Annotated in this window: 43 protein-coding genes, 1 tRNA gene and 1 CRISPR repeat array (1 of these 45 running past the window's edge); of the genes, 26 read left to right on the top strand and 18 right to left on the bottom strand. The window is 48.2% G+C overall.

All coding sequences use genetic code 11. From position 1 onward, the window contains the following. Positions 1-459, top strand: a 459-nt coding sequence (locus AB1611_11840; GenBank protein MEW6380281.1) for a transposase, incomplete at its 5' end; no start/stop codon positions are given. Positions 460-676: 217 nt separating this feature from the next. Here AB1611_11840 and AB1611_11835 read toward each other — a convergent pair. Then, positions 677-758 (bottom strand) — tRNA-Leu (locus AB1611_11835). Positions 759-1,047: 289 nt separating this feature from the next. Next, complete coding sequence (locus tag AB1611_11830) at positions 1,048-5,265, bottom strand: 6-bladed beta-propeller (protein MEW6380280.1); 4,218 nt, start codon at positions 5,263-5,265, stop codon at positions 1,048-1,050. A 203-nt stretch (positions 5,266-5,468) separates the two neighbouring features. Between AB1611_11830 and AB1611_11825 the strand changes: the two genes are divergently transcribed. From AB1611_11825 to AB1611_11815, 3 genes are all read left to right on the top strand, one after another. After that, on the top strand, positions 5,469-5,963 hold the full coding sequence (locus AB1611_11825) for a hypothetical protein (protein MEW6380279.1): 495 nt from the start codon (positions 5,469-5,471) through the stop codon (positions 5,961-5,963). 26 nt (positions 5,964-5,989) lie between these two features. Then, on the top strand, positions 5,990-6,952 hold the full coding sequence (locus AB1611_11820) for a radical SAM protein (GenBank protein ID MEW6380278.1): 963 nt from the start codon (positions 5,990-5,992) through the stop codon (positions 6,950-6,952). A 339-nt stretch (positions 6,953-7,291) separates the two neighbouring features. Further along, positions 7,292-9,028: a hypothetical protein gene (locus AB1611_11815; protein MEW6380277.1), complete on the top strand. Its 1,737-nt coding sequence runs from the start codon at positions 7,292-7,294 to the stop codon at positions 9,026-9,028. A gap of 317 nt (positions 9,029-9,345) precedes the next feature. Here the strand turns inward: AB1611_11815 and AB1611_11810 are convergent, their stop codons facing one another. Then, positions 9,346-9,798 carry a hypothetical protein gene (locus AB1611_11810; GenBank protein ID MEW6380276.1) on the bottom strand — a complete coding sequence of 151 codons (453 nt, stop codon included), beginning with the start codon at positions 9,796-9,798 and terminating at the stop codon, positions 9,346-9,348. A 660-nt stretch (positions 9,799-10,458) separates the two neighbouring features. Here AB1611_11810 and AB1611_11805 point away from each other — a divergent pair. Further along, the gene (locus AB1611_11805) at positions 10,459-11,949 is read left to right on the top strand and encodes a 4Fe-4S dicluster domain-containing protein (protein ID MEW6380275.1); all 1,491 of its coding nucleotides are present in this window, start codon (positions 10,459-10,461) and stop codon (positions 11,947-11,949) included. Next, positions 11,937-12,470 (top strand): hypothetical protein, encoded by a 534-nt coding sequence (locus AB1611_11800; GenBank protein MEW6380274.1) that lies wholly within the window; start codon positions 11,937-11,939, stop codon positions 12,468-12,470. The genes AB1611_11805 and AB1611_11800 overlap by 13 nt, the downstream gene beginning before the upstream one ends. Before the next feature lie 489 nt (positions 12,471-12,959). Here the strand turns inward: AB1611_11800 and AB1611_11795 are convergent, their stop codons facing one another. Together AB1611_11795 and AB1611_11790 are read right to left on the bottom strand one after the other, a co-directional pair. Continuing rightward, entirely contained in the window at positions 12,960-13,934 is a 975-nt protein-coding gene (locus AB1611_11795) for a DUF523 and DUF1722 domain-containing protein (protein MEW6380273.1), read from the bottom strand. Positions 13,935-14,053: 119 nt separating this feature from the next. Then, positions 14,054-14,452, bottom strand: a complete 399-nt coding sequence (locus tag AB1611_11790; protein MEW6380272.1) for a desulfoferrodoxin — start codon at positions 14,450-14,452, stop codon at positions 14,054-14,056. A 212-nt stretch (positions 14,453-14,664) separates the two neighbouring features. Here AB1611_11790 and AB1611_11785 point away from each other — a divergent pair, with 212 nt between their 5' ends. From AB1611_11785 to AB1611_11715, 15 genes are all read left to right on the top strand, one after another. Next, entirely contained in the window at positions 14,665-15,825 is a 1,161-nt protein-coding gene (locus tag AB1611_11785) for a hypothetical protein (GenBank protein MEW6380271.1), read from the top strand. A gap of 702 nt (positions 15,826-16,527) precedes the next feature. Continuing rightward, on the top strand, positions 16,528-17,499 hold the full coding sequence (cas6, locus tag AB1611_11780) for a CRISPR system precrRNA processing endoribonuclease RAMP protein Cas6 (GenBank protein MEW6380270.1): 972 nt from the start codon (positions 16,528-16,530) through the stop codon (positions 17,497-17,499). After that, positions 17,496-18,677 (top strand): CRISPR-associated ring nuclease Csm6, encoded by a 1,182-nt coding sequence (gene csm6 / locus AB1611_11775; GenBank protein ID MEW6380269.1) that lies wholly within the window; start codon positions 17,496-17,498, stop codon positions 18,675-18,677. The genes cas6 and csm6 overlap by 4 nt, the downstream gene beginning before the upstream one ends. Next, on the top strand, positions 18,677-18,907 hold the full coding sequence (locus AB1611_11770) for a hypothetical protein (protein MEW6380268.1): 231 nt from the start codon (positions 18,677-18,679) through the stop codon (positions 18,905-18,907). Before csm6 ends, AB1611_11770 begins: the two co-directional genes overlap by 1 nt. 49 nt (positions 18,908-18,956) lie before the next feature. Next, positions 18,957-21,488 (top strand): type III-A CRISPR-associated protein Cas10/Csm1, encoded by a 2,532-nt coding sequence (gene cas10, locus AB1611_11765; GenBank protein MEW6380267.1) that lies wholly within the window; start codon positions 18,957-18,959, stop codon positions 21,486-21,488. Next, complete coding sequence (gene csm2 / locus AB1611_11760) at positions 21,485-21,943, top strand: type III-A CRISPR-associated protein Csm2 (GenBank protein MEW6380266.1); 459 nt, start codon at positions 21,485-21,487, stop codon at positions 21,941-21,943. Before cas10 ends, csm2 begins: the two co-directional genes overlap by 4 nt. Positions 21,944-21,965: 22 nt before the next feature. After that, entirely contained in the window at positions 21,966-22,811 is an 846-nt protein-coding gene (csm3, locus tag AB1611_11755; GenBank protein MEW6380265.1) for a type III-A CRISPR-associated RAMP protein Csm3, read from the top strand. Continuing rightward, on the top strand, positions 22,808-23,845 hold the full coding sequence (csm4, locus tag AB1611_11750) for a type III-A CRISPR-associated RAMP protein Csm4 (protein MEW6380264.1): 1,038 nt from the start codon (positions 22,808-22,810) through the stop codon (positions 23,843-23,845). The genes csm3 and csm4 overlap by 4 nt, the downstream gene beginning before the upstream one ends. Next, positions 23,842-25,125 carry a type III-A CRISPR-associated RAMP protein Csm5 gene (csm5, locus tag AB1611_11745; GenBank protein MEW6380263.1) on the top strand — a complete coding sequence of 428 codons (1,284 nt, stop codon included), beginning with the start codon at positions 23,842-23,844 and terminating at the stop codon, positions 25,123-25,125. The genes csm4 and csm5 overlap by 4 nt, the downstream gene beginning before the upstream one ends. A gap of 16 nt (positions 25,126-25,141) precedes the next feature. Next, the gene (locus AB1611_11740; protein MEW6380262.1) at positions 25,142-26,305 is read left to right on the top strand and encodes a DUF1887 family CARF protein; all 1,164 of its coding nucleotides are present in this window, start codon (positions 25,142-25,144) and stop codon (positions 26,303-26,305) included. Next, complete coding sequence (locus AB1611_11735; GenBank protein MEW6380261.1) at positions 26,302-26,541, top strand: CRISPR-associated protein Csx3; 240 nt, start codon at positions 26,302-26,304, stop codon at positions 26,539-26,541. The genes AB1611_11740 and AB1611_11735 overlap by 4 nt, the downstream gene beginning before the upstream one ends. Before the next feature lie 76 nt (positions 26,542-26,617). Next, on the top strand, positions 26,618-26,803 hold the full coding sequence (locus AB1611_11730; GenBank protein MEW6380260.1) for a hypothetical protein: 186 nt from the start codon (positions 26,618-26,620) through the stop codon (positions 26,801-26,803). Positions 26,804-26,873: 70 nt separating this feature from the next. Next, positions 26,874-27,959, top strand: a complete 1,086-nt coding sequence (gene cas1 / locus AB1611_11725) for a CRISPR-associated endonuclease Cas1 (protein MEW6380259.1) — start codon at positions 26,874-26,876, stop codon at positions 27,957-27,959. Between the two features lie 39 nt (positions 27,960-27,998). After that, complete coding sequence (cas2, locus tag AB1611_11720) at positions 27,999-28,286, top strand: CRISPR-associated endonuclease Cas2 (protein ID MEW6380258.1); 288 nt, start codon at positions 27,999-28,001, stop codon at positions 28,284-28,286. Between the two features lie 381 nt (positions 28,287-28,667). Continuing rightward, a CRISPR array of direct repeats spans positions 28,668-31,916; the repeat unit is 37 nt; unit sequence GTGTGAACCGATATGACCCGGTTGAGGGGATTGCGAC. A 270-nt stretch (positions 31,917-32,186) separates the two neighbouring features. Next, a complete protein-coding gene (locus AB1611_11715) occupies positions 32,187-32,576 on the top strand; it encodes an HMA2 domain-containing protein (GenBank protein ID MEW6380257.1) in 390 nt (129 codons plus the stop codon). Positions 32,577-32,655: 79 nt separating this feature from the next. On the opposite strand, the gene AB1611_11710 is transcribed toward AB1611_11715, so the two are convergent. The 11 genes from AB1611_11710 to AB1611_11660 all read right to left on the bottom strand — a co-directional run bounded on the left by AB1611_11710 (position 32,656) and on the right by AB1611_11660 (position 45,915). Then, on the bottom strand, positions 32,656-34,782 hold the full coding sequence (locus AB1611_11710; protein ID MEW6380256.1) for a heavy metal translocating P-type ATPase: 2,127 nt from the start codon (positions 34,780-34,782) through the stop codon (positions 32,656-32,658). Between the two features lie 60 nt (positions 34,783-34,842). After that, positions 34,843-35,370, bottom strand: coding sequence for an HMA2 domain-containing protein (locus AB1611_11705; GenBank protein ID MEW6380255.1), 528 nt, complete (start codon positions 35,368-35,370; stop codon positions 34,843-34,845). A 200-nt stretch (positions 35,371-35,570) separates the two neighbouring features. Next, positions 35,571-35,849, bottom strand: a complete 279-nt coding sequence (locus AB1611_11700; protein ID MEW6380254.1) for a DUF5132 domain-containing protein — start codon at positions 35,847-35,849, stop codon at positions 35,571-35,573. A gap of 264 nt (positions 35,850-36,113) precedes the next feature. Further along, the gene (locus AB1611_11695) at positions 36,114-36,800 is read right to left on the bottom strand and encodes a response regulator transcription factor (GenBank protein MEW6380253.1); all 687 of its coding nucleotides are present in this window, start codon (positions 36,798-36,800) and stop codon (positions 36,114-36,116) included. Between the two features lie 205 nt (positions 36,801-37,005). Next, positions 37,006-38,055: a phosphate ABC transporter substrate-binding protein PstS gene (pstS, locus tag AB1611_11690; protein ID MEW6380252.1), complete on the bottom strand. Its 1,050-nt coding sequence runs from the start codon at positions 38,053-38,055 to the stop codon at positions 37,006-37,008. A gap of 954 nt (positions 38,056-39,009) precedes the next feature. Further along, positions 39,010-39,741: a hypothetical protein gene (locus AB1611_11685; protein ID MEW6380251.1), complete on the bottom strand. Its 732-nt coding sequence runs from the start codon at positions 39,739-39,741 to the stop codon at positions 39,010-39,012. A 114-nt stretch (positions 39,742-39,855) separates the two neighbouring features. Continuing rightward, entirely contained in the window at positions 39,856-40,563 is a 708-nt protein-coding gene (locus tag AB1611_11680; GenBank protein ID MEW6380250.1) for a TonB family protein, read from the bottom strand. Positions 40,564-40,617: 54 nt separating this feature from the next. Next, on the bottom strand, positions 40,618-41,025 hold the full coding sequence (locus AB1611_11675; GenBank protein ID MEW6380249.1) for a biopolymer transporter ExbD: 408 nt from the start codon (positions 41,023-41,025) through the stop codon (positions 40,618-40,620). A 69-nt stretch (positions 41,026-41,094) separates the two neighbouring features. Beyond that, positions 41,095-42,855: a DUF2341 domain-containing protein gene (locus AB1611_11670; protein MEW6380248.1), complete on the bottom strand. Its 1,761-nt coding sequence runs from the start codon at positions 42,853-42,855 to the stop codon at positions 41,095-41,097. Between the two features lie 205 nt (positions 42,856-43,060). Then, on the bottom strand, positions 43,061-43,495 hold the full coding sequence (locus AB1611_11665) for a phosphatidylserine decarboxylase (GenBank protein MEW6380247.1): 435 nt from the start codon (positions 43,493-43,495) through the stop codon (positions 43,061-43,063). Next, on the bottom strand, positions 43,492-45,915 hold the full coding sequence (locus tag AB1611_11660) for a hypothetical protein (protein MEW6380246.1): 2,424 nt from the start codon (positions 45,913-45,915) through the stop codon (positions 43,492-43,494). The genes AB1611_11665 and AB1611_11660 overlap by 4 nt, the downstream gene beginning before the upstream one ends. 192 nt (positions 45,916-46,107) lie before the next feature. On the opposite strand from AB1611_11660, the gene AB1611_11655 reads away from it, so the two are divergent. From AB1611_11655 to AB1611_11640, 4 genes are read left to right on the top strand one after another with little or no spacing between them, the layout of a single operon-like run. Continuing rightward, positions 46,108-47,607, top strand: a complete 1,500-nt coding sequence (locus tag AB1611_11655; protein MEW6380245.1) for an HD domain-containing phosphohydrolase — start codon at positions 46,108-46,110, stop codon at positions 47,605-47,607. Next, positions 47,604-50,531, top strand: a complete 2,928-nt coding sequence (locus AB1611_11650) for a response regulator (protein ID MEW6380244.1) — start codon at positions 47,604-47,606, stop codon at positions 50,529-50,531. Before AB1611_11655 ends, AB1611_11650 begins: the two co-directional genes overlap by 4 nt. Continuing rightward, complete coding sequence (gene pstS / locus AB1611_11645) at positions 50,419-51,453, top strand: phosphate ABC transporter substrate-binding protein PstS (GenBank protein ID MEW6380243.1); 1,035 nt, start codon at positions 50,419-50,421, stop codon at positions 51,451-51,453. Before AB1611_11650 ends, pstS (AB1611_11645) begins: the two co-directional genes overlap by 113 nt. Positions 51,454-51,500: 47 nt before the next feature. Next, positions 51,501-51,824: an Hpt domain-containing protein gene (locus AB1611_11640; GenBank protein ID MEW6380242.1), complete on the top strand. Its 324-nt coding sequence runs from the start codon at positions 51,501-51,503 to the stop codon at positions 51,822-51,824. Positions 51,825-51,832: 8 nt separating this feature from the next. Here AB1611_11640 and AB1611_11635 read toward each other — a convergent pair whose 3' ends face one another. Together AB1611_11635 and AB1611_11630 are read right to left on the bottom strand one after the other, a co-directional pair. Then, entirely contained in the window at positions 51,833-52,504 is a 672-nt protein-coding gene (locus tag AB1611_11635) for a hypothetical protein (protein MEW6380241.1), read from the bottom strand. Between the two features lie 16 nt (positions 52,505-52,520). Further along, complete coding sequence (locus AB1611_11630) at positions 52,521-53,825, bottom strand: nucleotide sugar dehydrogenase (GenBank protein MEW6380240.1); 1,305 nt, start codon at positions 53,823-53,825, stop codon at positions 52,521-52,523. Positions 53,826-54,133: 308 nt separating this feature from the next. Here AB1611_11630 and AB1611_11625 point away from each other — a divergent pair, with 308 nt between their 5' ends. Continuing rightward, positions 54,134-55,995, top strand: the 5' portion of a protein-coding gene (locus AB1611_11625; protein MEW6380239.1) for a hypothetical protein. It continues 199 nt past the right edge of the window; 1,862 of the gene's 2,061 nt are visible here — the first part of the coding sequence; the start codon lies at positions 54,134-54,136; its stop codon lies beyond the right edge, outside the window.

The following is a 55,995-nucleotide window of genomic DNA, read 5'->3' as shown; positions in this document are numbered from 1 at the left end:
CCCCTTATTCCGGTCATTTTATTTATTCATTTTTCCTCTATCGCTATTTCATCTCCCAATCCCCAACGGGTAACTTTAATTCTTCTATTTTCTCCCTCTATCCATAACTATATTGTTGCAGATTACACCCAGGAGCAGGTGCCAAAAAAGAAAAGAGGCAAGGTCAAGCAATCTCCCCCTAAAAACCTCCTTGACCGATTAAAGGAGCACAAACAGCAGGTGCTGACCTTTATGTATGACTTTCGTGTACCTTTTGATAACAATCAGGGAGAAAGGGATGTCCGGATGGTGAAAGTCAAGCAGAAAGTGTCAGGTTCTTTCCGAACACGAGAAAGAGCAGATAATTTCTGTTGTAGTCGTAGTTATATCTCTACAGTAAGGAAAAATAGTCTCAGGGTCATCGATGCTATCAAAGATGCTTTCAAGGGAGTTCTCTTTATCCCCTCCCTCGTCGAATAAATCTCAATGAATCTCTATATCCAGGCTGAGTAGTTACCCTTTATCTTATTGAAGCTGGATTTATTGAAGCTGGATTCTGTATATTCTCTGGTACACAGTACCTGATCTTTTGGATATTTACCAGCAGCGTATCTGGTCAATCCAGATGAACTTGAATGGTTGTAAGGTAAACAGAAAGGTGTCCTTGGGGGGTGCAGTGTGGGTAGAAAAAGAAAAGTGCCGAAGGCGGGACTCGAACCCGCACGGGGTTAACCACTGCCCCCTCAAGACAGCGTGTCTGCCAATTCCACCACTTCGGCCTGATTGTGCAATTTTGGGGTAAAGCTGTTTTACTGCGAGGGTGATACTTATCGTATCGCTTCTTTTTTAGCATACTTTGCCCCCTTTCGTCAAGATGGAAACAATCAGGTGATAACGGCAAACGGCTGTGAACTGAACTTTTCCAAAGAAGTCAGGAGTCAGAAGTCAGGAGTCAGAAGTCAGGAGTCAGAATTCAGAATTCAGAATAAGCAATCCTCTTCTCCTGACTCCTGACTTCTGGATTCTGACTCCTGAATAAAAGTTCAATATTCACCCATTCGTAATATATCAGCTCCCTGATACTGTATCCAGACAGGAGGGTTGCCCTAAATATTTTCTGAACAGGCACAGGGCATCTACGGGAGTGACGGCACCATCGCGGTTAACATCGGCACATGCAGGACAGGCGGTCATCCCAAGGTAGCACCTGAAGACAAGCAGAGCATCCACCGGGGTAATTGTGCTGTCCCCATTCATATCCCCGGTGCAGCAGCCTTCATCGACCTGCCCATCGCAGTCATTGTCCTGCCCGTCGCAAATCTCCGGTTCCTGCCGGCTTGGGTCGACAAATCCCTGGATGCGGCCATTGCCGTAGTCAACTACATAAATATGGCCGCTCCCATCCACGCTTATTCCAGCGGGTAAATGAAATTCTCCATTTCCCTGACCACTCCTGCCCCATCGGGCCAGAAAGTTGCCCTGGGCATCGAACTTCTGAATCCGGTTATTTAAACTGTCAACCACATAAACATGGCCGCTGCCATCGGCGGCAATTCCAATCGGTGAATTGAATTCACCATCTCCCCGGCCTTCCTTCCCCCATTTGAGCAGAAAGTTGCCCTGGGCATCGAACTTCTGAATCCGGTTATTTAAACTGTCAACCACATAAACATGGCCGCTGCCATCGGCGGCAATTCCAATCGGTGAATTGAATTCACCATCTCCCCGGCCTTCCTTCCCCCATTTGAGCAGAAAGCTGCCCTGGGCATCGAACTTCTGAATACATTGAGTCAATGTATCGGTTACATAGCTGTAGCCGCTTTCATCCACGGCTATCGCGCAGGGAAATGCGAATTGCCCATCCTTAGTGCCTATGCTCCCCCACGCCGTCAGGAAGTTGCCCTGAGCGTCAAACTTTTGAATCCGTCCGTTCTTACTATCAACAACAAAGACATTGCCTTTCCCATCGGCAGCTATTCCAAAGGGGGCGATGAATTCTCCATCTCCCCGGCCGCTTTTTCCCCACGCCGTCAGGAAATTGCCCTGAGCGTCAAGCTTCCGAATCCGGTCGTTCGTATCTACCAGGTAGATATGGCCGCTCCTGTCAGCGGCTATTCCACCGGATAAGCTCCCGGATTGCCCGATGTCTTTACCTCTTCCCCATTTACTGAGAAAAGTGCCGTCAGCATAAAAAACCTGGATGCATTTATTACCGGCATCGGTTACATAGATCATGCCGCTGCCGTTTACGGCTATCCCGGCAGGAAAGGTGAACTTGTCATTCTCTTGCCCTCCGCCTTTCCATGAGGTCAGAAGAAGCCCCTGTGCATCATACTTTTGGATTGCACCAGTGCCGGTGTACCAGTCGTGAGTAGCCACATAGATATTACCACTTCTATCTACAGCTATCGAATCCGCATCCTTATCCCAGCCATAAATCTGAAATTCATCGAAAACCCTTCCCTGAGCGTCGTACTTCCGGATATAAAAATAACTGATACCGCTGCTGACCACATACATGCAGCCACTGCCATCTATGGCTATTCCGTTGGGAGGAAATCCTCCATAGATTCCCCCGCCAATATCCCACTTGGCGAGAAAATTACCCTGGCCATCGAATTTCTGAATGCGGCTGTTACCAGTATCAGCCACATAGACGCTGCCGCTCTCATCCACAGCTATCCCCATAGGAAGCTTGAATTCGCCATCTCCGCTGCCCTCAATCCCCCATTTGACGAGGAAATTACCGTGAGCATCGAATTTCTGGATGCGGTTGTTACCCGTATCAGCCACATAGACATTGCCGTTATCATCCACAGCTACTCCACCGGGAGATTTAAATTGTCCATCTGTACTGCCCTCGCTTCCCCAGGCAGCCAAAAAAGCGCCCCGGGGTTCAAACTTTTTAATCCGTCCGATTCCACTGTCAATCACATAGATGTTTCCCTGTCTATCAATGGTTATTCCATTCGGTGAATTGAAATCCCAGGGCAAAAGGATGGGCATGGTCCAAAGCTGCCGGGGGACTTCCGCAGGGCTTCCGCTTGCATATGGTGTTGCGCTGAAACAGCAATTCGCCGCTCTATCCCCTCCTGCACAATCATCGTCCTTTTTGTTGCAGGGGATTTCGGATGCGCCGGGATGAACATTTTTATCCGTATCGTCACAATCGCTTCCGTCTTGAACGTAACCGGCAGGGACAGTGCAGTCCTGAATGCTCACCAGAAAATTCCCGTAGCCATCGCCGTCACTGTCTGCATAGAAAATGTTCCTCGGAAATCCTTCATCAATCCTGCCGTCACAGTCATTGTCCTGGCCGTCACAGATTTCGGCTTGCGGCTGAGCAGTACAATTGATCCACTGCCCTGCCTGACAGGTCTCTATCCCCTGACCACAGGCGGTTAAGCATGATCTGGTCAGGTTATCGTCTATCAGGCCATTATGGTCATTGTCGCGGCCATCGCAGATTTCCTCTTTCAATTGGCTTATCATGGCAAACCTTTGGATCCGATGGTTACCCGTATCGGCTACGGAGATATAACCCCGATCATCCACCGCAATCCCGGCAGGAGAGTCAAATTGCCCCTTCTCCGAGCCGAAGCCTCCCCAGGTGGCCAGAAAGTTGCCCTGAGCGTCAAACTTCTGGATGCGATGGTTTTCGGTATCAGCCACATAGACATTACTGCTCGCATCCACGGCTATTCCCTGCGGTGCGAAAAACTGTCCCCCCTCTGAGCCCAACTCTCCCCAGCTGGCCAGGAAATTACCCTGCGCGTCAAACTTCTGGATGCGATGGTTCCCGGTATCGGCCACATAGATATGACCGCTGTCATCCACCGCTACTCCCATCGGAGATGCAAATTCTCCATCCCCCTGACCTTGGCACCCCCAGGCAGCCAGGAAATTGCCCTGAGCGTCAAACTTCTGGATGCGATGGTTCCCGGTATCAGCCACATAGACATTACTGTTCGCATCTACGGCTATTCCCTGTGGCCAGAATAACTGACCCTCTTCCGGGCCGAAATCTCCCCACCTGGCCAGAGAATTGCCCTGAGCATCTAATTTCTGGATCTGATTGTTTTGATTTTCAACTACAAAGACAAGGCCATTCCGGTCTACGGCTAGCCCGCAGGGAAAGAAAAACTCCCCGTATTGTCCCCAATAGTGCTCGTCATCTCCCCAGGCGGCCAAAAAGGAACCCTGAGCGTCAAACTTCTGAAGGCGATAATTGCCCGGATCAGCCACATAGATACTGCCAGCCATATCCACTGCTATCCCTACGGGATCGCTGAATTGTCCACGTTCCTGACTCTGATTTCCCCATTCGGCCAGAAAATTACCCTGGGCATCAAACTTTTTGACCAGATTGCTCTGACTTTCAACTACCAGGAGATGACCATTCATGTCTGCCGCCAGCCAGAGGGGATTCAAGAGCAGGAGTGAATTTGAAGATTGAACCGGCAGCCTGGTCAGGAATTTGCCCTGAGCATCAAACTTCTGGATGCGTCTGTTACCATTGTCAATGACATATATATGGCCGCTTCCATCTGTGCATATTCCACGGGGAGAGTAAAACTGACCATCTCCGTTGCCCCTGCTCCCCCATCTGGTCAGGAAATTGCCCTGAGCGTCAAACTTCTGGACACAGGTATTACCCGTGTCAGTTACATACATATGACCATTCCCGTCTCCGGCTATCCCGTACGGTGCCATAAACTGTCCATTTCCGCTGCCCCTGCTCCCCCATTTGGCCAGAAAATTGCCCTGAGCATCGAACTTCTGAATACAGGCATTGCCCGTGTCGGTTACATAGACATAGCCGCCCTCATCCACGGCTATTCCAATGGGAAAATCAAATTCTCCGCTTCCCTGCCCGTAATTCCCCCATTTGGCCAGAAATTTACCCTGGTCATCAAACTTCTGAATTCGCCGGTTACCACTGTCAACTACATAGATATGGCCACTCCGGTCAATCGCTATCCCATAAGGAGTGGCAAACTGGCCATCTCCATGGCCCTTGCTTCCCCATCGAGCGAGAAAATTACCCTGAGCATCAAATTTCTGAATGCAGCCATTACCATTGTCAACTATATAAATATTGCCGATACCGTCGAGAGCTATCCCTTGCGGTAAATTAAGATACCCGTTTTTCGGGAGAGGAAAAACCTCGATGCATTGCGGGATTTCTTCAGCCCAGAGTGCCGGATGAAGGATTCCGGCGAGTGTAAGGGTAAAAAGCGAAAGAAAACATAAGGCTGTTATAACGGGCAAAAACGATCTCTTCATAGACTCTGTCCTCATAGACTCTGTCCCCCCTCGATTATCCTGGGGGAGTAAGGTTGGATGAAATTTCGGTCTCTTTCTCTCCGGTTATAACTTAATAGAGCAAGTGAAGTCAATATAATTTATGAATAGCTGATATTCCGGGCCAGGATGTTCTTTTCAACTCAATTGACAGTCTCCCGAAAGTTCCGTATAATTGAATCATTATGATAACCCGGGAAAGCTTTGACCACCTGATTATCCGCTGTCCTTCCCTGGGAGGGGAGGTGCCCTTCTCCTATTGCCGGAAACAGCAGGGAGGAGGAAAACCCTGTCCCCGGCTGCCTGGCTGCTGGATGGATCGGAAAGGGGTGGATATGGAAGCTTATCTTACATCTTTCTTTACTCCTGAAGAGCTGACCGCCTTTTTCCGGCAGTCTCCTCAGGGGCGGATGGATGTTCTCCTGCTCAATCTGGAAAGGGTGAAGAATATGCAGCAAGAACAACGGGAAAACACGCACCAGGAGCAACAGACAAACATGCAGCAAGAACAACGGGAAAAACTGATAGCCGCAATTCAGGAAAAAGCCCCGGAGGGGAAGATCACCTGTGAGACAGCCACCCGGCTGGCTGACGAACACCAGATATCCCGCCGGGAAATGGGAAACCTGCTGAACGAGCTGAAAATCAAGATCAGAGGCTGTCAGTTGGGCTGTTTTTAGGCGGGCGGTTTATAGGGAAGTTATTGATGGGCGTACTTTTTGGACCGGTTCTCTCCCGGAGGCTCGGCAGGTCTCTGGGGGTGGACATGGTTCCGTATAAAACCTGTTCTTTCAATTGTGTCTACTGTGAGCTTGGCCGGACGACCTGTCAGACGCTCCAGAGGAAATCATTTCTGGATGCCGGCCTGGTCATCGAGGAACTGAAAGAGCGGCTGGCGCAGCTTGCCGGGGAGGTGGACTATATTACCCTGGCCGGTTCCGGCGAGCCAACGCTCAATGCCGACCTGGGGGATCTGGTGGCCAGGATCAGGGAATTGACCGCCACTCCCATAGCTGTTCTGACCAACAGTTCGCTGCTCCCTGATCCCGAAGTACGAAAGGAACTGCACGGGGTCGATCTCATTGTTCCTTCGCTGGATGCTGTCACCCAAAAGGTCTTCGAGCAGGTCAATCTTCCGCTTGAAGGAATCAGCGCTGGAGAGATACTGGAGAGTCTTATCCGTCTGCGAAAGGAGTTTCCCGGCCAGATCTGGCTGGAAATCCTGTTTTGCCGGGGAATCAACGATCATCAGGCGGAAGTCGAACACCTTGTGAAAGCGGTGCAGGCCATTGCACCGGACCAGATCCAGCTCAATACCGTAGTCCGTCCTCCGGCTTTTCAGGGGATAATGCCAAGCCCTCCGGAGCGGCTGGCGCAGATTGCCGCTCTCCTTGGCCCAAGAGCCGTAGTGGTCGGGCAGTATTGCCCTGGCCGCGGTGATATATCCCGCTCCCGCTCTCTGCGCAAGCGGATCCTTGAAATGCTGAAGCGAAGACCCTGCACCCTGGACGAAATCGCTCAATCCGCAGGGATGCATACTGCCGGGATGCAGCCCGATGAAGTGCACCTTGCTGAATTGGTCAAAGTGCTGGATGAGCTGGTTCAATCACACCTGCTCACCGTGCGGGTGCACGAGGGACAAACCTATTACCAGGCTCACGGCGAGTGATGAGAGATAGTGGTCAGTAAAAGCAAGTGGCCAGTTGTTATAGCGGTTCCTTAATTGCTCATCCTCCAAAAAACAAAGATAAAGGACACCACAGAGACACAGAGGGGCAAACCTTTGTGGTTAATTTTTGTAGCTTGGCCAGGTAAAAACCGCTATAGTAGCAGAATTCGCCGATCCCTTCTCATTTTCCTCGCATTTTTTCTGGCCTGGCTTGCTCTCTTTTTTCCCCCACCTCTCAGCCTCGCCATTCCCCCCGTCACTATTGTTAAGCAATCTCTTCCCTCCGGCATCCTTGAAGCACGAAGAAAGGAAAAAGACCGGACCCCGGAACTGCCTACCATGCAGGCCCCGATTTTACAGGAAAAGCACAGGATCATTTCTGCGATTGAATTTCCCGACCGCCAGGGCCTGGCCAGGGCCAGGAAGACCGTGGGGCGGAATCTGGCGGAATTGGGGTTGATAAAGACGCTGTCCAGGGTCATGCGGGAGTTTCCTGAATTTCCCTATCAGCACAACGGCCGGGCGAACAAGGCATTGATCGAGGAGATCGGATTTCCGGTAAGGCTGCTCAACTGCTACTCGATCGATGCCCCCCAGATAGCCGGTCTTGACCAGATCGTGGCTGCTCTCAGCAGGCAGGCTTGTACACAAGCCCCTGAGCGGTCATCGGCTTCCGGCCAGCCGAAGTGGAAATTCGAATATACACCCACCCAGCATGGTTTCAGACTGCTGCCGGAAAACGGGGTCTGCCGGATCGAGGCCATGCGGATGCAGCTCTATCCTCTGGACTATGTCAAGGGACCGGGAGATGGCTGCATCGTTGATATTGCCCGGCAACTGCTTCTTGCCACCTCCCGCGAGAAGTTCCTGATCTCTGTCTCCCCCGCTGAGCTTATTCCGCTGACCGGCCTGATTCAGGCATGGAATGTGCCTGCTCCGGAGCGGGTAGTGCTGCTTGAGGATGAGAGCGTATCTTCCCAATGGGCCCAGGATAACTGCAAGACAGGTGCTGTGTACGATCGGTGGGGGAGATTTCAGGAATATGTTACCCTGGTGCCCAGGTTTGCCTGTGTTGGTGAGGATTACAGCGAATACCGGCCTGCGGAATCCTTCATCTTCGATCAGGTCCAGCGGGCAGGATGGCGGGTTGTTCAATCTCCGCTGCTGTTTCAGGGAGGAAACATTCTGCCGGTGAAACATCCCAAAACCGGAGAATTGACCGTATTCGTCGGACAGGCCGAGGTAATCCGCAATACCAGGCTTGGCCTGAAAAAAGAGGAAGTGCTGGAGGCTTTCCGCCGGGAATGGGGGGCTGACCGGATCGAAGTCCTGCCCCCCCTTTCCTTTCATATTGATCTTGAAGTCTCTTTCCGCTGGCACAAGGGAAGGATGATCGCCTTTACCAATGATTCCCTGGCTGCTGCCCGGATGATCGTCCGGTGCGGGATCAAGGGGCTGCTTTCCTGTTCCATCCTCACTGAATCAGAGGCTGATGAATTGACCTGGTGGCTGGACCATTCGGAGCATCAGGATCAACTGCTGCAAATTCTCTGGTCCAGAGTGAACGAGTTTCGCGATGAAAAGGGACAATTTATCTCTGATAAGGCTGAATTTTTTGCAGTTTCGGGCGAGGAGTCCGGAAGGGTCAACCTGTCTCGCTTTCTCCTGGGACTGGATCTCTTGAGTGCAGCCCACAAACAGAGAGAAAAGTTCTGGGCCAGTCTGGCTGACCAGGACGCCCGCAGGGATTTATTCGAATACTACCGGCTTCTCCTTGAGCGTGAAGAGCAACGGGCTCAACTGAAAAAGCGGCTCCTCTCTCTGGGAATCGAAGTCATCTCTCTCCCCAGTACCAGTGACGATGATGTAAGCCTGAATTATATCAATATGATTCAAGATCTAACCACCGTCTATTTACCAGCCTTCGGCGGTATGTTTCAGGATATCGATCAAAAGGTTGTCGGCACCCTTCAAGGCTTTCTCGGAAGCATGGTACGGATCCATCAGATCCGTAATTCCGCAACGCAATCCCAGTGCGGAGGGATTCATTGCTCGGTGTCGGTGTATGGTCGATAGGGGATGTCCGGCGATAGGTTGACCGGAAGTGCATCCTGGTCAGCCGTTTTTTGACGATAGGCTCAAAATCCTGGTCAGGAGGAGAGAAGAAATAGGGTCTTGCGCGGGCACCTTCCCGCACCTGCTGCGCCGCCGATACACCCTGAGGGGAGCTGCCGAAAATGAAGACAGCAGTTGCCATCAACAGAAGAGTTTTTTTATTCCTGGCCATGTTCAGTCCCATTCAGTTCAAGGCACCCTGCCTCCCTTGTGCAGGTACAAAGATAATAAGATTGTAATGGGCAAGGCCATGTTTGTCAATGAAGATTAAGAAGCGCTTAATTCCTTCTTGCCCACTCAGGGTTTGGGCTCAGGCCTCTCTTTTTGAATTTTCCGCCCGGCTTGAATACTGAAAGTAAAACCATAAAGGTCAGGACGATAGCCTGGCAGTTACCCAGGACGATAAACATAATGCGGTAATGAGCATAGCTAGAACCCTGGTGAAGCGGCAGAGAGTGCACGTTAGAGATGGCGATCAGTCTGTTCAGCCACGGTAAAAGCCAAAAGGAGCCGGAAATGGTGAGAGCAAAAGTAGCAATCCATTTTGCCGTGACCCAGTGGTACTTGAAAAATCCCCAGTCGGTTTTCAATGAAATCAGAAAACCTGTCATGACTGTACCTATTACCGAGGGTAGTATGAGAAAGTCATCAAGGAACTTGATAGCCAGATTAAGTACGTAGGTTTTCTCTCCACTCGGAGGGCTGCCATTGAGAAGCATGATGAGGTTCATGGATATTGCTGCTCCAAGCCATACTGAGCTGAATAATACGTGGAAAGTAAAAAGCCATCGTCTGCTCCGAATGCCAAGTTTTTTCACAGGCCTTCTCTTCCTGATATCACTTTTTTGAACAAAATTGCCTATTTGCTGTTTAACTTCCCCGCTTAATTGCCCAGCATTCATTTTACCTTCTTTGCTCCTTTGTGCCTGAGTAGTTACCAAAATTCCATACTATGGGAAAGTTATTAAAACGATCGTCTTAAGGGAGAAAGCAAAAACTGTACCAAATAGCCATAGTGGAGAATAAAACCTGGATCATTAACTTGGACGGATTAGAGGCTGCAAACTGGTTGTTTCCAACAATTCTTATGATGGCGTTACCCAGATGAAACGCATAACATTTACCCATCTTAAACATGAAATAATGACAGAGGCTTTATAAAGATCATAACTAGTTCTTTATTTTTAATAATTAATTACGACAACCTTTTGGCATGGTTTTTGCTCTTTTTTTGGCAATCTTAATAACTTCCTGAGTAGTGATAAAAAACAGGTGGTAACTCATGTAACAGGGGTTTTAAAATCCAAAGATGTCCTGCCGGAAGACTATACAACTAAATCTCTCACAGACAAGTCAAATATCATAAACATACTCTGAGGTGACATCAGAAGATGACAGATTCTCAAACGATAGTAGTGTGTGATATCGAACAATGTCTTAACTGCGGTAATTGTATCTCTGCCTGCAAAAGAAGGCATAACGATGTTTCCCGCTTCGCTCGAGAGCGATCTGCTATTATCGGAAGTAATCTCATCCCTAACCTGTGTAAAATTTGCAGGAATCCAAAATGCGTTGAAGTCTGCCGCCGACATGGAATCGAAAAGGATGATGAAGGGCACATTGTCATAACGGATAACTGCATAGGTTGCGGATTATGCATGAGGGCCTGCCCATACGGTGCCATTCATTTTTCCTCAAAGCAGGAGCGTAAATCGTCTCTTATCGATGATTTATTTCCATTTATAAAGCTGAAAAAAGCCAACGAGGCCGGTGAAAATGAAAAAGACAACTCAACCGGAAAAAAACGCCAGACCGGGATTGCGGTAAAATGCGATGGCTGTGCAGGCTATAGCAACAGGGCTTGCGTTAACAATTGCCCGGCAGGCGCTCTCAAGGTCATGACTATCGAGGGTTTTATCTCAAAGAACAGGGGATCTATCGGCATCGAGTTAAGAGAGCTTTTAAAGCACTCATTTGAAGGGGGCGAAAGCGCTGGGAAAATGGCAGAGGATGGAGTTTTTCCTCAGGCTGCACATCAGGATAAGAAGCCGATTTTCCGAATCATATGGATTTCTCTCGTTATCCTCGTTGTAGTTTATCTTGGTATTCTTTATCTGCCACACCTGTTTACTCCCCATCGTGACAGAATTACTTCTGCTGCATACTCAAGCCTTAAACCTTCGGGAAGGGTAGGTCATACCCTCGGCGTTGTGGGGACCATATTCATGGTTTTTTCCTATATCCTCTTTGCTGTGAGAAAAAAGATTAAGAGTTTCGAATCTCTGGGCCCCCTTTCATCGTGGCTGGAAATACACATATTTTTCGGTATTCTGGGGTCTGTCCTCGTCATGTTTCATTCTTCTTTCGCTCTCAGGGATAGTGCGACTTTCTGGGTTATGCTTCTGGTGGTAATTTCGGGATTTTTCGGCAAGGTGCTCTTCAGTTATTGCTTCTGGGGTATATCCACTATATATCAGTACCTGCATGAAATCGATCGTCTCATAGAAAAAGATCTGCGGAATGCCAACAATATTTCACCGATTATCAAAAGAATAATGGACTTGAAATCACCTGGTTTCCCCAGCACCGCAGGACTGGTAGCGACTTTCCGGCAGTGGAGATTTATCAAAAAAGAGACTGGCTGCCTGGTCGATCTCGTAAACGAAAAATACGACAGTGACCAGCAGGGGGAGTTGTGCAACTGCGCGGACCAGCTTATCAAGAGGCTGAGGGAAATCCGTTCCACCGCCTTTTTGAATTTATGCCTTTCCATATTGAATAAATGGAAGCTCGTTCATGAGTTTTCCAGTTACCTGCTTTTTATCATTGTTCTGGCTCATATTCTGGTTACGTCGTACTGGGGGTACAAATGGATCTTATAATAAAAGGAGCTGTTTCCCTTATTTTCACGATAGCGAGTGTTGCTCTGATCTTTTACGGAGGGTTTCGCATTAACTGGTCAAAAATGCTGTCACCAGGCCCGCTCTCATACGCTCATGAAAAGCTTGATAAAAAGGGTGAGTGCAATGCCTGTCATACGAAAGGAAAAAAACTGGATACTGATAAATGCCTGAATTGCCACCAGGACATCAAGTCCATGATTCAAAGAAAATCCGGTTTACATGCCAGGGTTACTACAGAATGCGCCCGTTGCCATTCGGAACATCACAGTAGATTATTCAATATGATACACTTTGATGAGAAATCATTCGACCATTCTATGGTTGGTTCGCCCCTTGGAGGGAAACATCTTCTCCTCAGGTGCGAAGTCTGTCACACAGAAGGCAGCTATCTGATCAATGAGAATAAGTGCTTTCATTGCCATGAGGATATCCATAAAGGAGGGATGGGAGAGAATTGCCACGAATGCCATAACCAGAACAATTTTAAAGAGGCAGGTTAAGAGGAATGGCACTTACATAAGAATTAGTAATTCTCCCGCAGAGACGCTGAGACGCAGAGGATATCATTGAAAAGTAAAAGTAAAACAAGTTCCTCCTTGTGCCTTTTTACTTTTTGCTTGCTTCCAGGCCGTTGACACATCGATATATCCCGACTTTCATCAGGACCTTGCCGGATTGGTTGTTCTCTGCGTCTCTGCGTCTCTGCGGGAGATCTTTTTTCCCTGTGTGCTTTGTGTTCTCTCTATATTATAAGCTTGGCTTATGTAAGTGCCATTCAGGTTAAGAGGGATACATCAGCCAGAAATCGTGGCGGGCCATATACTCAGGTTGTAATAATGCATCGCTCTTTTCAATCAGCCTGTCAAGAGCGGTGCGGTCCTTATTTCCCAGCATCTCTGCAAAGCGACAAGATAGGATGCAATGATGTCCCGCTCCGCCGCTTTGCACCAAAGTTTGAACAAAATTTTCATTGTGTGGGCTGTAAGCGCCTATACATGGTTTCTCAGCATGAGCTCAATGGGGTAGGGATTCAGATAATACTGATGCTTCAGGTAGGGTTCGTCAAATTTCCTGACGTAATGCTTTAAGAGGACAATGGGTACGATAAGAGGCATGAGACCGTGATGATAGCTCTCAATCACTTCAAGAAGCTCCTGCTTCTCGCCGGATGAGAGTCTCTTTTTGAAATAGCCCATAATATGGTGCAGGACATTGACATTCTTTCTGACAGTGGCTTTCAGTTTCAGGGCGGTCATGAGGATGAGAAAATAATGATCGAAAACTTTTTTGAGGTCATCTGATTCGGCCTGGGCCACAAGTTTTCCAAGCTCATTCAAGTACTTGACACTATGAGACATAATAAGCAACTTATGAGCCGTATGAAAGGAAACCAGCCCCCCGATAGTAACGTTATTCCTGGTAAGGTCTTTCCACCGCTTGAACACAAAGACCCGCTCAATAAAATTCTCCCTCAATTCCGCATCATTCAGTCTGCCTTCGTCCTCGACCGGGATCAGGGGGAACCGGTCCATGAATTGTCTGGCAAAAATACCCGGCCCTTTTGTTACCGGCACTCCGGAACTGCCATAGACGAAAATGTCCCGCATCCCGGAGCTTGGGGAGTTACTCTTGAACACAAATCCGCAAAGATCGAGTTTTTCAAGCTGATCGAGCTTTTTCTTCGACCATTCGAGCATTCGTGCCGTGTGATCGATGCCGCTCCTTACCGTGACCAGACGTGGCGATCGGGGGTCCCCGGAAAGGTGCATCGCCTCCCTGGGAACGGGGAGTCCACACTCGACCTCGGGACAGACAGGAATCCAATTGACAAACTGTCCGACAACATCCTTCAAGTAATGGTTTAACTTATGCCCGCCATCATAGCGGACATTTTCTCCCAGAAGGCAGGTGCTGATGCCTAAGTTGATATGTTCTTTCATTTGATTCTTTAAGTCATGGGTCATAATACAACCAAATTCAATTCTTTCCTTAATATTATACTGTGAATGCTCAAAAGAAGCTATCAGTAGTCAGTAATCAGTTAGGATTTTTCAGTTTTTTTCTGACCACTGACCACTGCTCATCATCTGCTGTTCATGATCATATATCCTCTCCACAGACCATGCTGGCTGCAATACTCTCTGATCCTCTGCGGAGTTGTGCTGGTATCGAACAGAGCGGCGGGGGCATCTCCCGGCCTCAAAAACCGGCGGCAGGCACTTTTTTCATCAATAACTTCAATCCACTCAATGTAATGTCTTGGCTCCATAGGGTGTTCGTTGGTTCCAACCCTGACCATGAGACCCTGACCGGTCCGCTCAAGTACCGGAGTATGGTTTGCCCGCTCATCTTCGTTTCTCCTGTGCTCCAGGCAAAGGTTCATCGGCTGGCTGCAGCAGACAAGCTCACCGGTACCTGCGTGGGTTATTTCCACGATATTTTCACACAGCCCGCACTTGTAGATTTGGAATCTCTCGGTCATCTATTTTCGCTCCTGCAATAAGTTCGGCAACAACAGGAAGCAAATCTTACCTTATCAAAAAGGATTCTCTTTTTACAGGAAAATTCTCATTTAACCCGAATTGTCATACTACAGGCGGAATATCCGGTAAAAAAACATGCACATTTTGATTCCTGAAGCTCAAAGTACGGGGTATTGGCGAAAGGAGCCAAAAAGAGAGAGGGGAGGGCAGGATGAAAAGTCTCGGGGAAATTTGCACGGAGCAGGGAATTAAACGGCGTTCTTTTCTGAAGGCATTCGGACTTTCTTCGGCAGGGCTGGGATTACTCAGCATGGGGGGGCCGCTCCTGGCCAAATGGGGGAAAGCGAGTGGAGAAGAAATATTCGACAGCTCGGCAGTGGATTGGAAAACCGATGAAAATGGCAATAAATATTTCGTTCCCAAAAACATCCGGACAGACCTGGTCAATGATAAAAGAATCGTCATAGCCCGGATCGATGGAATATGGGCTCGATACCCTGTCAGGGAATTCGATGCTGATTTTCACGATTGGTGGCTGGCCGAGAAAATCTGGTATTTTGATCGGCTTATCGCCTTTGTTGAAGGTGAAACCGAGGGGATGAACATTCCGAATGGCGGCCATCATCATCCCATGATTTCAACCTACGGGAAAAAGTTTGGTGGCCGGGGCGACAGTGATTTCCATCTCAACACCACAGCCAAAGGTTTCACCATCGTCCCCAAACCGGAAAACATCCAGCGGGTGAACAATGAGCTTGACAAGGTCTACAAGACAGGAAATATCCCTATGGATGTCTTTAAGATCAAGCGGCAGCTTTATCAGGAAAAAGAGCTCTGGGACAAAACCCGGTTTGCCACCCTTGAGCTGTATACCGGACGGCCCATTAATGCCCAGGACCCCGCCAGACAGCTTGGCTTTACCGAAACCCATACCTTTCAGAATATCATTGCCAATCCGGCAGCCACCCTTACTTATATGTCGCTTTTCAATACGGATGGAACCCAGACATTTTTTGAAGGGCTGCCCTATCTGACGCCTCACTTCGAATTCCGGGGCTTCTGCTGGCTCATCTCCTACTATAACCCTGACAACACACCGTATGAAAAAGCCATTGCCGACTATGTCAATCAGTCGCACAGCAAATTTCATGGCGGAGTCAGCGACATCATCGTCAATATCTTCCTGATTGCCGAAGAGTTCAACAATACACCCGGCTATCAAGCCGGTCTTGGCAAGCGGGCTGTCCCTTTGGCAGAGTATAAGGAATCGAAACTGGAGGCTACAAAACCTCGCCCTCAGCCGCAGCCAAAGAAAAAGTTGACCAGAGAGGAGAGAATCGAGCTTATCAGGAGGCTGCATCTGCCGGTTTAGGGGGAATGGCACTTACATAAGCCAAGCTTATAATATAGAGAGGACACAAAGCACACAGGGAAAAAAGATCTCCCGCAGAAGACGCAGAGAACAACCAATCCGGCAAGGTCCTGATGAAAGTCGGGATATATCGATGTGTCAACGGCCTGGAAGCAAGCAAAAAGTAAAAAGGCACAAGGAGGAACTTGTTTTACTTTTACTTTTCAATGATATCCTCTGCGTCTCAGCGTCTCTGCGGGAGAATTACTAATTCTTATGTAAGTGCCATTCGGTTTAGGGGAAATAGTCCATAGTGAGAGAGTCAGTCTTTGCATCTGGGGGGTTGAACACGCGGCTGTTGGCCTGAAAGAGCCGCTTTTCCACTCCTCTCCCAAGGATTGGATGAAGCCTTGAAATACTTGCCGATTGTTCTCGATTCTGATCAGTCAGCAACCTGTCAGTATGTAATGGTCCAGCCTTGGCTATAAGAATATATTCTCTTCTTGAAACATATTTCTTGCTTGTAAATCAACTTTGTATTAATATTTCTATAATGATGGAATTTTGTCTATTTCCTGCTCTTATAACAGGAGAAACGGGCAATGCAAAGATTTCTCCTTACCTGCACAGGCTCCATATCAGGCGTTAGGCGTTAATTATACTGCAATACAGGATAACAAAATAAGCACCCAGAATACCAGAACATATGGAAAGGGCAATGGAATGCTCTATAGTCGCCTTACCTTTACCAGTGAGTTAAATGCCGAGGCCATTCTCCCTCCATTCAAGGGATCAACTTTCCGCGGGGCCTTTGGTACTGCTTTAAAGCGGGTGGTCTGTGCCCTTGAGAGGCAGGATTGCCAGAGTTGTCTGTTGAACAGCCGTTGTGTATATTCTTTCTTTTTCGAGAAGAAAGAAGGCTGCACAAAAAGTGGCGTGAATCTTCCATCCCCGCCTCACCCCTTTGTCATCGAGCCACCGCTGACTCTCCAGGAGCATTTCAAGCCAGGTGATAGCTTTGACTTCAATCTTCTCCTTTTTGGTCAGGCAAACGATTATCTTCCCTACTGTATCTATGCCTTCGATCAAATGGGACAGATTGGCATTGGAAGATACATAAACGGGAAAAGGGCGGGATTCATTCTCAAGACCGTTTCAGCTCATGGGAAGGTTATCTATTCCAGCCAGGATCAAAGGCTGAGCAGAGATGATTTCACTACCGAGCTCAAGATACCAGAGCCGCAAGGACAGGGGCGGCAAGGACAGCAGGGACAAGAGCCACAGGGAGAGATTAACCGCCTGACCATCCACCTCAAGACGCCGCTGCGATTAAAGCATGAAAACCACCTGAAGGCTGATTTGCCATTCCATATCCTGATCAGGGCTGCTTTACGCAGGATATCATCTCTCTTTGCCTGCTATGGGGAGGGGCAGCCTGCTCTGGACTATACAGGCCTGGTGGCAAGAGCCCAGGACCAGAGCATAAAGATACAGGCGTCTGATCTTCACTGGTTCGATTGGGAGCGTTACTCCAACCGCCAGGAAGTGAAGATGCTCATGGGTGGTATAGTTGGCAGCATCAGCTATACGGGTAATTTAGGAGAATTTTTGCCTTTACTTCGTCTCTGCGAAGAGGTTCATCTTGGCAAGCAGAGCACGTTCGGACTGGGACAGATCGTCGTGGAGGCAGGATGAAGTATATCTTGCTGGCTGTCTGCGGCCTCAGCCCTCAGGTGATTACTGAAGCTCTCTACGCTCTGCATCAGGAGGGACGGCGGGTTGATGCCATTCAAGTTATTACCACCAGAGATGGCAAGGATATGATCAATGCCCATCTTTTATCACCTGCGGATGGCCAATATTATCAATATCTGCGGGATTACGGCAAGGATGCGGGACAAATCGATTTTGGGGCGGATCATGTCCACGTGATCACCGATGAGGATGGGCGGCAGATAGATGACATTATTGATGAGGATGATAATGAGTGTCTTCTCAGGAAGTGTCTCGATCTTACTTTTTCCCTGACCTCGGATCCGGAAACGGCTGTTTTCTTCCTTGTTGCCGGTGGCCGAAAGACCATGAGCTCTTGCCTGACTCTGGCTGCTCAACTTTATGGGAGACCGCAGGACAGAATTTACCATGTCCTGGTATCACCGGGATTTGAAAGCAATCGCGGATTCTTCTATCCCCCGCCAGTGCCTGTGGAGATTGAGTTAAAGGACCAAAAGGGTGAGCCGTATTCAAAGAAAACAAGCTATGCACGGGTTAACCTCATCCACATGCCTTTTGTATCAATTCGTGACAGATTATCTCATGAATGGCTGGGAACGCCTCATGACCCTGCAACCTTGATGCTCTCCCTGGTACGGGAGAAAAAGCCCGCCTTAACCATAAATATCCTTGAGAAGAAACTGACCTTTAAGGGAATGGAACTTGACCTATCACCCTCTCTTTTAACGCTCTATACCTTCTTTGCCATGCAAAAAAGAGACTGCTCGCAGGAGAAACCTTCCTGTCAGTCCTGCCAGGAGTGCTTTTTGACCGTCCAGGATGTTTTTTCGGACCAGAGAAAGATAACCGAACTGTATCTTCGTATAACCGGAAGTGACCTTCCCTTGAAAAACATGGACAAAAGCCTTACTCAAGACGATATCTGCCGTGGCAATATTGACAGTATTGGTGATATCGGCGGCATTGGCAAGCTGGATGCTGAAACTTTCAACCAGTATAAGGCCAAGATCAAGAAAAAGATCAGCCAGAGATTTGGCCTCTACACTTTACCCACCCTTGAGATATCGTCTGTCGGCCGTAAGCCGGATACCAAATACGGCATAGCTCTGGATAAGAGACGGATACGGATATTGGAGTAATGTCAGAGGGTAAACACTGCCATCAGATGTTCCCCATTTTCCTTTTCTCGAGCGGAAAGGTGATCATAACCATCACCCCCACCCTGCCTCTCCCTCAAGGGGGAGAAGTGGAGTGGATGCTTCTCTACAAGATAGGGAACATCTGCACTGCCATGCATGACCTTGGCATCAGCAGTGGCATCGGCAACGTTGCCGGAGATGAAATTTTTAGGGTGAGGTTGTATGATTAAAAGCTGAAAATTCATCATAAATTTTGTTGTAAGGTAATGAGGGGAAAATATGTATTCAAACCAAAAAGAATACCAGGAATACCAGGGCATAGTACTGGCATCACTGCTCCATGACATTGGGAAATTTAAGCAGCGGGTTGAATTAGATGAGGATAAGGGCAAATCCCATACAGAAATAGGTCATGCTTGGCTTGCTTCCCATTATGGGGAGGGGGTGATCGCTGCCGGAGCTCGAGACCACCACGGGAATGAAGCTGAGACTTGGCTGAGCAACGCCAGTCTGATCTTTTATGAAGCGGATAACTGTGCTGCTTCAGAGCGCAAAACAGAATTCGATCCCAAAGGGGATGTAGGAAAGACATGGTATCGGAAAATCCAACTGGCTAATGTCTTCTCTCGAGTTAGGAATCCACATGCGGATGAAATTAGAGACAATGGTTTAGAAAATTCAATACGGCTGAGTTATTACTCTTTGTCCCCTCTCGGGGGTTGGATAGTTCCACAAGCAAATGCGGGGGAAAATTCTTCACAAGCCTATAAGAATCTTTGGGACACCTTTGAGGATGAATTTTTTAAAATCAAGACCATTAATAACCATCTTAATATTGATATTATTCTACATCTTTTAGAAAAGTACACATCCTTTATCCCATCCATCACTCTCAAAGTCTACAGTGGTACTGATGAGGAGACCTACAGGAAGCATCCTGATATATCTCTCTTTGATCACCTTAAAGTAACTGCTGGTGTAGCTGCTTGCCTTTATCATTACTATCGTCATTACCATAGCAAGCAATGGGAGCAGGAAATACTCAGAGAGGAAATTACTGGTGATAATACCTGGAATAAAAATCATCAGCCGTTTCTTTTAATTGGGGGTGATCTATCTGGAGTCCAAAGATTTATCTATACTATTTCCTCTAAAGGGGCACTTAAGATGTTGAAAGGCCGTTCGTTCTTTCTTGAACTTCTTACAGAGCATATAGTAGATAGACTCCTTGAAGATATAGAGCTTACCCGCTGCAACGTGGTTTTTACAGGAGGCGGGCACTTTTACCTCATGGCCCCTAATACCCCAAACGCCAGGAAGTCTATGGAGAATGTCAGGGAAAAAATTAATAATTACCTTTTTGATTCTTTTAACGGATCGCTCCAACAGCATATAGAAGCTGTACCTTTTAGCAAGGTGGACTTCAAGAATGCTTCAGGGATTTGGGGTGAGCTTTCGGCCTGCCTCGAAAATAGCAAGAGGCACAAGTGGAGAAATCGCTTAAATAGTCTCTTTTCATCACCTGCCATGCCTCACGAAAAATGCTTAATGGAAAATTGCCAAATATGTGGACGTGAAGATAAGCCCTTACAGCCGCTGGTGGACGAGATCCTTGATGCTGCGAAAAGTGAGGTTATGGCCTGTGAGCATTGCCGGGACCAGTACCTTTTGGGGCACCTTCTGCAAAGTGCAATCAAAAGAGGATCATACCCCATTATTTATCGGTGGGACAGAGAGCCTGACCGGAAGGATCGATTCGTCAAGATCGGCAACCGCTACTATCAGCCAGCAGCCGGCGTCTTTGGCATCCAGAAGGAGAAAATGGCTGCTCAAGCTTCTGCCGTTTATCATCTGAATGACTGGAACCTTGGACACTATATCCATCCAGGAAGTCGTCCACTTTTGGCAGGCATTTATTTACCCGAGGACAGCAGATTACAGGACCTTAATGGAATGACCCAGTATGGATTTGGAATAGAGCAACTGGCGATCCTTAGAATGGATGTTGATCGTTTGGGCCGGATTTTTTCAACTTCCATTCCTTCGGGGGAGCGGACTATTTCAAGGATGGCCTCACTCTCTCGACAGTTGAGCCTGTTTTTTAAATACCACATCAATGGGCTCTTAGAGCACAATAACCCTGGCTATCCACCGCCCTTCAGGATTGTTGAAAGGCAGGGAGAGAGGAATCTAAGCATTGTTTATTCTGGTGGCGATGATCTTTTTCTCATCGGGCACTGGCTAGATATAACCGAAGCAGCTTTTGAAATCAAAAGAGCATTCCAGCAATTCACTGCTAATCCTTATATAACTCTTTCAGCGGGTATAGCTCTTGGCGATAATCATGTTCCTGTTTATCGCCTGGCAGAGGCAGCAGGCTCGGCAGAAGAATTGGCTAAAGGAAATAGACGAAAATCGATAACTCTTTTCGGTAAGCACACCTTCCAATGGGATGATGCTGAGGCAATGATCAAAGATGAAGAAACAACTACAGGTATTGTAAAAACAATTCTGGGGTTGTGTCTTCCTAAAGATGATCGCCTTTCTCTTCCAGTTGGTTCAGTAACACGTGGTGTGCTGTATAAACTCCTGGCCATTACCCGTGAGCATAAACAGGAGAAAGTGTGGATACTGCCAAAACTAGCCTATGTGTTTGGCCGGTTTAGGCCAAGTCAAGAATTTAATATACCGTGGAAATCTCTACAGGACTATGTTTTTCTTAACAGTGCAAATTGGCAGCTCCATTGGCACTGTCTTGAGATAGCGCTTCTATGGAACCTCATGATGATGAGGAAAGGAGGAGAGATATGAACTACCATCAATCAAGTCAGCAAAAACAATCAAGTCAGCAAAAATCATTGAAAGAATGGGGAACAGAGTATAAGGATGAATTATCGGATCTATCAAAAGTTAAGGCAGAGCGGCTGGTAGAGATTGCTGAAGAAGTCGGGAAATATCTGGGCGGCAAGGATGTCAATGGGATCGATTTAAAAATGAATCAGATCAGGAGGTTCTTAGATGCCGTGCGGAGAATTGAGTCTGAGCTTAAAGGGAAAAAGTTTGAACAGATTCAGGACTCCATAATACTTTTAAGACCCAAGTTGGCCTATGCTGCTGGTAGAGAGGAAAAGGTAAAGCCTCTCATGAATGTCCTTGATCCAGCAATTAAATCTGGAGCGAAGTCTCTCGAAAATTTTAAAACTCTTTTGCGGCTTATTGAGGGAATAATTGCCTATCATACTCTTAATGGCGGTAAAAATAACTAGATGAAAGGAAGTAAAAATGGTGATGGAAGATAAGAATAACCGCAAGCTTCTTGGCAAAATTGAATTAACAGGTACTCTGAAATGTCTAACCGGGCTTCATATTGGTGCAGCCAAGGAAAACATGGAAATAGGGGCTCTGGATTCGCCGGTCGTGAGGGATCCGGTTACGCTTGAGCCTTTTATCCCAGGATCATCAATGAAAGGAAAATTAAGGTCACTTCTGGAAAAGGCTTATCCTGACTTACTACCGAATCGTGATGGCGGAAGTTATATCAGTCGGCATGAATGTAATGATTGGGAAAAAGGAGAAAACAATAATAAAAATTATTCCCGAAATTTTACCTATCCTGGCGCTGTAAGTTGTCCAGTTTGCAGGCTTTTTGGCGCTACTGGCCCAGGGGAGAAACAGCGTAACTTTCCATCACGTCTTAAAGTTCGTGACTTGAAGCTCAAAAATAGTGAAAAGCTCAAAAATATTGATACAGGGCTGCTTTATACTGAATGGAAATTTGAGAACAGCATAGATCGGATAACCTCTGCTGCCAATCCCCGAAGCCTCGAACGGGTGCCAAAGGGGGCAGAATTTACAGTTTCAATCATTTACGATGTTGAAGATGTATCGTCCCTTAAAGATGACATGGATAATTTAAAGCTGGCTATTCAACTCTTACATGATGATGCTTTAGGTGGTCATGGTTCCCGTGGATATGGACAAGTAAAAATAGATTTCGATACCATTGAAGCAAAAAGGATAAGTCATTATAAGGGAATAGAGGGAAACACTCGTTCTGTGGAAAAGATTGGAGATATAAGCCAGCTTGTTGACTTTTTCCAGAATAAACAGCTCCATGAGGAGACTGCTTCATGAGTATCTACCTCTACCGCCTTACTTTTCATGGCCCAGTTCATTTTGGGAAGACAGGTATCGGCCTTGAAAACACTGAGGATCGCCTATCTTCCGATTCTCTGAGCTCTGCTATCATCAACGCTTTTTCGGTTCTTGGGGAGGCTGATCAGGTAGTTAAAGCTCTCTGTACCGATAAGCCCCCTTTTATTTTAAGTTCCCTTTTCCCTTTCGGACCTATAGGTGAGGCAAAAGAACTCTATTATGCTTTGCCCCGTCCCTTATGTGAACCTCACATAACAGATAACAGAATTCTAAAGAACATGGGCAAGGACATAAAAAGAGTCAGGTACCTTCAGCCACAGGATTTTGGTCGATGGATTGAAGATAAGCCGCTGACAGAGGATGAACTCAGAAAAATCATCGAGAGGAGCCAAAAGTTAGCTAAACCTTGTGATGAGGGAAACAAGAACGGCTGGTGGATACAGGACCTGCGGCCCCGCGCAGCTTTGGATCGGATGAGTCAAAACAGTGCCCTTTGGTTATGTGGTGCACTGTATTTTGCTGATCAGGCAGGGCTTTATGGCCTGGTAAATTTTCACGATGAAAATTGGAAGCCACGTTTATCCACGGCGTTTAGGGTTTTGGGAGATATGGGGCTTGGTGGAGAGCGAACTTATGGCATGGGAAGTTTTTGCTTTTCTGAATTTGAATCACCTGGTCCTGAATGGCAATCGCTTCTGTGCAGCAAAGAAAATAGCAGTAAGAAGGTATTACTCTCTTTGTACCACCCTTTAAAGAAGGAGTTGTCAGATCTTGATCAACAACTTGAGGCATGGGACCTTGTAGAGCGTAAAGGATATATAGTAAGCGGAAGAGATGCGACTACCCTTAAGCGCCAAAGAGTTTGGATGTTTACTGAAGGGAGTGTAGCCAAAGGACCGTTGAAAGGGCTCATGGTTGATGTTACACCAGATAACGCTGTCAGTCTTGGCCTTGTTCATAGAGTCTATCGCTCTGGTTTGGCATTTCTTCTTCCCAGTGGAGGTCTAGTGTGAGTGTAACAAAAATGATTTTAGCGGATAGTATTAAGGAAAGAAAAAGGCTAAGGCTTCAAGTAATTTCCCCTGTTCATATAGGGACAAGAGAAGGGAAGTTAATAGCCTTAGAGTTTGCTGCCTATGGCGGCAAGGTATACATTATAGATGAAAACCAATTTGGCAGTTTTCTTAAAAGGCGCAATCTCATTGATTATTTTGTACATGATGTAAGCAATGGGCGCCTTCAGATGCAAGCATTTCTAAAGAACACGGCAAAAGCAGATCTATCTACGGTTTTGCCTGAGATTTCAAGTCAAATAATTCCCAGTGGTAGCACCGATATGGCCAATATGAATGAATTCCGGCCATGTATCCGTGATGCCAATGGCCAGATATTTCTTCCGGGTACATCCTTGAAAGGAGTATTTCGTACAGCACTTCTTTATAGGATGCTGACCCAAGGTGACAATAAGCAATTGGCAGCATCGATACAGCAGAAGGCGGATTCTGGCCTCGATGGGCGGCTTTCTGATTATCAGAAAAAACACTACTCGTCTAAATGGCTTCAGGAGGATCTGCTCCAAAAATTCCTTTTGCCCAAGGGGAAACCAGGCTCATATGAAGATATCCTGCGATGCTTGACTGTTCGGGATGCATATCCCGAAGGGGAATTGGAGACTCAAGTCATAAAACTGAAATTCCTTTCTAAGGGAGCAAATGGAAAGCATTATTTTAGCCAGCAAAAAGATGGGATTGGACAACCAATAGGCAAGGATTTAGAATTATGGGTTGAAGCTATTACTGCTGGAACCTTTAGCCTTGAGTTAACGTGGGATCATACTCTCTATGCGAAGTTCAAGGACCACACGCCCAATTTGCCACTGAAAGATCTTCAAGACCTTATAAACGCAGTTGATCAGTTTAATAATGCTTTACTGGGCAATGAAGAAGGATTTTTTAGAACTGTCCAACCGATTGTTCCCAAGCACATTACAGCTAAAAATTTTTCACGCTTATCATTCAGTATTTCTCAGGCATCCCAAAGTGCTCAAAGCATCGGTCAATGGTATAAGACCCACAAGGATACGATGTTGCGTGTAGGGTTTGGCTCTGGTCTGCTTTCAACAACAGTAGCTTTGGCTTTCAATGAAGAAACACGAAGGAAGATTAGAAATGCGTGTGGCCATCCAAGAGGGAATGACCCTGCACCAAAATCAAGGAGAGTTTGGCAAAAAACTGATAGTCAGTGGCTGCCAATGGGATGGATGACAATGAAAGCAGAAGAAGAACAAAAATAAATGAGGAGCAATCCAAATGAAAACTATCCTGATTTCTCTGGTAAGTGAGCAGACCGTTCCCAATATTCTGGCCATCCATCATTTCAAGCCTGATGAGCTATTGTTCATTTCAACCAGGGATATGGAGGCCAAAGGTAAAACTTCAGCCATCCTGGATACCATGAGCAGGCTGGGGCTAAAGTACCAGCGTGATATGATTATGGTCCAGGAAGACTCAATCCTTGATTGTCACCGGCAGCTTGAAGAATGGATCAAAGGCAGGGAAGATAGTGAATTTGTGGTCAATCTGACTGGCGGAACAAAGATTATGTCCATCGCGGCCTATGAATTTTTCAAGGATTACAGCAGCAGGATGATCTATGTGCCGATACCAAGGAATGAATTTATCGTGCCATTTCCGAAGAAAAGTCCGGGCAGACCTACGGAATTTGATCTGCGGTTGAGTGTCGTTCAATACCTGGCCGCCTATGGCCTGAAAGTGGTGAATGAGGGGAAATTGGAAACTTACTGTCAGGAGGCCAGAAAGCGGAAAGGCTTATCCGAATTGATAGTACAAAACTATGCTCAGCTTAAAAATCTGCTGCTCTGGTTATGCGGTATGTTGAGGCCTCATCGCAGTGAAAAAATGTTTGAGCTTACCGGCAATTTTACAGCAGAGAATCAGGAGGAAAAAGATTTTTTTTCACGGTTTGGATTTAGTTATTCCGGCGGGATTATTACCAGAAAGTTAGACCGCTCAGATATCAGATACCTGACTGGGGGATGGCTTGAGGAATATTGTTTCAATATCATCTCAGAATGGCTTGGCTGTGGCATTGATGACGTGGCGATCGGGCTTCAGCTCAGAAACAGCCGGGGTAGGGAGAACGAATTCGATGTCATGTTTACCAAAGATAATGCTCTCTACTTTGCAGAGTGCAAATCCCTCGACCAGGACGAGGATGAAGATGCCAGCCAGGCCCTTTACAAGATCGGTGCCTTGCAGAGGGAATTTGGCTTAAGAGTAAAGAGCTTCTTCGTGACTACCTCACCATACATTTTAAAGGATGGAAAGGTAAGAGAAGCTATTCAGGCACGGTCGGAGCAATTTCAGACCTGGCTTGTCTCACCTACTGAGATTGGCCAACTGAAAGAAATAATTGCTCAGAAACTCAATATTCACCAGGGAGAAATAAGTTGATCGAGATCGACCTTTCATCATTCTACACCACTACAGCCAAACTTTCTGAGCTCGATGAGTATCTCAACAAGGCCAGGACGCTGGCTGGTGAGGGAAATGAGATCATGATTACCGGCCAGGCACCGATCTGGCTTTATCTCAAAGTAGCCCATGCCTTACATGGCAAGGCCAGAAAGCTTATTTACCGCTCACCCGCAGCAGGTGAGGTCGTCATTTTTGATCATAGCCCGGATTAACCTGATAACCTGATACTGGCAGCAACTCACATTATGGAAAGTGGTTATTGAGTAAGTTGTAGGCATAGAGAAAGTTATGGTTATTGAGAAAGCTATGGTTTATTCAGATACCATGCCTGTATTGATAAAAGCAGGAGGAAATTCTTTTCACACTCTTCAAAAGCACCTCATGAGAGGCGCTTTGGGCAAAATGGAGGAGTTGGGAGGAGAGAGAAAATCCTCTGGAAAAGCTGCGAGGAGAGATGGGTGTGAATTGATATGATCCGGTTGAGGGGATTGCGACCCATACGCACCATAACCGACTAGTTACAATTAAAAAGGGAAAATTGCACATGGGCATCTTATACCTTATTGAGCAGGGAGCCTGCCTGCGGAAAGCTTCCAGGCGACTGATCGTGGAAAAGGATGGAGTGACCCTGCAGGAAATCCCCAGCTTTCAGATAAGCAGTATTCTGATCTTTGGTTCTATCCAGGTCACTACCCAGGCGATCAGCTATCTGCTGGATAATGGCATAGATATCGGATTCTTCAGCATGAGCGGGCATCTTCGGGGCAGACTGGTAGCTGTGGCATCAAAAAACATTTTCCTGCGCCTGGCCCAGTATGAATGCACCCGCACTCCTGAACGTAAGCTTGAGCTGGCCAAAAGGTTCATCAGGGGCAAGCTCGCTAACCAGAGGACTCTGCTTTTACGATACCAGAGAAATCACCCGGAGGTTGATTTCTCAAAAGAGCTCGATACTCTCAACCAGTTAATCCCCTCCATCAGCCAGAAAAAGACCGTTGAGTCCCTGATGGGTGTGGAAGGAGCAGGCAGCGGAGCATACTTTCGGGGTTACAGCCGGATGGTGAGCGGAGAGTTCTCATTTAAGCAGAGGCGGATGCACCCATCGCCCGACCCGGTCAACGCTCTGCTGAGCCTTGGCTATACCCTGATGACCAATGAGCTGGCCTCCCTGGCCGAAGCTGTCGGGTTTGACCCTTTTATCGGTTTTCTTCATGGATTCCGCTATGGACGCCAATCATTGCCGCTGGACTTGGTCGAAGAGTTCCGGCATCCAGTGGTGGATATGCTCACCCTGAACCTGCTCAATAAAAGGGTCCTCTCCCCAGAGGATTTTGTGCCCCAGGAGAACAAAGGTATGTACCTTACCAGGGAAGGATTAAAGCGATACCTTGCTGCCTATGAGAAACGTATGGCTAAACCCTTTGTTGATAGGGAAGGAGGGGGAAGTGATGGAGATGGAGATAAAGATTGGGAAGGTGAAGGCGAGAGCGGAAAGGAAGCTGCAGAAAGAGGTAGAAGCGGGGGTGGGAGTGGAAGTATTACCTTCCGGGAATATTTCAAGCGGCAAATAGAAAAACTCCAAAGGGCTTTGTTATACAAAGAAGAATATACTCCTTTTACAGTACGGTAACTTGGGGAAGGAGCATGGGAAAACAGGAATGAACCAAAGATGAGCCAGTTTATAGTTGTTTCCTATGATATCGTTGATGACCAGAAAAGAGCCAGGGTAGCCAGGGTCCTCAAGGATTATGGTGCACGAGTGCAGTATAGTGTCTTTGAATGTAAAATTAATGAAAAACAAATAATAGACCTAAAAAATCGCTTGACAAAGGCTATTAATTTGAAAGAAGATAGCATCAGAATTTATTCTGTTTGCCAGGAATGCACCAAGAAAATTACCCTGATCGGCGAATCCACGACTATACAGGAGGATCAGCCGGATTACTTTGTGATCTGAAGGCTTGTAGCAATTCCCAATTAATGGATTCTGCTTGAATAACCCGTTTTGGGCAAAAGGGGGAGTTGGAAAAAAGAAAGGAAAGACAGGGAATGGTTTTGAGGAGGAACTGTAGATAATTACCTGTTATTGCTGCTTTTCTTTGGTTGATAGAAAAGCTTCTGCTTTTGGCGATAATCTCTGAGATGCTGAAAAAGGGGGGAGATTATCGCCAAACATGAAAATGAAGTTATTACCTTGTGATTAAAGGGACAGATCAGATTATTGTAAAATCTTTCACACCAAAATTTGAGGGAAAACATGAAATTTTTAGGGATAAAAAATTCGATTATCGCGAACAGGCATTTTAAGCCACGCCCAGCAAGGAGATCCAGGGGTAGAGTGTGAACCGATATGACCCGGTTGAGGGGATTGCGACGCTCGGTTCGCAGCCTAACACCCTTGGGGTGGATCATTCACCGTGTGAACCGATATGACCCGGTTGAGGGGATTGCGACCATATGTACTCACCCCCACCGCAGGGAACGCATACTCACAGTGTGAACCGATATGACCCGGTTGAGGGGATTGCGACTCTTGTTCAATGGCCTCGACCAATGATGAGGGAGCAATTATGAGGTGTGAACCGATATGACCCGGTTGAGGGGATTGCGACATTGGTTTCCGCGTGGAGAAATGGCCAGGCGGAGATTAACACGTGTGAACCGATATGACCCGGTTGAGGGGATTGCGACTCCCCGTTTCTGCCAGGGTAAAATTGTACGGTTCTTACATTCAGTGTGAACCGATATGACCCGGTTGAGGGGATTGCGACCACCACGCCTGACCATCCCGCAGGATAGCCAGGTCTTCGTAGTGTGAACCGATATGACCCGGTTGAGGGGATTGCGACTCTATGCCGAGCAAATGTTGATTGTCTAACTCTACATCAGTGTGAACCGATATGACCCGGTTGAGGGGATTGCGACTCATGGCTGATCGTCCGTCTTTTTGCGTCATTTCAGCGGTAGGTGTGAACCGATATGACCCGGTTGAGGGGATTGCGACTGATGAACAGTCGTATGTTATCTATCAGGATGAAATGAGTGTGAACCGATATGACCCGGTTGAGGGGATTGCGACAATATTTTTTTGGCCAGGGGAGAGAGCACCAGGTTTGTGTGTGAACCGATATGACCCGGTTGAGGGGATTGCGACCATGCCTTTTTATCAGGGCATAGCTTTGTTGGCACGGAATTAAATCCCAAAGTGTGAACCGATATGACCCGGTTGAGGGGATTGCGACCCATCTGTGGTGCGGATCCACAATCCCTCTCCACTATCGTTGGGTGTGAACCGATATGACCCGGTTGAGGGGATTGCGACTCGGAGATCCCCATTCGGCAATAATTGACGCCGAATTAAGTGTGAACCGATATGACCCGGTTGAGGGGATTGCGACACAGTGTCATAGGCAGTTACAGCAAACACACCGCCTGAGTGTGAACCGATATGACCCGGTTGAGGGGATTGCGACCCATGTTGCGCGTGAAATTTAATAACCGGTATTCCGATGTGTGAACCGATATGACCCGGTTGAGGGGATTGCGACAGAATCTGATGTTCTTCGCCGAAAAGCATAACTACCTCCAAGGCCGGTGTGAACCGATATGACCCGGTTGAGGGGATTGCGACCCCTTGGCTGTGACTTTGCTATTAGCAAAGGCTACAACCTTGGTGTGAACCGATATGACCCGGTTGAGGGGATTGCGACCCAGGAGTCAATGCCGATTACGGGGAGCAACAGATCAGCTTGGGTGTGAACCGATATGACCCGGTTGAGGGGATTGCGACCATTATGAAGATATCCAGGTAAAGAACGCAACAATCGTGTGTGAACCGATATGACCCGGTTGAGGGGATTGCGACCGACCAGTGTTTTTTGTGTAGATAGTACAACGAATATATACGTGTGAACCGATATGACCCGGTTGAGGGGATTGCGACTCATCTTTTGACATAAGCACAAGCATTTGACTTTTCAGATAGTGTGAACCGATATGACCCGGTTGAGGGGATTGCGACTCGTCGCCGAGGAGATCGTAATAATCATCCTTGCTGATAGTGTGAACCGATATGACCCGGTTGAGGGGATTGCGACTATCCTATGGTCTTACTGGCAGGAAGAGCAGGTTCAGGAAGTGTGAACCGATATGACCCGGTTGAGGGGATTGCGACTGTGTTTGCAACCTCGTTTTATATTCAGAGAGGGTTTCTCCCGTGTGAACCGATATGACCCGGTTGAGGGGATTGCGACTTATGAGGATCAGCTACGCAGGCTAAGACTCCCCAAATTTGCTGAGTGTGAACCGATATGACCCGGTTGAGGGGATTGCGACTTATAATTTCGTAGCGAGCCAGGAATTCGGGCCCGCTACGGTGTGAACCGATATGACCCGGTTGAGGGGATTGCGACTTTATTTTGCTGCCGCAATGTTTGCATGTGGCTACGAAATTCGTGTGAACCGATATGACCCGGTTGAGGGGATTGCGACAAGAAAAATCTATAGATCAAGAAACAGACCTTGTAAAATGTGTGAACCGATATGACCCGGTTGAGGGGATTGCGACGAGTCCTTGAGTTTGCTGTCGATTGTGATGGCACTACCGGGGTGTGAACCGATATGACCCGGTTGAGGGGATTGCGACGGCTCTTTGTCTGCTAATCCTCTCCATTACCGGAGAGAAGGTGTGAACCGATATGACCCGGTTGAGGGGATTGCGACCGTCTGCGGAAACATATCTTTTCATCATGCGTTAGCATATTGAGTGTGAACCGATATGACCCGGTTGAGGGGATTGCGACTCAAATTCGTGTTGCACGGACAGGAAATTTTCTGACCGATCTGTGTGAACCGATATGACCCGGTTGAGGGGATTGCGACGGATGGTCTGATATCCATCCGAGACTTCGCTCAAGTCTGGTTGTGTGAACCGATATGACCCGGTTGAGGGGATTGCGACAGCCAACTCCTCCAACAACATCTCATCAGGTGGTAACATAGGTGTGAACCGATATGACCCGGTTGAGGGGATTGCGACTTCCCGCTAGCAGGACATTCCCACCCATAATATAGTGGTCTGTGTGAACCGATATGACCCGGTTGAGGGGATTGCGACTTTTTGGCAGATGCGCCGAGCCCGTCGGAGTAGGTATCCGGGTGTGAACCGATATGACCCGGTTGAGGGGATTGCGACTTAGCAAGTGTAGAAGCATCTTCTGGGGAAGCAGTAGTTTTCGGTGTGAACCGATATGACCCGGTTGAGGGGATTGCGACATAGGTGAAGGAAAAGTATTCCCAAGCATTGTTGTTTTTCCGTGTGAACCGATATGACCCGGTTGAGGGGATTGCGACTCTGGCCAGGGGAAAATCTTGGTATCAATGATCGGCAATGTGTGAACCGATATGACCCGGTTGAGGGGATTGCGACCAATTGCTGGCCTTACTCTTTTTGGTTTCCCACGAGGCTAACGTGTGAACCGATATGACCCGGTTGAGGGGATTGCGACTCCTCGATCTCCGCATCATCGCCGAGGAGATCGTTATATTCCTGTGTGAACCGATATGACCCGGTTGAGGGGATTGCGACTCATTCTCTTTGTGACAGCTATGGGAGCTTACGTTCCTCGAGCCGTATTGATATCTTCTCAACGCAATACCTGCACATGAAACCGCTCTAATCTATAGCTGTAATATCAGCATTCATGCAGGATTACTCTATATCGATGTTCCTTTGTGAAAACTAACATAAATTTAACAATCTTTTTATCAATTTTTAACCCTGGTTTGACATATTATAGTTATTATTGTTTCGATAAGAAAAGTGAGGCCCATAACAACCAAAGAGGAGATTTCACCCATGAGTATTCAGCCAGCTTATGTTCATTCTCTTCGGGGCAGATTGAGAATCAAGGTTGCGGAAGTAAAGGGTGATCTTTTGCGAGCCCGGGAAATAGAACATAAGCTTTCAGGATTTGAAGGGATTAAACATCTTAAGGCAAATCCAACTACCGGCAGTGTCCTGATCCTTTATGATCCACATCAATGGGAACAGGGCAAAATAATAAAAACCTTCAAAGAGTTAGGGTACTTGAAGGAACTTTGTCAAAAGCAAGGTCCGGATGTGAAGCCTTATAAATCGGCCTTTGCTGCGGAGGCATTTGAAGGGATAGGTCAAAGGGTCATGAAGAGCCTGGCACAAACACTGATAGAGAGTGCTATTCAGGGTTTGGTCAGCTCGTTAATTTAACGGATATTCCCCTGCCCTGGTGTTGATTGGCTGGCGGGATTTCTCGCTGACAATCTTGCGTTTCCTGGCGACTGGAAGCTTATCGGTCGCAATAGTCGTAGCTGGCTTCAGGATTCGAGATCAAGGGCCTGAGAGCGTTGCATGAGGCGAGAATAGCCGATCCGTTGCTCACGATCGTTGTCCCGATAGGGTTCAGAACACCCAAAACCGCGAGGATGATGGCGGCAGTGTTGGGATAAAAATTGATGCTCCAGTTCTGCTGGATAAGTTGAAGAGATTCCCTCGCAATATCGATGGCTTGTGGTATTTTCCAGAGGTTTCCTTCAAGGAAGGAAACATGGGCCGTCTCCCTGGCAACATCCGCTCCCCCTTTTACCGATATCCCCACATCGGCTTGCACGAGGGCCGGTGTATCGTTGATTCCGTCTCCAACGACCGCTACCGTATATCCTTCCTTTTGAAGAGATCTCACGATTTCGGCCTTCTCACCGGGAAAAACATCGGCAATAAAGCGTGAAATTCCCAGCGTTCGGGCTACTTTTTCGGCAATTGCCGGATGGTCTCCTGTCAGCATGACAACCTGTTTTATCCCCTTGCAGCTCAGGGCGCGGATGACGCTCGACGCTTCGGGGCGAATAGGGTCGGTATAAACCAAAAGCCCGATTAATTTCCCGTCAAGCGCAACATACAAAGGAGAGGCCCCTCCGCCATCGAGCCGCGCAATATCCCGGCTGGCTCTTTTCATGGGAACCTTTTTCAGAGCCATGAAGCGGTGACATCCTACCATAACCACCGACCCGCCGACGCAAGCTTCGATACCAAGCCCGATCGTATATTCGGACGACTCCCGCTCCGGTATGTCAATCCCCCTTTGTTTTGCAGCGCGAACGATAGCTTCGGCTGTGGGATGAGTGATGCGGTCTTCTGAAGCGGCAGCCAGGCTGAGGACCCACTCAGGCGTATTTTTTTTCCCATAAGGGATAATATCGACTATTTCAGGTTCTCCCAGAGTCAGGGTGCCGGTTTTGTCAAAAATGACCGCATCGATCGCAGCCAGTTTCTCCAGGTAGCGTCCTCCCTTGATGAGGATCCCCTGACGGGCAGCCCTGGTCATTGAACTCAGGACAGTGGTTGGGGCGGCAATCCGGATACCTGTCCCATAATCCACAATGAGAAGGGATGCCGCGGGATTGCTATTCCCCGTAATGGCGAAAGAAGTTCCGGCAGCCAGAAAGCTCCAGGGTACAAGACGGTTGGCAAAATGCTCGGCATAATTTTGAACCCGGGTTTCCTGGGTTGGTGCCTGGTTGACGAGTTGAATGATTTTGGCCTGGGTAGTCTCAGCACCGACCTTTTCCGCTCTCAGGTAGACTTTGCCTTCTCTCACCACGGTTCCGGCAAAGACTTTGTTTCCCTTTTCCTTTTCCACAGGCAGCGATTCGCCGGTAAGGATTTTCTGGTCAACGGTCGCTTTTCCTTCCAGGACAATTCCATCCACAGGAATGAGTTCGCCTGGATAAACAACGACTTCATCCCCGATCTGAACCCCCTCGGCCTTTATCAGAATCTTTTTCCCATCGCGCACTACCCAGGCGGTAAGATCATGGCCATCGAAAAGGCCTTCGATCGCCCGGTGAGACTGCCGCACAGTGGCATTGCGGATAAAGTCTCCAAGGGAAACGAGCCAGACCATAGCCGCAGCGGTAGTATATTGCCGCTGAAAAGAGAGGAGGGCCGTTGCCGAGGCATCGAGGACATCCACATTCAGCTTTTTTTCTTTGGTTACTGAAACGAAAGCGCGGGAAAATATAGGAATACTGGCCCCAAGGAGCAAGAAAGGCATAAGAGAAGACTCGGTAAAGGTGCCCAGAATGAGCGCTACACTCGATAAGGTAAAGGGTAACCAGGAAAACCCTTCTGCCTCCGGTTTCTGGTGCTCAGGATTTCGTTGCCGGAGTTTCAAGGTCTCGACCGAAACCTTGGAAATAAGCCGCATGAGTTCGTCCCCGCTGGTATCTACAGGATTATACTGCACCGTGAGGCTTCTGCAATGGCGGTTATAATTGACCTTGAAAACCCCTTTCTGACAGCGGAGGAAATCTTCAAGAGCCTTTACCATGCCCTCCTTTTGGAAATCCCCCCTCAGATCAACCCGTAATCGAAGACGACCAGGAATCGCCTGGGCAATACGATATTGAATCGGCATGTTTTCTCCTTTTTCCCTGGACAGGAAATCATCTTATCTTACACTTACTCGCACAATGGCTTATTTAGTTGGCTTATTTAACAGGAAGAAAGCGCTGAAGGAAAACCAGAGAAAATCATACCAGTTTGGGAGAGGAGTGTCCTGAGATACCAGGAGCTGGCGGACGCCAAGTATGAAGAGAGCCAGAGGGAAGATGGTTTTCAGGCTCAAGCCGCTGGCTTCTTTCACCGTGGTATCGAATTTCCCGAAGATCCCGGCAATTCTGTCCTGCGAAGATACTGCCTGGCCAAAGGCTTCGCTCCGGGAAATAAAAAGGGTCTGGCACTCCGGTAATGTCAGTTCAGGGAAAAATTCGGAAAAGACCTCCCAAAGGGAGCCTAAAGAGTGAAGAGAGTGAATTATCCCCGGATCATAATGAATCAGTATACTGCCGGTTACTGGGTTTGCCTCCACCTGTTTCATTCCATCTATGACTGAAAACTTTTCTCTGATTTCAGCGGCCAAGGCTGGATTATTCTTTATTTTCAGGATTCTTATCCGTACCCTGCCGGGGATGGCATGAATAATCCTCACGTTACCCGGATTCATTTCTTTAGGCTCCTTATTTGGTTTCCCACGAGATAATCGTATCATGTCATGAAAAATACCCTAACTATTCAAGGTTCAGGGGGCAAAGGCACAACTAGGCGAAGGTAACTTTGTGCCTCTGTGCCTTTGCCCCCTTTGTTCCTTTGTCCCTTTGTACCTGAGTAGTTACGCAAATCCCCTTATACAAGTTAAAGTTTGGATTAACCTTCTTGAGCTGAGCTCAGTTGCGCACCAGCAGGAGTCGTATCCGCTCTCTCGGCCTTTACCTCTGCAACGAGATCGCCCAATTGCTCACGAGCCTCAGCAGTGATTTCCTTTACCTTGTCACTGATAATGAGCCCTTCTTTGATTACCGATTTAGCCAAAGGGCGGGCTACAGACCACAAAATAGGCATAATGACAGGGGTAGCCAGACCGACTGCCACCCCGATAAAAATTGTTTGTCCCCACCGTCCGGACAATCCATCAAGTAAGGCCATAATAATTTCCTCCTTATACTCTCTTTCTCAAAATGACATGTTTTCCCATTGAGCCAGGTTACTTACTGAGCTCAACTATCCTTATGAATCATGATCGTAACTACTCAGGCACAAAGGCATAAAGAGACAAAAGCACAGAACCGGGGGTAAAGAAGATAAGAGGCAGCTTTGTGCCTCTGCCTTCGCCCCTTTGAACCTGAATAGTTACTTATGATCCGTCCCTGAAGGGGCACAGGTAGTCTTTATCATAAGCCTGCATGAAACCTATTCTTTAAGCCTGTAGCCAACCCCTCGTACGGTTTCAATATACTCGCCTGCGACGCCCAGTTTCTTTCGCAATCCGGCGATCTGCACATCAACGGATCGGTCCGTGACTGCATAATCATCTCCCTTGATAGCGTTGATAATCTGGTTACGGGTGAAAACCCACCCAGGTTTGCGAGTCAGGAGGCACAAGATATTGAACTCGGTGGCTGTGAGCTCTACGGCTTTTCCGTTCACCAGCACCTGATGGCGGGCGGGATGAATAACCAGGTTATGGATGACCATGGTCAAAGCATCTGCCTGATCACCCTTCCTGCGCTTTCGCAAGGCTGCTCTGATTCTGGCTATCAGCACTTTGGGACTGAAAGGCTTGGTCATATAATCGTCAGCGCCAAGCTCAAAGCCAGACACGATGTCAACATCGTCCCCTTTTGCTGATAGCATGATGACAGGGATATGAGAGGTCGTGACATTATTTTTTAAAGTTCGGCAAACCTCAAGGCCATCTACTCCCGGCAGCATAAGATCAAGGACGACAAGGTCGGGAAGTTCTGATCTGGCTTTGGTCAGTGCTTCTTCACCGCAGGTAGCCAATTCCACGAAGTACCCTTCCCTGACCAGGTTGTATCTTACCACCTCCAATATGTCCTCTTCATCATCAATGACCAGAATCCTGCCTTTGGCCATGATGCGCAACCTCCTTTCCTGATGGTCAAACAGAATTGTTCTCCTCCTGGCGATACCATCCAAAAGACATCCCTGGCTATGACGCTGATGAAGGGTGAGTCGCTGAAATCATAATAAATTCCGGGCAAGGGGGAGGATTTACTCTCTCTTGCCCGGATATCTGTAATCTTTTCTGATTCCTGCCGCTCTTATGCTCTCTCAACCCTTACGGCCAGACAGGCTGACCTGCGGCCTTTATTTCTTTGCTCCATGTAGATTCCACAAGTTTAACCACATTCTGGGGCATTGGCACATACTGGAGGTCTTGTGCTTCTTTCGTTCCATTCTGGTAGCACCAGTCAAAAAATTTGAGCATACCCTTGGCTCTTTCTGCCTCTGCCTGCTCGCGGTAAACGAGGATAAAGGATGCGCCGGTAATCGGCCAACTGTTTTCACCGGCCTGGTCGGTCAGGACCAGATAGAAGCCGGGAGCATGCTCCCAGTCGGCGTTGGCTGCGGCAGCCTGGAAAGTCTCGATCGTTGGCTCAACGAATTTGCCGGCCTTGTTCTTCAGCAGCGCGTGGGCCATTTTGTTCTCCAGAGCATAGGCAAATTCGACGTATCCGATCGATCCGTCGATGCGCTGCACATAAGCGGCCACACCTTCATTCCCTTTGCCACCCACGCCGACAGGCCAGGCAACAGCCTTGTCGGTTCCAACTTTTTCATGCCATTGCGCCGAGACCTTATCCAGGTAATTGGTGAAAATCCAGGTAGTTCCCGATCCGTCCGCCCGGTGTACTACGGTAATGGTTTTATCGGGGAGTTTCAGTCCGGGGTTGACCGCCTTGACAGCCCGGTCATTCCACCTGGTTATCGTGCCCAGGAAGATGTCACTCAAAAGCTGCGGGGTGAGCTTCATCTCTCCTGCCTTCACTCCCTTGATATTGACAACCGGCACAACTCCTCCCATGATCATGGGGAATTGGATCAGGCCGCTTGCATCCAGCTCTTCTTTCTTGAGCGGAGCATCCGAAGCGCCAAAGTCTACAGTTTTAGCCTTGATCTGAGCTATGCCTCCCCCCGAACCGATGGATTGGTAGTTGAGTTTCTGGCCGCTTGTTTGCTCATACGTGTGTGCCCATTGAGCGTAAATGGGATACGGGAACGATGCTCCCGCCCCGTTAATGGTCAAGGATTCAACCCGGGGTGCAAAGGCACAGATCACGAGAAATGCAGATAGCAGAAAACTCAGCAGATAAGTCCTGACTTTCATGGTATTCATTTTTTCCTTCTCCTTAGAATTATGACTTTTCTTACTTTACTGTACGAATTCACGTCCTTATTGCCGGTGTTGTGTCAGACAACAGGTAAAGCTCTGTTCAGAGCACGGATATATGGAGAGATCTCACCAAATGTTTCAGTTAACTAAATTAATGATACCCAACACTGATTAGTCAATCGTTAAAATTTTGTAAGAATTTCGTTAGGATTGATCGCGCGGACATGGACCTTATCCTGGAGCGGTTTTCGGTTGAGCAAGCTACAGAAATTAACCACTGAAGTACGCAGTGATTCTATTGCTCAGTAAATACAGCAGGGGATTACCCGGCCGGTTTGCCTCAACCGCGCCCCCCTCACCCTAGCCCTCTCCCCCCAAAGGGTTTCAGGGGCGGACAGTTTTACTTTTTCTGCTCTCATGGGGAAATTTCTCCACTTCCGCCCAGAGCATTGAGCACCAGGCAGTGTTTTTCTCCCTCGCCCCCACGGGGGAGAGGGGATATATTGGCGTCCTGGCTCCTCAAGAGGAAGGAGAGACATCCTGGCAATGCTGCCATACCGGCATACCGCACATTCTGGAATACTGCCCCTGTCCTGGGGCATCACATGCCTGCTCTATCCACGCCCAGGAAAGCGGTGTCGTGCCACCGCAATCCAAAGCGGCTGCCGCCGCAGGGGATGAGTACCGACTTGGCTTCTGTAAGAGCCATTCAGGTTAGGTAGGGGTGAATGGTAGAATCCGTCTTGGGTACCGAAATAATCGGGAGATACCTTGCTCTCTGCTTTTCTCTGTGTTCATCTGTTCCTCTCTATCTCCCTCCGTTTTCCTCTGTGTACCTCTGTGTCTCTATGTCTCTGTGGTGTCCTTTGTCTTTGTCGTTTTCTTTCTATATAGTACCTGCAAATGAGAATCGCTTTTCGGATTCCGGCAGTTGTGATGAGACAAAGGTTAAGGTTTTGGTTGGCTGGATGCAGTGTGCAGCTTCTGCTGATTGACTTTTTCCCGGTATTCCTGCATAAGCTCCTCCAACTCGGCTTTTTTAAACTGAGTGAAGGGCTCCTTCTGCAACAGAGCGTTAACAACCCCTTTCGACTGGTATCGCTCCATCAGCTCATCGGCAATCAGGCAAAGTCTGGCGTTATGGGATTCACACTGGGCAAATTCTTTATTCACTTTTTCAAGCTTCGAATTCAGGGTCTTCTCGATATCCTGCTTTTCCTTTACCAGCCGGGTTGCCTTCGTATCGGCCTCCCGGCACCGAAGAGTCATGACAGCCAGTTCCTTTTTGGTCTTTTCCCAGCCTTCCGAAACTTCTTCAAATCTACAGGCAAGTGCCTGAATATCGCGATCGACCCTTTTTTTCAGACCCAGCAGGGACGCATACTTCTGGGCTAATTGCTCTTTTTCTTTCCGAAGCGCTTCAACCTGTGCCTCAGCAGACTGCACCTGCCCGGCCAGGGTGGATCTTTCCCGCAATTGCCGGGTCTGCAAAACCCTGCCCTCCTCAACTCTTTTCTTTTTCAGGAAAGTCATCCGGCTATCAGCTTCCCGTAGCTTCTCCTCCAGGAACTTTTGATTCCGGGTAAGCCTGATATGGCTGCACCACAAAACAGCCGTTGCTCCGAGACTGATCACCAGGATGATATTGACGAGTTTGGTCGCTATTCTGGTTTTATTCATATACTTTCTCCGGTTCTGGCAAATAAGAAGCGAGAGTGTATCTGAAAAACCCCGCCCTCTGGCAGGATTTTCCAGACACCCTTCTGTCATCCATTTTCCTGCCTCCTGCCCCGCTTATCCGAGGGATATCCGCAGCTTGACTGTCCGCGGCATACCTTCCGGCGGCGGTTCACTGACCGATTGAGTCTGCTTCATAGCCAGTTCCACTGCCTCATCCAGCCGGTCATTGCCGGATGAATCGTAAATCGAATAGTCAGTGATACTTCCCTGCTCATCCAGGGTAATTTTAACCAGCACATGAAGATCGTCGGAAGGAAGGTTATTTCCCTGGAACATCAGCCGCTTCTTGATTTCCATCTCGATTTTCCTGGTATACCAGGCATACTTCCTCAACGGTGAGCATCCCCCGCCGCTGGAACCATCTCCACCGATCAGCAGGGGTCTTCCTCCTTTTTTCCCCACCAGACCGAATCCATCCGCTCCCGCTCCGCCCTCGGCATCCACTCCGAGGTTATCCCTGGCAGTCTGATCATTCTGTGACTGATCCTCGGCGGTCTGATCGGGAGGCGGCGTTTCCGGCGGCTGTTCTATGACCTCCTGGGGCTGCTCGATTACCGGCTCAGGCGGCTTTTCTACGGGCTTGGGTTGCGGCGGTGGATCATCTCGCATCAGATGGACTGTCTGAACCTGACGCTTTCTCGTCGGCCCGTAATCGATCGATCTGACAGCGAAAATAATCAAGCCGATAAGGATGAGAAAAACGATGCTGGCAGCAATTCCAACTACTGACGACTGCAGGGGCTTTTGCTTGCTTTGGACCATAAGGGCGTTATCCTCCGGTAAAATATAACTGCGGTTAATAGTGTCCTGCCGGGGTTATTTAACGAGTTTTTGGGTCACAAGCCCTAATTGATTGATCTCGAGCCTGGCCAGAAGGTCCAGGACTTCTACGACCTGCTTATAGGCAATTTTTTCATCCCCCTTGATAATTACCGGCAAATCAGGATCGGCAGCCTTATACTGCCGCAATCTGGACTCCAGATCAGCGATCGTTACCGGGAAGGTATCGAGATAAATCCGGCCTTCGGCGGTGATGGAGATCGCTTTGGTCTTTGGTTTGGCCATGCTCGGAGTGCTGCTGGCTTTGGGCAGATTGACCTTGATGCCCTGAACGGTAGCCGTAATGGCCACGATGAAGACAACCAGGAGATTCCAGGCCAGATCCATAAGGGGTGTTATATTAATCTCGGTGTAAGCTGCACTCTGGTAAATATTTCTTTTCATACCCTGGTCTCCCTGGTTTCCAAGGTCTCCATGCTCTCCCTGATCTCCATGCTCTCCTTCGGTTTCATGCTATTGCTCTCCATAGGTTTCATCCACTTTACAGGTAAGTTCATCCACGAACAAATACATGTCAGCGGTTATGTTTCGTATTTTTCCAACCAGGTAATTGTAGCCGAACAGGGCCGGTATGCCGACGATAAGCCCAAGGACTGTCGTAGACAGTGCCGAGGCTATACCCGGAGCGATAACCACGATATCTGCCTCACCTGCCAGGGCCATAGCGGCAAAGGTGTTCATGATCCCCCAGACCGTACCCAAAAGCCCGAGGAAAGGGCCTCCGCTGATGGCCAGGGTTAAAATGAGCAGCCATCTGTTGAGCTTCTGCTCCTCCCTGGTAGTCCCCTTTTCCAGCTTGGCTTTGAACGAGCTGAGTTCCTTGGGATGAAGGGTTTTATTTTTCTGATGAGTTGCCTGGTTCCCGAGGCGTTCCTTCAAGTCCCGCTTCCCTTCCCGGTAAACCTGGTACAGGGATGAATTTGGAAAACCGGCATCTTCTTCCGGAAGTGCAAGAATATCGTTATTCTGCCTGAACGATTCCAGAAATACCCTGTTCTCTTTTTCCACCAAGAAAAGCGTGAGGGTTTTAACCAGCAAAACAATCCAGCTCAGGGCAAGTATGATCAACAGGGTAATATTGATGGCCCACCCATCGAGCGTGGTGTATCGAATAACCGTCTTGGTATATTCCCCATATTCTGCAAGCTTGGCGATGAATCCCTGTCCCTCGTTTTTTTCCTCTTCCGTATAGGAGCAGAATGTGCTGCCTTCTCCCTGATTAACGGCTGCCAGCCGTATCGATGCCACTGGTCTTGCTATGTTGGATATCCGGACCTCGTCCACATCACCTGCGAGGAAATGTCCGCCATTGGCTGAACCTCCCAGGGTAAGATTTCCGGTCAATTCGGACAAATCCGATGGGAAATCCCCGGAACCGGTCTCGGTACCATCAACGTAGATAACTGCTTTGCGGTTTTGATCAACCGAGACTGCCACATTATGCCAGCTCCCGGAAGGAAGATCCGTATTCGATTCAACCTCGGACGTTTGACCGTCGGCCCTCAGCCGGCAATAGACCCTGCTCTGGTTGACGCCGATCACCAGGGACCGGTCTTTCTCTTCTCGGGAAAACAGATATGCATCCTGCTGCGGAGCGTTGATCCTGATCCAGGTGGAAAAGGTGAACCCATTGGAAAAGTTCAGGGAGGGTGATTGAGGGATGGTTATCATATCGGAGACACCGTTAAAGGAAACCCCATTGCCAATTACCGCAGGTAAGCCCAGCCCACCGCTGAAGCCTGATACAGGGTTATTATAAGCCGTCCAGTCCCTGGGCTGGCCTTCAGTCTCTCCAAAATGGTACACAGCCACCTGATTCACATCGTAGGTCCCCTTGGTATCTTGACTATCCTCGGCAGCTTTGTTTCCATAGTACATCCAAATGAAGTTTCCATCCGGCCCGCTCGAAAGCGCAGGTACCTGCACCCAGACAAGAGCAATCTCATCTACCGGTTCATAGCTGTCGAAGTGGTGTTTGAGGAGCGTTTTATCACTACTGCTCACAAAGCGAATATCCTCTCCTTTCTCTTTCACCCGGGAAAAGTCGAGATTGCCCGAATGAAGCCTCAGGAGGATCACCACCGGGCCAGGATTTTCCCTGAGATCGATCCCTGCAGAGGAAGTATCAAAAACAATCTGCCTGCGGTATAACCACTGCTCATGCCACCAGGCTGATGCCGTTGATATCTTGGCCAGAAGCATGAATAACATCATCAAGATAAAAGTACACAGCCAAGCGAGTATGTAGTTTCGATTTTTGCGCATCTAATCCCCAAAATTTTTAACTTTTTGGCAACTTGTTGAAATAGATGAAGACTAAATTCATATAAATATTAAAGGGGAAATGTTAAATAATTTTGAAGTTATTGTTAAATATTCGTTAGGACGGTTTCACCGGGGCTGGAGGGCCCGGAGGCCCTCACGGGGGGAAGTGTGATAGCTTTTTGGGGTGGGTATCCCTATCAACCCCCTTGTTCAACCCGGGAATAGCAGTGACCGCAGTCGGATTGCAGGAGTGATACTCCCCGCCAATCGGGTAAATGTCCACAATTTTTCCGGCCACAGGAGTATGGTTATAGTGATACTTATCAGGAGTCAGCCGAAAAATGGCAAAATCCCCTCCCTCGAAGGCCCTGAGCCAGGATGTTTTATCTATCCCGAAAAGCTCCTCGAAGAGGATCGAGGCATTCTGCAGGCTGGACATCCGTCCGCCGGTCAGCGCCCGGAAAAGAGCCGCGGAATTTTCCCGTGCAGTCAGGTAGAGCGCACCGATCAGCCGGTCGCCGCAGAGCCGTTCCGTTTTGATCCGGCCGGTTTCACGCTCGATGTATTGGTGTTTGGGAAGCGAAATCATACCGAAGTCCTTTGACGTTGCTGCTCTTTCCTGCCCTTTTCCCTGTCGTCATGGATGGTCAGGAGCGTGAGATGGATGAGTTTCCTCAAGACATCGGGGGATGCGGTTTCACTGATGAGATCGCCCTGGATGGCTGCCAGAAACTCCAAGGGGTTCTTTCCGCCGAGTATAGCTGTCAGGCTTTCCCCACAGGAGCCAGCGCTGTCTTCAGCGCAAGTCTCGATTTTCCTTACATCCTCTTCAAGCAGGCTGAGGGCTTCCTTCACGTGCCGGATCCTTAACGTGTTCCGGTAATACCGCTCGGCAGCCAGGTTAAACTCCCTGCCGGCAAGGTGCATCGGCGTCGGGGCATTGGCTTCGCCCAAGATATCCCGGGTGAGTTTTCCGCCAGCCGAGTACAGCTCAGGATTAATGATCCTGCGCTCAAGGTCAGTCAGAGTTCCGGACAGTTCCATAAGCTCGATCAGGTCCGGGGCATCTTCCCTGATGACCTCGATGAGGGCTTTTCGGTATTCGAGGTTATGAACCCGCAGATAATTGGGATAGCGGTGGCTCAGGCGGATTCCCTGGACTTTTTTCAAAATTTTCATCATGAATTGGTTTTTCGTGTTCTTGCGGACATAAAAGGTCGGGATCCCGATTGCCGTTCCGAAGAATATCTGGCGGCGCTCGCTTTCCACGGAAGGATCGTCCGGTATATGGTCATGGGTTATCTCGCCTTTCAGGATATAGTGAAAAGCCAGGGCCGTGATCAGAGTCTGGAGACCGGCTGCCTGCCCCAGGTCATCCATAAGGCTTTCGAACAGGCTGTAGTGGCGGCCCTCGAACCCCGAAAAGCCCATAGCCCAGAATTCACGGAGCCGGTAGAGAAGATAGATCGACATATGGGTGTCGAACACACCAAGGTCGGCCAGGTCCTTTTTCAATCTCTTGTCATTCCCCAGCCTGCCATCCAGGGCCGGGCTCTGATCGGTGCTCATCAGGGCCACCAGATAGTCTATAAGCCGGAAATCCAGAATGAAGTCTCCCTTCAGCTCGAAAATCCTGCTGATCAGCACATCGAGCCATTTCGGTCCGAAAGGGGTGATGGGATTGCCGAAAATTTTCAGCCTGGCCTTTCCCTTCCATCTTCGCCAGATCATGCGAAGATGCGTGAAATCAAGCTCATGCGGTAAATACCCCAGCGCCCTTTCAGGATGAAAGTCCCAGAAATCGAGCCGGTAGGGAGCGGCGCTGTAGGCATTGACAAAGAGAGGCAGAAAGTGTTCGGCAATTTTTATCACCAGATCGCCAAAGTACTTTTCCTCCCTGGCCCCGAATCCGGAGGCCGCATCGCCAAGGAGTCCAGTCAGCTTGCGGCTGCCAAGGCTGATGTGGGTTCCGTTATTCGCCAGGCTGATATTGGAAAGGTTGGGAAGCACCACCAGGTTTCTGGTGATAATGCCCGCATCCTTGAGTTTGACCAGGGTATTCAGATGGCTTCGGGACAAAACCTGATGGCAGAGAATCATATATTGATACTTGGCTTCGCCCTTGTCCCACCCGGAAAGGCAGGGGCTCATGAAAAGCTCCCGGTAGAAGGCATCCGATATGAGATCGTTCAGGTGCCGCTGCCGGACAGGTGGGTGAGGTGCAAAATAGACTAACGCCCGCTGCCCGGTCGATACAAGCTGAAAGCTGCGGTTGGCGTACATGAGGAGAAACTGAGTCAACAGAAAGCGCTTGGCCGTCTCTCTGGCTATCTCCCTGCCCATCCCGGATCGCGGGTTGAGCAGGACCGCTTGAAAAGAAAAGGTTTCCGGTGAGGTGTTGTCATTCAGGAAATGGTGCATGATCCGCTCACCGGTTGCCCGTACCGTAAGGTGAAAATCAGGGCCGGAGCTGACAGCGTCAGCCAGGGCCAGTTTCAGAAGGTAGCTTACGGGAATCCTGATATGCTCTTCCCCGTTTCGATACAAGATGAATCTGTCCGCATCCGTCCGCCTGCCGGCGGATGGATTGCTTTTGTCAGCCAGAAGGTCACGGTTGAAAGTTTTATTGGCATAATGGCTTAACCGTGAGCGGGGAAACCTGACCCAGCTATTCTCCCATACATCCTCCCGGTTATCACTCAGGTATTTTTCCAGCTCGGTGATTATCCTCCGGGGCGTCTCGCCTGCCTTGATGCGCTTGACGATGTTCTGGTAATAATTGGATTCTTCGATGGATATGGGAAGATCGACATCATCCTTCTTCCCCATGACCACGGCCTGTAGCTCGTTCTCTGAGCCTGCGGTAGTATCGTTGAGTGAAAAGGGGAGAGATTCTGCAAATGCCTGCGGTGACCTGCGGTTTATCTGCAAGATGTTCAGAATCCTCGTTAGACCATAGGGAGCACCAATTTCACTGTCTTCACTCTCTCTTCTCAGGGGGATAGCCATAGTATTCGTACCTCCATTGTTGGTTACATCAATATTATTCCATATGAATGTTGGGCTTTTATAAGAAGAGTGTTAGAAATTAATAAGACGATGGCCGAAGATCGCTCTCCGGCAAGACTTCTGAAGTCCATCCGCAAGGCTACCGATGAAAAAAGGAGAAGATGCCTAATCTCAACCGTTATGGAGGGCTGAATGGATCAGCAGCTTGAGCAAGACTATGAAAAACAAACTCATGCCCCTTTCATCGACAGCCTGACCGGTTTGTTTAATCATGGTTTTTTCCAGGCATGTCTGGATTGGGAAATTAAGAAATCACAGCGGTATGGAGAGCCGCTCACCCTGGCCTTTATCGATGTAGATTCCTATGCCAGCTACAACAAGCAGCATGGTCCGATGCAGGGGGACCGCGTGCTCAGAGAATTGGCCGGGCTGATCAGAGAGAACATCCGGCAATCCGATCTGGCGGCACGGTATGCCAATGACCGATTTGCCGTTCTTCTCACCAGGTCCGACAACCTGTTCTCTTCGATGGAAAGAATCAGAGCCGCTGTCAGGGAAGCTTACCGGGGAGAGCTTACCGTCAGCGTGGGCATCGCCTCGTTCCCCCAAGATGCCGCAAATAAAGAGTGCCTGATTAAAAAAGCACAGGACGCATTGTTCCAGGCCAAAATCAGGGGGAAAAACAAGCTGTATTTCTATAAAAAGGAAGAGACTCCTTCCGATATCCAGAAGCCGAAGGTACTGGTGGTTGACGATAAGCAGCTCAATATCATGCTCCTGGAACATATGCTCCTTCCCTTAAATTATGAGGTATTTCAAGCCCATAGCGGGGAGGAGGCTCTTTATATAGTCAATAATGTGGATATCGATCTGGTGCTCCTGGATATCCTCATGCCCGGCCTTGATGGCTATGAAGTCTGCCGCCGGTTGAAGGAGGGTGAAGCTACCCGGCTTATTCCCGTAATCATGGTCACCTCGCTGGATGAGACGGAAGCTAAAATCAAGGGCATAGAAGCAGGGGCCGATGACTTCATCCATAAGCCGCTGAACAGGGTGGAGCTTCTGGCAAGGACGCGATCGCTGATCAAGGTCAAAACCCTGAACAGCAACCTGATCAGCATCGAGGATGTCCTGATTTCCCTGGCCAACATGGTCGAGGCCAAGGATGCTTATACTCAGGGACATATTCAGCGGGTTTCCAGCATGGCCGTGGATCTGGGAAAAAGGATGGGCCTGTCTGCACGGGAAAACGAGGCCATACGGCTTGGGGGTATTTTACACGATATCGGCAAGATCGCCATTCCCGGACATATCCTGAATAAACCCGGTCCACTGGACGCCAAAGAGTGGGAAATCATGAAGAGTCACGCCGATATCGGCTATAAGATGTGTCTGCCTCTCAAAAGAACGCTCGGACCTGCCCTGGAGGCAATCCGTCATCACCATGAAAAACTTGACGGCAGCGGCTATCCCGATGCCCTAAAAGGGGATGATATCTCTCTTGCCAGCAGGATCATGTGCGTAGCCGATATCTATGACGCTCTGCTCACTGACCGGCCTTACCGGAAAGGAATGCCGAAACAGGAGGCTTTTGCCATTCTCTTCAAAGAAGCTGATCAGGGAAAGCTGGATAAAAGTGTGGTCGTGTGTTTATGGAAAATGACTGGCGGGAGTAATTGCAGGCTGGCATGAAGAAGGAAAGTGGAAGACTGGAAAAACCTGGTAAGCGGGACTGCTCTTCGAGAGCAGAGTCACTGATGAATAAAAAAACTACCTGGAAATATCGGGCCATGGCCGTTACTTTGGTTGCGGTTATAGCCAGTGTCATCTATCTGGCCAAGTCTGACACGGAAGAATTTGAAAGGTCAATTATAGAAATAACCCAGCATCACCTGTTGGCTCTTGCACAATCAGAAGCACAAGCACTTCAGGCGATTGTTAATCATATTCAGGATGAGCTGGAAATCCTGTCTCTGAATCCCACGATTCAAAAGAGCGTTTCACAGAACCTGACAGATATCGCTCCTTCCCTGCATAATTATTCCCCCCTTGAGTATACTTTCATAAATTTTAGAGGATGGGTCCGTGTGCTTTACCTGCTTGATGCTGAAGGAACGGTCAGGAATATAGCTCCTTACGTCAAAAGTGAGCTTGGTAATAATTATGCTCAAAAACCGGACGTGAAATTTGTTGCGGAGAGGCACCAGCCTCATATCAGTAATCTGTCTTCCGAAGAAGCAGGGATACAGTCCTTTTCTATTTGTTTTCCTGTTTTTGAAGGGGAAAAGTTTATCGGCATGCTTCGGGCGGTAATCTATGTTTACGTAATCGATAATCTCGTAAGTCAGGCCAGGGGACGTGAAAAAACCACGGTTGAAGTCGTTAATGATCGCGGCCTGATCATCAGCCATCCCAATTCCGAATACATTGGCAGAAATGTTATGGCCTTGAGAGAAGAGATGGTTCCGGCTGACAACTGGCCAGAGGTAAGGACCCTCATACAAAAAGCGAGCCAGGGAGAGAAGGGAGTGAGCATTTATAGCACTCTCAACCCAAGAGGGGTGAACCTCTCCGGTGAAAGTCAGAATAAAAGCAAGGGATTACTTGCTCCTTTGGGGAGCTTTTTCAGGGGGAGGACCCTTCTGAGCGGCTCAAAAGCAGGCAGCGGCCAGGTTACGAAAAAGTTAATAGCCTATGCTCCTGTCATGGTTGGCAATACTTTCTGGTCAATAGATGCCACTCTGGACTATGATGAAATCGCAGCACCGATCAAAAAGCACTCAAGAAACCTTTTCATGGCACTGGTCCTCCTGTGTTTAATTTTCATGGCCGGGGGCTACTATTACATGAAAACCGAGGAGCTTGAACACGCCAGGGAAAAAGCGGAAATTTCCAGTCAGGCCAAAAGCGAATTTCTGGCCAATATGTCCCATGAAATCCGTACTCCCATGAATGCGGTTATCGGTTTTTCCGACCTCCTCAGTAATACCTCACTGGATGATTTACAGAAGGATTATGTAGACACGATCCGCAAAAGCGGGGAAGTACTCCTGTGCCTTATCAATGATATTCTGGATATTTCCAAAATCGAGGCTGGAGAAATCGAGCTTGAAAATGTAAATTTCGATCCGGAGGCTTTGATCAGGCAGGTACTAAAGATAGTAAGACCCATGCTGAAGGGCAATAGCGTGGAGCTTTACTGCAACGTTGAAAAAAACACTCCGAAGGGTCTTCGGGGTGATCCAACCCGGATACGGCAGATATTATTAAACCTTTTAAGTAATGCCATAAAGTTTACCCCAAAGGGTGAGATCGGGCTGGAGGTAGGTTGTGAAGCTGCAACGACCGGGGGGACAAAGACCGTGCGGTTATCGGTCAAAGATACCGGCATCGGCATTTCCAAGGGTAAGCAGCAGCTCATCTTTCGCCCTTTCACCCAGGCTGACTCTTCCACTACCAGAAGATACGGAGGAACCGGGCTGGGCCTGGCCATTGCCAAGGCTCTGGTTGAACTTATGGGAGGAAGTATCCAGCTTATTTCGGAAGAAGGGAAAGGGAGTGAATTTATCATCACTCTCAAGCTTCAGGAAGCTGCCTGTGCTCCTGATGCTGCCGAGGGGGTACCCTGCCTGGAGCAGCTTCAGGATAAAAGGGTTCTTATTGTTGATGACAATGATCATTCCCGTTACATCCTGGAAATGTATTGCCGGGATGCCCGGATGACAGTTCCCGCCAGGACATCTTCGGCCAGAGAGGCATTGGACTATTTATCCAGCCAGTCCGAAATGCCTGATATCATTCTTTCCGACATTATGATGCCGGATATGGATGGTTATGAGCTTGCCAAAAGGATACGAAAACAAGACAAATACCAGGGCATAAAGCTTATTGCCCTGCCATCCGATGTGGGATCGGAAAATGTCAGGAAGCTCACTGAATCAGGATTCGATGCCTATCTATCCAAGCCAATTCTGAGATCAGACCTTCTCAGGACTATGCAAACAACACTGGGAATCAAACCTCAGGGAACTCAGGGGGCACCTGAAGGCCAGCCCGATGATGCACTTCTCAATGGCCTGAAGATTCTTGTAGCTGAAGACATTGTCGTTAATCAAAAACTCATCGAGATATTACTGAAAAATTGGGGCTGTGAGGTGGATTTAGTATCGAATGGACAGGAGGCCGTTGCAAAGGCAAAAGCAAATCAGTACAACCTGGTTTTGATGGATATCCAGATGCCTGTTATGGATGGGCTTTCCGCTGTCCGGGAAATCCGTGACAGCGGAAACAGGGAACTTCCCATTATTGCCCTGACAGCCGATGCCATGAAAGAGGATAAGGAAAGAGTCCTGGCTGCCGGGATGAATGACTATCTGTCAAAGCCGGTTAATCCAAACCGGTTGAAAGAAAAGATCCTCAGATGGGGAAAACCGGTCAGTGTATACACCACTATCGAAGTGTGCAGGTCTCAATCCGATAAACTGGAGGCGAAAGATGAGAAGAATATTCCTGATTTTCCTTTTCGGAGCTCTTTTGACCAGCGGATATCCGTTGGCCGGAGCGCAAAGCCAGGAGTTAGCCGGGGCAGGAGCAACCTTCCCTCATCCTCTCTATGAAAAGATGTTCGATGCATATTATCAAAAATTCCAGGTCAGAATCAATTATCAGGCTGTCGGATCGGGTGCCGGGCAGAAGCATCTCTTTGAACAAAACGTAGACTTTGCAGCATCCGATGCCTTCCTCAGCGATGAGAAAATGAAGGAGACCCCTTCCCATATCCTCCATATACCCATATGTCTGGGTGCAGTCTCGGTAACGCATAACCTGCCGGGAAATCCTGCTCTGAAATTCACTCCCGCTTTACTTTCAGATATATTCATCGGGAAAATCACCCGATGGGATGATCCCGCCATACAGGCCATAAATCCTGGAGTAAAACTCCCGGCCCTCAATATCGTCGTGGTGCATCGGTCCGAGGAAAGCGGAACTACCTTTATCTTCACCGATTACCTGTCAAAGGTAAGTCGGGAGTGGAAAGAAAAGATTGGCAGAGGCAAAGCCGTTGACTGGCCGACAGGAGTGGGTGCCAAAGGAAACGGCGGAGTTGCCGGTTTGCTGAAGCAGTTTTTAGGGAGTATCGGCTATGTCGAATTGGCTTATGCCCTAGCGCATGGTATGCCGGTAGATTCTGTTCAAAATAAACATGGAGTGTTCGTCAAGGCGGGTCTTCAGTCAACAAGCCTGGCTGCCAATATCGCCATACCGGATGATACCAGGGTATCGATCACCGACACCGACGCTCCTGACGGGTATCCGATCAGCAGTTTTACCTGGCTGCTCCTGTATAAGGAGCAGAATTACCAGGGAAGATCACGGGAGCAGGCCGACCGGACCGTGAAGCTGCTGTGGTGGATGATCCATGGGGGGCAGGAATATGCCGGACCTCTGAAATATGCAACGCTGCCCAAGGCTGCCTTAGTCAAGGCCGAAGCGAACATCAAATCGGTTACGTATAATGGTGAACCTATATTGAAGTAGATTGGGTTAAAGTAGATTGGATCGAATCGGAAGGAGGAGAATGCAGCATGCAACCAGATGAGCAAAAAACTCTGGCAGAGCTTGGAATCGATAAGGCATCCTACCATGAGCTTCTTGACTACCTCATTATCCAGGTAAAAGAATCAATCGAAGAGCTGCATAAGGCGATCAGCCTGGATGATTTCGATCAGGCAGCCAGAACTGCCCACGCTCTGAAAGGCATGGCGGGAAATCTCAGAATAGAGAAGATTCAAACTATCGCCAAGTCTCTGGAGCTTGGCTGCAAAAACGATAAAAACAGACTTGCTGCCGAGGCGGATGTAGACAGGCTGAAAGAAGCACTGAGCGAGCTTGAGCAGCATATGCCGTGACAGGAAACTTAAGCAAATTTCCTCCTGATCCCTGCCAGTCCGATTAACCCCGAAAAAAACAGCAGACAGGCAGAAGGTATCGGCACGGGAGTTGCGCTCACGGTTAAAGCAGCCTGGTCGATTCGGATATCATTGTCCTCTATACCGGGAATTATCGGGCAAATTACGAAAGATGCGAATTGACCATCTGCCAGGTAGTCCAGCAGCCCTTCCGATGCCAAATCGATCCTCAGTGGGGCATATTGCCTTGCTCCTCCCTTTCTGCCTAGGTTGTATACCATTGAATAAACAAGGTCGCTGCCATCGTACAGCCCGGTGTATATAGTAATTAATTCACGCTGGGGATCATTATCGGAAAAGACAAAACTCAACTCTCCCTCGCAGGGAGGGTTATAGAGGCTCATGTTATAACCCGCTTCATCTATGCCTGCCTGAACCGAGACTAATTCCTCACCGTTCTGGTTATACAATTTCGCCGGATTTCCGGCTGCTGTTAAATCAAACTGGAATTCTCCACGCCAACCTCGTTCAAGGCTAAAAAAATCGGCGTCATGGGCTGTGCCTAAAAATATTTCAGAAAATTCAATGCAATCAGCCCTCGCTGTTTCAACCACTCCTCCAAGCAATAATAAAATGCACAAAAAAGCCAGTGTCTTAACCATAACCATAACCATAACCATATACTTTCCCCCTTTATTATGCTTTTACAACCTTTTCATCATTCAACGAGACGCCCATGGCGTTTCTGGTATCGATAATCAGATTGGCTCTGGAATACAGCCACTTGTAGTCATAATCAGAATGGTCGGTCACGATGACCACGGCATCATAGGAAGAGACCGTGTGCTCGGTGAGCGGAACGGATTTCATGCTCAGGGCATGATGCCGCATTTGGGGAAGTGCAGGAACATACGGGTCGTTGTAGTCCACGACAGCTCCCTTGCTCTGGTACAGCTCGATTACCTTGAAGGATGGGGATTCCCGCGGGTCGTCAACATCTTTTTTGTAGGCAATCCCCAGAACCAGCACCCGTGCCCCTTTCAGGCTTTTGCCACGCTCATTCAGGGCATCCATGGTCTTTTGGACGACATAGTAGGGCATTCCGGTATTTACTTCTCCGGCAAGCTCGATAAATCGGGTATTGAAGTCATACTCCCGTGCCTTCCAGGTCAGATAAAAGGGATCGATCGGGATGCAGTGTCCCCCAAGACCCGGTCCCGGATAAAAGGGCGTGTAGCCAAAGGGCTTGGTGGCCGCGGCATTGATGACCTCCCAGACATCTATCCCCATCCGGTCAAACAGCATCTTCATCTCATTGACCAGGGCAATATTCACCGCCCGGAAAATATTTTCGAGCAATTTTGTCGCTTCGGCCACCCTGGTTGAGGAAACCGGAATGGTTCTCTCGACGATGCAATTGTACAGGGCAAGGGCAACCTCAAGGCACTGCGGCGTATAGCCTCCCACGACCTTGGGAATGGTTCTGGTCGAGTATTTGGAATTATTCGGGTCCTCCCGTTCGGGGGAGAAGGCCAGATAAAAGTCATATCCGGCATGAAGGTCCGTATTTTCCAGAATGGCCCGCATATCTTCATCCGTGGTCCCCGGATAAGTGGTGCTTTCCAGAACAATCAATTGCCCCTTCTTCAGATATCTGGCGATTGTTCTGGTTGTACCAAAGACATAAAACATATCAGGCTCCCGGTTAACGTTGAGAGGAGTTGGAACACAAATAATGATCGCATCCTGCCCGGTTAATCGGGAAAAATCCGTCGTGGCCTGAAATCGTCCGTCGGTGACCATTTCCCTGATCATTTCTGAAGGAATGTGCCTGATATAACTCCTTCCGGATCTAAGCATATCCACCTTGGCCTGATCCACATCAAAGCCGGTTACTGAAAAGCCGCTTCGATAAAACTCTCTGACCAAGGGCAGACCGACATAGCCAAGGCCGATTATCCCTATCTGGGCTGTTCTGTTTTTAATTTTTTCAAGTAGCATATTTCCCCTTTCGATATTTTATTTCCCTTGAATTTAATATTAGGATATAATAATATTAAATATTAATCTTATGCCTGATTTTATTTTATTGATCTCTCAAATGCGGCTTCGTACCATAAGCGGTTGTCGTTCATCAGTCGTTGAATTGGTATGTATCTTCCGAATAAAAAAATGAAGCGTTATATCAGGAACAAAGGCACTCAATACGAAAGCCGCAAATTCGGCTCTTGTGCCTTTATCTCTTTGTCTCTAAAATTAAGCAGCCTCAATATTCATAACAACAGGTTTTAAGAGAGATTCGCAGCTATATGGATAAACCGTTACTCGCCAAAACTCATCTGGCTATTGTCATCCTTATTGTCATCGTAATAATTCAGCCTGCCCATGCTCAATCCCAGGTAAATGACTTGTTGCTTATTCCACTGCCGAAAAAGGTTACAGAACTATCGGGATCGATACCTGTCACGGCTGCTTCTGCTTTTGTAGTTGAAAATATTGCCAATAGAAAGCATCAAATAGGAATAGAAGAGGTAAATGCTCAGGTAAAGTCACTTGGAGGCGCGGCATTACCAGAAAAAATATACGCCAGTATCAATGAAGTAAGCGATAATTCAATAATTGTAGGTAATTTAAAATCACCCTGGATTCAAGAGCTTTGCCACTCTCATAACCTCGAGTATCAAGATCCGGGTGAACAGGGCTATGTCATCAAGTTTTTTACTCGTGGAACCAAGCAATTGATTCTCATCGGCGGGGGAGGTGATCAAGGCACTTTGTATGGCTGCATCACACTCCGAAGCTTACTCAAAAAGGCTGGCGATTCTCTCTGTATTGCCAGGTATGATATATGGGATAAGCCGGATTTTACGTACCGGACGGCAGACAGTATTATCGCTTGCCGTGCTCAGGCAAAAGCAACCATCGATTTTGCTTTGCGCCATAAAATCAATATGATCTGGTCTGGTTTTTCGTACAATCATGATACCTTGACCAGCGATAAAGAATGGTTTAAAAATATCAATGACTACGCATGGGAACGGGGCATCCGGATAGTGTATGACGGCTGGTGGAATATTGGGGAAGCTCCGGTACCCCAAGGGGCAAATCAGTATTATTATCCTTATTCAGGAATGATCGGTCATAGAGGAATGCTTTTCTGTTGGAGTAATGATGAGTTGTTATCGAAAAAAGGAGATGATCTTTCCAATTTTATCCAAAACACTGGCGCTAAGGCAATTTATCTCCATTGCATTGATAGTGGCGGTGTCAATGATCCGGAATTGTGGAGTAAAAAATGTGACAGATGCCGAACACGATTTGGTGAAGATCGGGCACTGGCTGATGCTCATGTAATAAATACATTTTATAATAAAATTAAAAAAGCATCCCAGGACACTCTCTTCATAACGGTAGTTTATCCTTATGTGGCGAAATATACTGCTTCAAGCTATCCCAATATTGTCAATTGGCTGGGAAAATTGACCCGGCTTATTCCCCAGGATGTTTTTCTTGTTGTCCGTGAAGGTACTGCGGACGATATCTCCCGCTGGTGCCGGATGATAAGGCAGCCATCATTTGCATACCATGCAACTGAACCAAAAGATTGGGACATCCAGAGGCCTTATATTACTTCCTTCAGGTTTGCGAGAACATTTTATGCTGAAGGCAAAGATAACATTTACTGGAATACAGCCTACAGGGTAATGTCAAAAATTCAGGTCATGGGTACAGCAGAATATTCCTGGAATATTGAGGCTCCGGGGAGTGAATACTTACTGAATTTAGAGAACCCTCCACTCTGGAAACAGGTAGCGGATAATCCAGAAGAAATCGATAAAGGTTTTTTGCCCCGTGCCTGCAAAATTCTTTTTGATAATGCTTCAAATGAGATGGCAGAAGTAGTATCTTTTAATTTAAGCCCTTATCTCATGGTAAATCCCCAACCGTGGTTAACCCGGGAATACTGCCAGGAACAACTTGAAAAAGCAAATCGCGCATTGGAAATTCTCAAAACCGTGGAAAGTAAAATACCAGCCGAATCAAAAGATTTCTATGGAGCACATAAAGCGAATAGTACTGCTTGCCAGTGCTTTGCTCAAGTCAGAATCGGGCTCTATAATATTAATAAGTATTTGAATGAAAATGTAATGGATGCGGCCAGGTCCGAAAA

It is taken from the genome of bacterium, assembly GCA_040755755.1.
In the GTDB taxonomy this organism is placed as follows: Bacteria; SZUA-182; SZUA-182; order DTGQ01; family DTGQ01; genus DTGQ01.
The sequence above is the reverse complement of the archived record's forward strand: the minus strand, read 5'-3'. Positions and strand labels throughout refer to the sequence as shown.

What these genes read in the sequence shown, in the direction of transcription:
- AB1611_11790 (MEW6380272.1), bottom strand. Translation starts at nt 14,452, where the DNA reads ATGACCGAGAGATTCCAAATCTACAAGTGCGGGCTGTGTGAAAATATC.
- csm4 (MEW6380264.1), top strand. Translation starts at nt 22,808, where the DNA reads ATGAGTATCTACCTCTACCGCCTTACTTTTCATGGCCCAGTTCATTTT.
- AB1611_11770 (MEW6380268.1), top strand. Translation starts at nt 18,677, where the DNA reads ATGTCAGAGGGTAAACACTGCCATCAGATGTTCCCCATTTTCCTTTTC.
- AB1611_11820 (MEW6380278.1), top strand. Translation starts at nt 5,990, where the DNA reads ATGGGCGTACTTTTTGGACCGGTTCTCTCCCGGAGGCTCGGCAGGTCT.
- csm6 (MEW6380269.1), top strand. Translation starts at nt 17,496, where the DNA reads ATGAAGTATATCTTGCTGGCTGTCTGCGGCCTCAGCCCTCAGGTGATT.
- pstS (MEW6380252.1), bottom strand. Translation starts at nt 38,055, where the DNA reads ATGAAAGTCAGGACTTATCTGCTGAGTTTTCTGCTATCTGCATTTCTC.
- cas1 (MEW6380259.1), top strand. Translation starts at nt 26,874, where the DNA reads ATGGGCATCTTATACCTTATTGAGCAGGGAGCCTGCCTGCGGAAAGCT.
- AB1611_11635 (MEW6380241.1), bottom strand. Translation starts at nt 52,504, where the DNA reads ATGGTTATGGTTATGGTTATGGTTAAGACACTGGCTTTTTTGTGCATT.
- AB1611_11630 (MEW6380240.1), bottom strand. Translation starts at nt 53,825, where the DNA reads ATGCTACTTGAAAAAATTAAAAACAGAACAGCCCAGATAGGGATAATC.
- AB1611_11650 (MEW6380244.1), top strand. Translation starts at nt 47,604, where the DNA reads ATGAAGAAGGAAAGTGGAAGACTGGAAAAACCTGGTAAGCGGGACTGC.
- AB1611_11715 (MEW6380257.1), top strand. Translation starts at nt 32,187, where the DNA reads ATGAGTATTCAGCCAGCTTATGTTCATTCTCTTCGGGGCAGATTGAGA.
- AB1611_11680 (MEW6380250.1), bottom strand. Translation starts at nt 40,563, where the DNA reads ATGGTCCAAAGCAAGCAAAAGCCCCTGCAGTCGTCAGTAGTTGGAATT.
- csm3 (MEW6380265.1), top strand. Translation starts at nt 21,966, where the DNA reads ATGGAAGATAAGAATAACCGCAAGCTTCTTGGCAAAATTGAATTAACA.
- AB1611_11685 (MEW6380251.1), bottom strand. Translation starts at nt 39,741, where the DNA reads ATGAATAAAACCAGAATAGCGACCAAACTCGTCAATATCATCCTGGTG.
- cas6 (MEW6380270.1), top strand. Translation starts at nt 16,528, where the DNA reads ATGCTCTATAGTCGCCTTACCTTTACCAGTGAGTTAAATGCCGAGGCC.
- AB1611_11700 (MEW6380254.1), bottom strand. Translation starts at nt 35,849, where the DNA reads ATGGCCTTACTTGATGGATTGTCCGGACGGTGGGGACAAACAATTTTT.
- AB1611_11800 (MEW6380274.1), top strand. Translation starts at nt 11,937, where the DNA reads ATGGATCTTATAATAAAAGGAGCTGTTTCCCTTATTTTCACGATAGCG.
- AB1611_11730 (MEW6380260.1), top strand. Translation starts at nt 26,618, where the DNA reads ATGGTTATTGAGAAAGCTATGGTTTATTCAGATACCATGCCTGTATTG.
- AB1611_11740 (MEW6380262.1), top strand. Translation starts at nt 25,142, where the DNA reads ATGAAAACTATCCTGATTTCTCTGGTAAGTGAGCAGACCGTTCCCAAT.
- AB1611_11810 (MEW6380276.1), bottom strand. Translation starts at nt 9,798, where the DNA reads ATGAACCTCATCATGCTTCTCAATGGCAGCCCTCCGAGTGGAGAGAAA.
- AB1611_11785 (MEW6380271.1), top strand. Translation starts at nt 14,665, where the DNA reads ATGAAAAGTCTCGGGGAAATTTGCACGGAGCAGGGAATTAAACGGCGT.
- AB1611_11665 (MEW6380247.1), bottom strand. Translation starts at nt 43,495, where the DNA reads ATGATTTCGCTTCCCAAACACCAATACATCGAGCGTGAAACCGGCCGG.
- cas10 (MEW6380267.1), top strand. Translation starts at nt 18,957, where the DNA reads ATGTATTCAAACCAAAAAGAATACCAGGAATACCAGGGCATAGTACTG.
- csm2 (MEW6380266.1), top strand. Translation starts at nt 21,485, where the DNA reads ATGAACTACCATCAATCAAGTCAGCAAAAACAATCAAGTCAGCAAAAA.
- AB1611_11660 (MEW6380246.1), bottom strand. Translation starts at nt 45,915, where the DNA reads ATGGCTATCCCCCTGAGAAGAGAGAGTGAAGACAGTGAAATTGGTGCT.
- AB1611_11655 (MEW6380245.1), top strand. Translation starts at nt 46,108, where the DNA reads ATGGATCAGCAGCTTGAGCAAGACTATGAAAAACAAACTCATGCCCCT.
- AB1611_11670 (MEW6380248.1), bottom strand. Translation starts at nt 42,855, where the DNA reads ATGATGTTATTCATGCTTCTGGCCAAGATATCAACGGCATCAGCCTGG.
- AB1611_11710 (MEW6380256.1), bottom strand. Translation starts at nt 34,782, where the DNA reads ATGCCGATTCAATATCGTATTGCCCAGGCGATTCCTGGTCGTCTTCGA.
- AB1611_11830 (MEW6380280.1), bottom strand. Translation starts at nt 5,265, where the DNA reads ATGAAGAGATCGTTTTTGCCCGTTATAACAGCCTTATGTTTTCTTTCG.
- AB1611_11675 (MEW6380249.1), bottom strand. Translation starts at nt 41,025, where the DNA reads ATGAAAAGAAATATTTACCAGAGTGCAGCTTACACCGAGATTAATATA.
- AB1611_11805 (MEW6380275.1), top strand. Translation starts at nt 10,459, where the DNA reads ATGACAGATTCTCAAACGATAGTAGTGTGTGATATCGAACAATGTCTT.
- AB1611_11705 (MEW6380255.1), bottom strand. Translation starts at nt 35,370, where the DNA reads ATGAATCCGGGTAACGTGAGGATTATTCATGCCATCCCCGGCAGGGTA.
- AB1611_11795 (MEW6380273.1), bottom strand. Translation starts at nt 13,934, where the DNA reads ATGACCCATGACTTAAAGAATCAAATGAAAGAACATATCAACTTAGGC.
- AB1611_11640 (MEW6380242.1), top strand. Translation starts at nt 51,501, where the DNA reads ATGCAACCAGATGAGCAAAAAACTCTGGCAGAGCTTGGAATCGATAAG.
- AB1611_11695 (MEW6380253.1), bottom strand. Translation starts at nt 36,800, where the DNA reads ATGGCCAAAGGCAGGATTCTGGTCATTGATGATGAAGAGGACATATTG.
- AB1611_11815 (MEW6380277.1), top strand. Translation starts at nt 7,292, where the DNA reads ATGCAGGCCCCGATTTTACAGGAAAAGCACAGGATCATTTCTGCGATT.
- AB1611_11825 (MEW6380279.1), top strand. Translation starts at nt 5,469, where the DNA reads ATGATAACCCGGGAAAGCTTTGACCACCTGATTATCCGCTGTCCTTCC.
- cas2 (MEW6380258.1), top strand. Translation starts at nt 27,999, where the DNA reads ATGAGCCAGTTTATAGTTGTTTCCTATGATATCGTTGATGACCAGAAA.